61 protein-coding genes and 1 tRNA gene (1 of these 62 cut by a window edge) are annotated in these 53,497 nt (G+C 70.4%); 26 read left to right on the top strand and 36 right to left on the bottom strand.

Annotated elements, in window-relative coordinates:
* The 4 genes from ACYQPG_RS02595 to ACYQPG_RS02580 form a co-directional block, all read left to right on the top strand.
* Positions 1-1,039 carry the 3' portion of a carbon starvation CstA family protein gene (locus tag ACYQPG_RS02595; RefSeq protein WP_147910173.1) on the top strand. The gene continues 1,034 nt to the left of window position 1, outside the view, so 1,039 of the gene's 2,073 nt are visible here — the last part of the coding sequence; the start codon falls outside the window, past its left edge; its stop codon occupies positions 1,037-1,039.
* Between the two features lie 8 nt (positions 1,040-1,047).
* Entirely contained in the window at positions 1,048-1,269 is a 222-nt protein-coding gene (locus ACYQPG_RS02590) for a YbdD/YjiX family protein (RefSeq protein ID WP_147940344.1), read from the top strand.
* A gap of 216 nt (positions 1,270-1,485) precedes the next feature.
* Positions 1,486-1,920: a tellurite resistance TerB family protein gene (locus ACYQPG_RS02585; RefSeq protein ID WP_147910171.1), complete on the top strand. Its 435-nt coding sequence runs from the start codon at positions 1,486-1,488 to the stop codon at positions 1,918-1,920.
* Positions 1,921-2,141: 221 nt separating this feature from the next.
* Positions 2,142-5,411 carry an efflux RND transporter permease subunit gene (locus ACYQPG_RS02580; RefSeq protein WP_147940342.1) on the top strand — a complete coding sequence of 1,090 codons (3,270 nt, stop codon included), beginning with the start codon at positions 2,142-2,144 and terminating at the stop codon, positions 5,409-5,411.
* 98 nt (positions 5,412-5,509) lie between these two features.
* Here ACYQPG_RS02580 and ACYQPG_RS02575 read toward each other — a convergent pair whose 3' ends face one another.
* The 3 genes from ACYQPG_RS02575 to ACYQPG_RS02565 form a co-directional block, all read right to left on the bottom strand.
* On the bottom strand, positions 5,510-5,656 hold the full coding sequence (locus tag ACYQPG_RS02575; protein ID WP_187278503.1) for a hypothetical protein: 147 nt from the start codon (positions 5,654-5,656) through the stop codon (positions 5,510-5,512).
* 138 nt (positions 5,657-5,794) lie between these two features.
* Positions 5,795-8,332, bottom strand: a complete 2,538-nt coding sequence (locus tag ACYQPG_RS02570) for a CheR family methyltransferase (protein ID WP_461230193.1) — start codon at positions 8,330-8,332, stop codon at positions 5,795-5,797.
* 147 nt (positions 8,333-8,479) lie between these two features.
* Positions 8,480-8,848, bottom strand: a complete 369-nt coding sequence (locus tag ACYQPG_RS02565) for a DUF6894 family protein (protein ID WP_147910168.1) — start codon at positions 8,846-8,848, stop codon at positions 8,480-8,482.
* 143 nt (positions 8,849-8,991) lie between these two features.
* Here ACYQPG_RS02565 and ACYQPG_RS02560 point away from each other — a divergent pair, with 143 nt between their 5' ends.
* A complete protein-coding gene (locus ACYQPG_RS02560; protein WP_147910167.1) occupies positions 8,992-9,765 on the top strand; it encodes a Crp/Fnr family transcriptional regulator in 774 nt (257 codons plus the stop codon).
* A 181-nt stretch (positions 9,766-9,946) separates the two neighbouring features.
* Here the strand turns inward: ACYQPG_RS02560 and cynS are convergent, their stop codons facing one another.
* Entirely contained in the window at positions 9,947-10,435 is a 489-nt protein-coding gene (gene cynS / locus ACYQPG_RS02555; protein ID WP_147856983.1) for a cyanase, read from the bottom strand.
* A gap of 374 nt (positions 10,436-10,809) precedes the next feature.
* Between cynS and tsaE the strand changes: the two genes are divergently transcribed.
* The 3 genes from tsaE to ACYQPG_RS02540 all read left to right on the top strand — a co-directional run bounded on the left by tsaE (position 10,810) and on the right by ACYQPG_RS02540 (position 13,443).
* Positions 10,810-12,387 carry a tRNA (adenosine(37)-N6)-threonylcarbamoyltransferase complex ATPase subunit type 1 TsaE gene (tsaE, locus tag ACYQPG_RS02550; protein ID WP_147910166.1) on the top strand — a complete coding sequence of 526 codons (1,578 nt, stop codon included), beginning with the start codon at positions 10,810-10,812 and terminating at the stop codon, positions 12,385-12,387.
* Between the two features lie 98 nt (positions 12,388-12,485).
* Entirely contained in the window at positions 12,486-13,226 is a 741-nt protein-coding gene (locus tag ACYQPG_RS02545; RefSeq protein WP_461230192.1) for a nucleotidyltransferase family protein, read from the top strand.
* A gap of 140 nt (positions 13,227-13,366) precedes the next feature.
* Positions 13,367-13,443: transfer RNA gene (locus tag ACYQPG_RS02540), tRNA-Arg, on the top strand.
* 167 nt (positions 13,444-13,610) lie between these two features.
* Here the strand turns inward: ACYQPG_RS02540 and ACYQPG_RS02535 are convergent.
* On the bottom strand, positions 13,611-14,987 hold the full coding sequence (locus tag ACYQPG_RS02535; protein WP_461230191.1) for an NAD(P)H-dependent oxidoreductase: 1,377 nt from the start codon (positions 14,985-14,987) through the stop codon (positions 13,611-13,613).
* A gap of 179 nt (positions 14,988-15,166) precedes the next feature.
* Complete coding sequence (locus ACYQPG_RS02530) at positions 15,167-16,072, bottom strand: LysR substrate-binding domain-containing protein (RefSeq protein WP_461230190.1); 906 nt, start codon at positions 16,070-16,072, stop codon at positions 15,167-15,169.
* A 212-nt stretch (positions 16,073-16,284) separates the two neighbouring features.
* Here ACYQPG_RS02530 and ACYQPG_RS02525 point away from each other — a divergent pair, with 212 nt between their 5' ends.
* The 4 genes from ACYQPG_RS02525 to ACYQPG_RS02510 all read left to right on the top strand — a co-directional run bounded on the left by ACYQPG_RS02525 (position 16,285) and on the right by ACYQPG_RS02510 (position 17,994).
* Positions 16,285-17,148 carry a class II aldolase/adducin family protein gene (locus ACYQPG_RS02525; RefSeq protein ID WP_461230189.1) on the top strand — a complete coding sequence of 288 codons (864 nt, stop codon included), beginning with the start codon at positions 16,285-16,287 and terminating at the stop codon, positions 17,146-17,148.
* Between the two features lie 176 nt (positions 17,149-17,324).
* Positions 17,325-17,483, top strand: coding sequence for a hypothetical protein (locus ACYQPG_RS02520; RefSeq protein ID WP_187193455.1), 159 nt, complete (start codon positions 17,325-17,327; stop codon positions 17,481-17,483).
* A 137-nt stretch (positions 17,484-17,620) separates the two neighbouring features.
* Positions 17,621-17,854, top strand: coding sequence for a hypothetical protein (locus ACYQPG_RS02515; RefSeq protein ID WP_147940968.1), 234 nt, complete (start codon positions 17,621-17,623; stop codon positions 17,852-17,854).
* Positions 17,854-17,994, top strand: coding sequence for a hypothetical protein (locus ACYQPG_RS02510; RefSeq protein ID WP_187193454.1), 141 nt, complete (start codon positions 17,854-17,856; stop codon positions 17,992-17,994). Before ACYQPG_RS02515 ends, ACYQPG_RS02510 begins: the two co-directional genes overlap by 1 nt.
* 126 nt (positions 17,995-18,120) lie before the next feature.
* Here ACYQPG_RS02510 and ACYQPG_RS02505 read toward each other — a convergent pair whose 3' ends face one another.
* The 5 genes from ACYQPG_RS02505 to ACYQPG_RS02485 all read right to left on the bottom strand — a co-directional run bounded on the left by ACYQPG_RS02505 (position 18,121) and on the right by ACYQPG_RS02485 (position 20,516).
* Complete coding sequence (locus ACYQPG_RS02505; protein WP_147856405.1) at positions 18,121-18,357, bottom strand: hypothetical protein; 237 nt, start codon at positions 18,355-18,357, stop codon at positions 18,121-18,123.
* Positions 18,358-18,498: 141 nt separating this feature from the next.
* Positions 18,499-18,747, bottom strand: coding sequence for a hypothetical protein (locus ACYQPG_RS02500; protein WP_147910248.1), 249 nt, complete (start codon positions 18,745-18,747; stop codon positions 18,499-18,501).
* A gap of 134 nt (positions 18,748-18,881) precedes the next feature.
* Positions 18,882-19,844, bottom strand: coding sequence for a transaldolase (gene tal, locus ACYQPG_RS02495; protein WP_461230188.1), 963 nt, complete (start codon positions 19,842-19,844; stop codon positions 18,882-18,884).
* A gap of 151 nt (positions 19,845-19,995) precedes the next feature.
* Positions 19,996-20,226 carry a DUF7241 domain-containing protein gene (locus tag ACYQPG_RS02490; protein ID WP_147940970.1) on the bottom strand — a complete coding sequence of 77 codons (231 nt, stop codon included), beginning with the start codon at positions 20,224-20,226 and terminating at the stop codon, positions 19,996-19,998.
* Positions 20,223-20,516 carry a hypothetical protein gene (locus ACYQPG_RS02485; protein ID WP_147910251.1) on the bottom strand — a complete coding sequence of 98 codons (294 nt, stop codon included), beginning with the start codon at positions 20,514-20,516 and terminating at the stop codon, positions 20,223-20,225. Before ACYQPG_RS02485 ends, ACYQPG_RS02490 begins: the two co-directional genes overlap by 4 nt.
* 543 nt (positions 20,517-21,059) lie before the next feature.
* On the opposite strand from ACYQPG_RS02485, the gene ACYQPG_RS02480 reads away from it, so the two are divergent.
* From ACYQPG_RS02480 to ACYQPG_RS02455, 6 genes are all read left to right on the top strand, one after another.
* On the top strand, positions 21,060-21,218 hold the full coding sequence (locus ACYQPG_RS02480) for a CsbD family protein (protein ID WP_461230187.1): 159 nt from the start codon (positions 21,060-21,062) through the stop codon (positions 21,216-21,218).
* Positions 21,219-21,290: 72 nt separating this feature from the next.
* Complete coding sequence (locus ACYQPG_RS02475) at positions 21,291-21,659, top strand: CsbD family protein (protein WP_461230186.1); 369 nt, start codon at positions 21,291-21,293, stop codon at positions 21,657-21,659.
* Between the two features lie 46 nt (positions 21,660-21,705).
* Complete coding sequence (locus ACYQPG_RS02470; protein ID WP_461230185.1) at positions 21,706-22,629, top strand: PhnA-like protein; 924 nt, start codon at positions 21,706-21,708, stop codon at positions 22,627-22,629.
* An 86-nt stretch (positions 22,630-22,715) separates the two neighbouring features.
* Positions 22,716-22,919 (top strand): CsbD family protein, encoded by a 204-nt coding sequence (locus ACYQPG_RS02465; RefSeq protein WP_147957821.1) that lies wholly within the window; start codon positions 22,716-22,718, stop codon positions 22,917-22,919.
* A gap of 64 nt (positions 22,920-22,983) precedes the next feature.
* A complete protein-coding gene (locus ACYQPG_RS02460; protein WP_147910978.1) occupies positions 22,984-23,367 on the top strand; it encodes a CsbD family protein in 384 nt (127 codons plus the stop codon).
* 137 nt (positions 23,368-23,504) lie between these two features.
* Positions 23,505-24,944, top strand: a complete 1,440-nt coding sequence (locus ACYQPG_RS02455; RefSeq protein WP_461230184.1) for a TAXI family TRAP transporter solute-binding subunit — start codon at positions 23,505-23,507, stop codon at positions 24,942-24,944.
* Positions 24,945-24,965: 21 nt separating this feature from the next.
* Here ACYQPG_RS02455 and ACYQPG_RS02450 read toward each other — a convergent pair whose 3' ends face one another.
* From ACYQPG_RS02450 to ACYQPG_RS02345, 22 genes are all read right to left on the bottom strand, one after another.
* Entirely contained in the window at positions 24,966-25,409 is a 444-nt protein-coding gene (locus tag ACYQPG_RS02450; RefSeq protein WP_461230183.1) for a hypothetical protein, read from the bottom strand.
* A gap of 70 nt (positions 25,410-25,479) precedes the next feature.
* Positions 25,480-25,728, bottom strand: a complete 249-nt coding sequence (locus tag ACYQPG_RS02445) for a hypothetical protein (RefSeq protein ID WP_147941342.1) — start codon at positions 25,726-25,728, stop codon at positions 25,480-25,482.
* Positions 25,729-25,834: 106 nt separating this feature from the next.
* Complete coding sequence (locus ACYQPG_RS02440; protein WP_147910764.1) at positions 25,835-26,056, bottom strand: hypothetical protein; 222 nt, start codon at positions 26,054-26,056, stop codon at positions 25,835-25,837.
* A 160-nt stretch (positions 26,057-26,216) separates the two neighbouring features.
* Positions 26,217-27,239 (bottom strand): sensor histidine kinase, encoded by a 1,023-nt coding sequence (locus tag ACYQPG_RS02435; protein WP_461230182.1) that lies wholly within the window; start codon positions 27,237-27,239, stop codon positions 26,217-26,219.
* A gap of 6 nt (positions 27,240-27,245) precedes the next feature.
* Positions 27,246-27,845 carry a SpoIIE family protein phosphatase gene (locus tag ACYQPG_RS02430; RefSeq protein WP_147910766.1) on the bottom strand — a complete coding sequence of 200 codons (600 nt, stop codon included), beginning with the start codon at positions 27,843-27,845 and terminating at the stop codon, positions 27,246-27,248.
* Positions 27,842-28,255: an ATP-binding protein gene (locus ACYQPG_RS02425; protein ID WP_147910767.1), complete on the bottom strand. Its 414-nt coding sequence runs from the start codon at positions 28,253-28,255 to the stop codon at positions 27,842-27,844. Before ACYQPG_RS02425 ends, ACYQPG_RS02430 begins: the two co-directional genes overlap by 4 nt.
* On the bottom strand, positions 28,252-28,707 hold the full coding sequence (locus ACYQPG_RS02420; protein WP_147910768.1) for an ATP-binding protein: 456 nt from the start codon (positions 28,705-28,707) through the stop codon (positions 28,252-28,254). The genes ACYQPG_RS02425 and ACYQPG_RS02420 overlap by 4 nt, the downstream gene beginning before the upstream one ends.
* Entirely contained in the window at positions 28,685-29,074 is a 390-nt protein-coding gene (locus ACYQPG_RS02415; RefSeq protein WP_147910769.1) for an STAS domain-containing protein, read from the bottom strand. The genes ACYQPG_RS02420 and ACYQPG_RS02415 overlap by 23 nt, the downstream gene beginning before the upstream one ends.
* Entirely contained in the window at positions 29,074-29,925 is an 852-nt protein-coding gene (locus tag ACYQPG_RS02410) for an STAS domain-containing protein (protein WP_461232409.1), read from the bottom strand. Before ACYQPG_RS02410 ends, ACYQPG_RS02415 begins: the two co-directional genes overlap by 1 nt.
* 8 nt (positions 29,926-29,933) lie before the next feature.
* On the bottom strand, positions 29,934-30,317 hold the full coding sequence (locus tag ACYQPG_RS02405) for a response regulator (RefSeq protein ID WP_461230181.1): 384 nt from the start codon (positions 30,315-30,317) through the stop codon (positions 29,934-29,936).
* A gap of 95 nt (positions 30,318-30,412) precedes the next feature.
* Positions 30,413-31,423 (bottom strand): methyl-accepting chemotaxis protein, encoded by a 1,011-nt coding sequence (locus ACYQPG_RS02400; protein WP_461230180.1) that lies wholly within the window; start codon positions 31,421-31,423, stop codon positions 30,413-30,415.
* Between the two features lie 3 nt (positions 31,424-31,426).
* The gene (locus ACYQPG_RS02395) at positions 31,427-31,693 is read right to left on the bottom strand and encodes a hypothetical protein (protein WP_461230179.1); all 267 of its coding nucleotides are present in this window, start codon (positions 31,691-31,693) and stop codon (positions 31,427-31,429) included.
* 2 nt (positions 31,694-31,695) lie between these two features.
* Positions 31,696-32,073 (bottom strand): response regulator, encoded by a 378-nt coding sequence (locus tag ACYQPG_RS02390; RefSeq protein ID WP_348642413.1) that lies wholly within the window; start codon positions 32,071-32,073, stop codon positions 31,696-31,698.
* 6 nt (positions 32,074-32,079) lie between these two features.
* Positions 32,080-32,874 (bottom strand): ParA family protein, encoded by a 795-nt coding sequence (locus ACYQPG_RS02385; protein ID WP_461230178.1) that lies wholly within the window; start codon positions 32,872-32,874, stop codon positions 32,080-32,082.
* Positions 32,871-33,146, bottom strand: a complete 276-nt coding sequence (locus ACYQPG_RS02380) for a hypothetical protein (protein WP_461230177.1) — start codon at positions 33,144-33,146, stop codon at positions 32,871-32,873. Before ACYQPG_RS02380 ends, ACYQPG_RS02385 begins: the two co-directional genes overlap by 4 nt.
* Positions 33,146-35,797 (bottom strand): chemotaxis protein CheA, encoded by a 2,652-nt coding sequence (locus tag ACYQPG_RS02375; RefSeq protein WP_461230176.1) that lies wholly within the window; start codon positions 35,795-35,797, stop codon positions 33,146-33,148. Before ACYQPG_RS02375 ends, ACYQPG_RS02380 begins: the two co-directional genes overlap by 1 nt.
* Positions 35,794-36,171 (bottom strand): response regulator, encoded by a 378-nt coding sequence (locus ACYQPG_RS02370; RefSeq protein WP_147906535.1) that lies wholly within the window; start codon positions 36,169-36,171, stop codon positions 35,794-35,796. Before ACYQPG_RS02370 ends, ACYQPG_RS02375 begins: the two co-directional genes overlap by 4 nt.
* A gap of 7 nt (positions 36,172-36,178) precedes the next feature.
* A complete protein-coding gene (locus ACYQPG_RS02365; RefSeq protein WP_306440333.1) occupies positions 36,179-37,057 on the bottom strand; it encodes a CheR family methyltransferase in 879 nt (292 codons plus the stop codon).
* Positions 37,054-37,470 carry a HEAT repeat domain-containing protein gene (locus ACYQPG_RS02360; protein ID WP_246692063.1) on the bottom strand — a complete coding sequence of 139 codons (417 nt, stop codon included), beginning with the start codon at positions 37,468-37,470 and terminating at the stop codon, positions 37,054-37,056. Before ACYQPG_RS02360 ends, ACYQPG_RS02365 begins: the two co-directional genes overlap by 4 nt.
* A gap of 197 nt (positions 37,471-37,667) precedes the next feature.
* Positions 37,668-38,774, bottom strand: a complete 1,107-nt coding sequence (cheB, locus tag ACYQPG_RS02355) for a chemotaxis-specific protein-glutamate methyltransferase CheB (protein ID WP_147906533.1) — start codon at positions 38,772-38,774, stop codon at positions 37,668-37,670.
* A 64-nt stretch (positions 38,775-38,838) separates the two neighbouring features.
* Complete coding sequence (locus tag ACYQPG_RS02350; protein ID WP_461230174.1) at positions 38,839-40,437, bottom strand: chemotaxis protein CheW; 1,599 nt, start codon at positions 40,435-40,437, stop codon at positions 38,839-38,841.
* Between the two features lie 31 nt (positions 40,438-40,468).
* The gene (locus tag ACYQPG_RS02345) at positions 40,469-42,400 is read right to left on the bottom strand and encodes a methyl-accepting chemotaxis protein (protein WP_461230173.1); all 1,932 of its coding nucleotides are present in this window, start codon (positions 42,398-42,400) and stop codon (positions 40,469-40,471) included.
* A 622-nt stretch (positions 42,401-43,022) separates the two neighbouring features.
* Between ACYQPG_RS02345 and ACYQPG_RS02340 the strand changes: the two genes are divergently transcribed.
* The 7 genes from ACYQPG_RS02340 (at position 43,023) to ACYQPG_RS02310 (ending at position 49,284) form a co-directional block, all read left to right on the top strand.
* Positions 43,023-44,075, top strand: a complete 1,053-nt coding sequence (locus ACYQPG_RS02340; protein WP_461230172.1) for a PAS domain-containing protein — start codon at positions 43,023-43,025, stop codon at positions 44,073-44,075.
* A 205-nt stretch (positions 44,076-44,280) separates the two neighbouring features.
* Positions 44,281-44,439, top strand: coding sequence for a hypothetical protein (locus ACYQPG_RS02335; RefSeq protein WP_187277971.1), 159 nt, complete (start codon positions 44,281-44,283; stop codon positions 44,437-44,439).
* A 456-nt stretch (positions 44,440-44,895) separates the two neighbouring features.
* Positions 44,896-45,060 (top strand): hemin uptake protein HemP, encoded by a 165-nt coding sequence (gene hemP, locus ACYQPG_RS02330; RefSeq protein ID WP_461230171.1) that lies wholly within the window; start codon positions 44,896-44,898, stop codon positions 45,058-45,060.
* Positions 45,057-45,947, top strand: a complete 891-nt coding sequence (locus ACYQPG_RS02325; RefSeq protein WP_461230170.1) for a heme/hemin ABC transporter substrate-binding protein — start codon at positions 45,057-45,059, stop codon at positions 45,945-45,947. The genes hemP and ACYQPG_RS02325 overlap by 4 nt, the downstream gene beginning before the upstream one ends.
* A gap of 78 nt (positions 45,948-46,025) precedes the next feature.
* A complete protein-coding gene (locus tag ACYQPG_RS02320) occupies positions 46,026-47,078 on the top strand; it encodes a FecCD family ABC transporter permease (protein WP_461230169.1) in 1,053 nt (350 codons plus the stop codon).
* Complete coding sequence (locus ACYQPG_RS02315) at positions 47,071-47,895, top strand: heme ABC transporter ATP-binding protein (RefSeq protein WP_461230168.1); 825 nt, start codon at positions 47,071-47,073, stop codon at positions 47,893-47,895. Before ACYQPG_RS02320 ends, ACYQPG_RS02315 begins: the two co-directional genes overlap by 8 nt.
* 312 nt (positions 47,896-48,207) lie before the next feature.
* Entirely contained in the window at positions 48,208-49,284 is a 1,077-nt protein-coding gene (locus tag ACYQPG_RS02310; RefSeq protein WP_461232408.1) for an alpha/beta hydrolase, read from the top strand.
* 484 nt (positions 49,285-49,768) lie between these two features.
* Here the strand turns inward: ACYQPG_RS02310 and ACYQPG_RS02305 are convergent, their stop codons facing one another.
* The gene (locus ACYQPG_RS02305) at positions 49,769-50,701 is read right to left on the bottom strand and encodes a glycosyltransferase family 2 protein (RefSeq protein ID WP_461230167.1); all 933 of its coding nucleotides are present in this window, start codon (positions 50,699-50,701) and stop codon (positions 49,769-49,771) included.
* A 5-nt stretch (positions 50,702-50,706) separates the two neighbouring features.
* Entirely contained in the window at positions 50,707-51,756 is a 1,050-nt protein-coding gene (locus ACYQPG_RS02300; RefSeq protein WP_461230166.1) for a glycosyltransferase family 2 protein, read from the bottom strand.
* Positions 51,757-52,161: 405 nt separating this feature from the next.
* On the opposite strand from ACYQPG_RS02300, the gene ACYQPG_RS02295 reads away from it, so the two are divergent.
* Complete coding sequence (locus ACYQPG_RS02295) at positions 52,162-52,401, top strand: DUF6894 family protein (RefSeq protein WP_461230165.1); 240 nt, start codon at positions 52,162-52,164, stop codon at positions 52,399-52,401.
* Here the strand turns inward: ACYQPG_RS02295 and ACYQPG_RS02290 are convergent.
* Positions 52,373-52,978, bottom strand: a complete 606-nt coding sequence (locus tag ACYQPG_RS02290; protein ID WP_461230164.1) for a hypothetical protein — start codon at positions 52,976-52,978, stop codon at positions 52,373-52,375. The genes ACYQPG_RS02295 and ACYQPG_RS02290 overlap by 29 nt on opposite strands.
* Positions 52,979-53,497 lie beyond the last annotated feature (519 nt).

The raw sequence follows: 53,497 nt of genomic DNA, 5'->3' as shown, positions 1-53,497 counted from the left end.
CTTCCACGCCCTGATCTCGTCGGGCACCACGCCCAAGCTCATCGCCAGCGAGGCGGATGCCCGCTTCATCGGCTACGGCGGCATGCTCATGGAATCGTTCGTGGCGATCATGGCGCTGGTCTCGGCCTGCGTGATCGACCCGGGCGTCTACTTCACCATGAACTCGCCCGCGGCGCTCGTCGGCACCACGCCCGAGACCGCCGCCGCGGCCGTGACCAAGCTCGGCTTCGCGACCACCCCCGAGGTGATCACCCAGACTGCCGCGGATGTCGGCGAGCACACGATCATCTCGCGCGCCGGCGGCGCCCCGACGCTCGCGGTCGGCATGGCCCACATCATCTCCTCGGCCATCGGCGGCAAGGCGATGATGGCCTTCTGGTACCATTTCGCGATCCTGTTCGAGGCCCTGTTCATCCTCACGGCCGTGGACGCGGGCACCCGGGCCTGCCGGTTCATGGTGCAGGACCTCGTCGGGCTGGCGGTGCCGTCGTTCCGGAACACCACGTCCTGGGGGCCGAGCATCGCGGCCACCGCCATCGCGGTCGGCGCCTGGGGCTACTTCCTGTACCAGGGCGTGACCGACCCGCTCGGCGGCATCAACACCCTGTGGCCGCTGTTCGGCATCTCCAACCAGATGCTGGCCGCGGTGGCGCTGACGCTCTGCACGGTGGTGATCTTCAAGATGAAGCGCGAGCGCTACGCGTTCGTGACCATCATCCCGACCGCGTGGCTGTGCCTGTGCACCCTCACGGCCGGCTGGCAGAAGCTGTTCTCCGCCGACCCGAAGATCGGGTTCCTGGCCCATGCCGAGCGCTACGCGACGGCGGCCGCCGAGGGCAAGCTCCTGGCGCCGGCCAAGAACGCCGACCAGATGGCGCAGATCATCCTCAACGACCGGATCGACGCCGTGCTGGCGGCCCTGTTCATCGGCCTCGTGGTCGCCATCGCGGGCTTCGGCATCGCCGCCTGCCTGAAGGCCTGGCGGGCCGACCGCTGGACCGCCCTCGAGACCGAGCCGCACCTGGCGCCGGCGGAGTAGGGACCGTCATGGAACCACAGCAGAGCCTGCGCCGCCGCCTCCAGGTGCTGTCCAAATGCGTCTGCGACGGCGCCCGGCTGATGGTGGGGCAGGGGGATTACACGGCCTACGCCGCGCATATCCGCCGCACCCATCCCGACCAGGCCCCGATGACCGAGCTGGAGTTCTTCCGCAACCGCGAGAACGCCCGGTTCGGCGTGGGCAACACCTCGGGGTTCCGCTGCTGCTGAGCGGGGGCGATGCCGTCGTACGGTGCGGGGCTCGTCGTCCCGCACCGTACGACGGCGGGTGCGCGCCTGCCCTCGGAGACCGGATTCGGCGCCTGCGCCGCGCCCGCCCGTGAAACCATAATCCGTGCGCGCGAGATCGGTCCCCGGTGCAAGCGCGGCCGGATCTTGACTCGGCCGCCACAATATCCGCCATCTCCGACCGCACGGGAGCTCGGCATGAGCATTTTCCAGGACGCCATCCTTCGGTTCGGCCGCACGATCATGTCGTATGCGGGCGATGCCGTCTTCCTCCAGGCGGCGGTGTCGGCCGCGGCCAACGTCATCGTGGCCGACGGCGACGTCGCCGAGGAGGAGATCGAGTCGGCGATCGCCGGCATCCGCGCCAACCCGATCCTCGAGAAGTCCTACGACACGCTGCGGGTCGAGCAGGAGCTCTACGAGGCCATCGCCCGAGCCAAGACCCGGGCCGGCCGCCAGGAGAACCTGCGCCTGATGGGCGCCATTGCGGAACGGCCGATCGACCAGCGCCAGGACGTCTTCCTGATCGGCGCCGACGTGGCCGATTTCGGCGGCATCAGCGAAGTCGAGCACAAGGCGCTCGACGAGATCGGCGCGGCGCTCCACGTGGACAAGTCGGCGCTGCTGCGCTGAGGCGGACGCCAAACCTTCCCTCCCGCGAAGGGGGGAAGGCCGTGCCGGTTCGGCCGCCCATCCGTCGATGCCGAAGAGTCATCGCCGTCCGGAGCGACCCGCCCTGCGGCGTCGCGGCCTGCCTCTTGCCTGCCCGGACATGTTAGCGAAACCGAACGGGTATTTGGTACGCCAACACGCGACGTGAACAGGCCGGCCCTGCGCCGGCCGGCGGAGACCGCATGGGACTCGTCCTCTACGCGCTCAAGTTCCGGATCACGACCTACGTGCTCGCCGTGCTGATGATGCTCGGCGGCGTCGGCGCGCTGATCGTCACGCCCAAGGACGTGCTGCCGGTCGTCGACATCCCGGTCGTCGTCGTGGTCTGGACCTATACCGGCCTGTCCACGCCGGAGATGGAACAGCGCATCACGACCTATGCCGAGTACGGCATCTCCAACAACGTCAACAACATCCGCCGGATGGAGTCGACCACGCTGCAGGGCACGGCGGTGCAGCGGATCTACTTCGATCCCGCGGTCAGCATCGACCTGGCCATCGCCCAGGTCGTGTCCTCCACCAACTCGATCCGGGCCGCGATGCCGGCCGGCACCCAGCCGCCGATCATCGTGCGCTACTCGGCCTCCTCGGTGCCGGTGATCCAGCTGGCGCTGACCTCCGCCAAGGACAGCCTCAACCAGGTCTACGACTACGCCCAGTACCGGATCCGGCAGACCCTGGCGCAGGTGCCGGGCTCGACCCTGCCGGCGCCGTTCGGCGGGGCGCCCCGGCAGATCATGGTCGATCTCGACCTCAACGCCCTCCAGGCGCTCGGCCTGACGCCGCTCGACGTCACCAACGCCATGACGGCCCAGAACCTGACGGTGCCGTCCGGCCTCGCCAAGATCGGCGAGCAGCAATACCCGATCCAGCTCAACGCCACGCCGCCCTCGATCGAGACCCTCAACCTCGCGCCGATCAAGGTGGTGGCCGGCCAGCCGGTGCTGATGCGCGACGTCGCCTATGTCCGCGACGGCGGGCCGCCGCAGATCAACGTGGTCCGGGCCGATGGCGGCCAGGCCGTGCTGATGCAGGTGATCAAGAACGGCACCGCCTCGACGCTGAACGTCGTCAACAACGTCAAGGCGGCGATGCCGACGATCCGGGCCGCCGCTCCCGAGGGGCTGACGATCAAGCCGCTGTTCGACCAGTCGGTGTTCGTCTCGAACGCCATCGAGGGCGTGCTGCACGAGGCCGCCATCGCGGCGGCGCTCACGGGGCTGGCGATCCTGCTGTTCCTGGGCTCCTGGCGCTCGACCCTGATCGTGCTGATCTCGATCCCGCTCTGCGTGATGACCTCGCTGGCCGTGCTGGCCGCACTCGGCGAGACCATCAACGTGATGACCCTGGGCGGCCTCGCGCTCGCGGTCGGCATCCTGGTGGACGACGCCACGGTGGCGATCGAGAACACCTACCGGCTGTTCGAGGAGGGCGAGGAGTTCCGCGAGAGCGTGGTCCACGGCGCCGCCGGCATCGCCAAGCCGGCGCTGATCTCGACGCTGTCGATCTGCGCAGCGTTCACGGCGGTGTTCGCGCTTGCCGACACGCCGAAATACCTGTTCACCCCGCAGGCACTCGCGGTCGTGTTCGCGATGCTGACCTCCTACCTGCTGTCGCGCACCCTGGTGCCGCTGCTGATCGACGTGATCGTGGCGCCGGAATACGCCCAGAAGCACGCCAAAGACCGGAACGCGGCCGATCCGCCCCGCCGGGGCCGGATCGCCCGGGCGTTCGGCCTCGTCTCGGGACCCGTGTTCCGCCTCGCCGGGCGCGCCCACGGGGCGTTCGAGCGCGGCTTCAGCCGGTTCCACCGGGGCTATATCGGGCTGCTGCACGCGGTGCTGGCCCGCCGGATCGCCACGTTGGCCGTGGTTGGGCTCGTGTTCGGGACGACCGGCGTGCTGTTCGTCTTCGTCGGGCAGGATTACTTCCCGCAGATCGAGGCGAGCCAGATGACCCTGCACCTGCGCACCCGCACGGGTATGCGCATCGAGACCACCCAGCAGGTCTTCGCGGAGGTTGAGGACACGGTCCGGGAGGTGATCCCGCCGGGCGAGATCGAGCAGATCCTCGACAACATCGGCCTGCCCTCGACCAACTACAACTTCGCTTTCTCGGACGGCTCGTTCGTCTCCTACAACGATGGCCAGATGCTGATCAGCCTGAAGGAGGGCCACGGCTCGGTCGCCGGCTACATGAAGCGCCTGCGCGCGGTGCTGATGCAGCGTTTCCCCGACCTGATCGCCTATTTCCAGCCCGCCGACATGATCACCCAGATCCTGAACTTCGGCGTCATCACGCCGATCGACGTGCAGGTCTCCGGCCGGAACAAGGAGAAGGACCTGGAGGTCGCCCAGCGCATCGTCCAGCGGCTCAAGCACACCAAGGGCCTGGTCGACGTCCACCTGCAGCAGATCGTCAACGAGCCGCAATTCTACGTGGACGTCGACCGGCGCCTCGCCTCCGAACTCGGGCTCACCGAGCAGCAGGTGGCGCAGAACATGAACATCTCGCTGTCGGGCAGCTACCAGGTGACGCCGAACTTCTGGCCCGATCCCAAGACCGGCATCCCCTACCAGCTCTGGGTGCAGACGCCGGAATACCGCAACGCGTCGCTGGCCGACCTGCGCAACACGCCGATGTTCGTGCGCGCGGCCGCGACCGCGGGCACCGGCCCCGGCGTGCTGACCCTGCTGTCGAGCCTCGCCGAGCTGCGCCGGGTGCCGACCCAGACGGTGATCAACCACGTCAACATCCAGCCGACCTTCGACGTCTTCGCCTCGGTCCAGGACCGCGACCTCGGCTCGGTCGCCCGCGAGATCGACGCGATCGTCCAGGACGAGCAGAAGAACCTTCAGGCGCCCGACAAGATCGCGGTGCGCGGCCAGATCGAGAACATGCGCAGCGCGTTCTTCCGCCTGGAGATCGGGCTCGGGATCGCGCTGATCGCCGTCTACCTGCTGATGGCGGTGAACTACCAGAGCTGGGGCGACCCGTTCGTGGTGATCGCAGCCCTGCCGATGGCGTTCTGCGGCATCACCTTCGCGCTGTTCATCACCGGCACGACCTTCTCGATCCCGTCGATCTTCGGGGCGATCATGTCGGTGGGCATCGCCTCGGCGAACTCGATCCTGCTCGTCACCTTCGCCAAGGAGCACCGGGAAGCCACCGGCTGCAGCGCCCTCGAGGCGGCGATCACGGCCGGCGAGACCCGGCTCAGGCCCGTGCTGATGACCGCCTCGGCGATGTTCTTCGGCCTCATCCCGATGGCGCTTGGCACCGGCGAGGGCGGCGAGCAGAACGCCGCGCTCGCCCGCGCCGTGATGGGCGGCATCGCCTTCGCCACCCCGGCGACCCTGCTGCTGGTGCCGTTCCTCTACGTGCTGCTGCGCAGCGGGCCCGCGCAGCCGGTTCAGGATTATCTGGGGGCGGAGGGCGCGCAGGCGGCCTGAGGGATCTTGTTATCCGCCGCCGCCTCGGGCGCGTCTCGGCCCTGCGATCCCGAGCCCGCGATTTATACCCGCGATTCCAGGCCTTCCCGCAGCGTGCCTCACCCGCGTCGGCCGGGAAACTCCTTGGCGAGCCTGCGCCGCAGCTGCTCCATGAGGGCGCGCAGCTGTGGCGAACCGGTCCTTGCGATGAGGGCGTTCAGCGCGGCGATCGTCTCGTCGAGCTTCTTGAGGTCTTCGTCGGCCATGTCCGGGCTCGGGAGGAATCGCGCCCGAACACCTACGTAAGAACGGCCCGTTCCGTTTCCCCCGAATGGGGGACGGACGCATGCGACTTTCGTCCCGGGTCACCCGGTCCGGCGCGCACCGGATCCGGGCGCCGCCCCTCACCCGGCCGGCGGGACGGCCACGAAGGTGACCACCACGCCCGCGATCGCGCCCGTCTGGACCCGGTAGGGCACGATCCGCACGAGGTGGTGCTGGCTCGGCGTCTCGCCGGAGGGCTCGATCCGGCGCTCGATGTCCTGCCCGGCGGACAGCACGCTCCGCAGGTCCTCGGCGAGGTCCGGATAGGCCGGTCGCAGGGCGAAGTCGGTGAGCGGCCGGCCGCGGTCGCCCTCCTGGATCGGGACGAACTGCGCCACCGCCGGCGTGAACGTCCGGATGACGAGGTTGCGGTCGAGGAACACGGTGGCCAGGCCGCTGGCGTTGAACAGGTTGCGCAGGTCGCCGTTCGCCCGGTCGAGGTCGTCGATCTTGCCGCTCAGCTCGCTGTTGACCGTCTGCAGCTCCTCGTTGAGCGACTGCAGCTCCTCCTTGGACGCTTCGAGCTCCTCGTTGGTCGATTGCAGCTCCTCGTTCACCGAGATCAGCTCCTCGTTGGACGATTTCAGCTCCTCCAGCGCGGTCTCGTATTCCTCGATCATGGTCTGCAGCCGCTCGCGGGTGTCGCGCAGCTCGCGCTCCAGTTGCAGCACGTCCGTATCCGGTCGCAGCTGCGTGTCGCGCGCCTCGTCCGCCGCCCGGCTGAGGGATGGGCCCTGGTCGTGGAACAGCACGAGCAGCAGCGGCTCGGCGCCGTCGCCCTGCATCAGCGGCTCCACCGTGACGGAGGCCAGCTGCACGCGCCCCTCCTCGCCCTCGATCGCGAGGTTGTCGCGCCGGGCCGGCCGGCGCGTCTCGATCGCCTCGCGCAGGGCCGAGCGCAGATCCAGGCGCAGCCCCCGCCGCGCCAGCGTCAGAAGCTGACGGCTCGGCAGCCCGACCGGGGCCTCCAGGTACTTGCCGGTCCGCGGCGAGTAGTGGACGATGTCGCCGTCCCGGTCGACCACCACGTGCGGCGACGCGAAGCGCTCGATGACGTGGCTCTCGACCAGCTGGCGCAGGGGCGGCCCGGCCTGGTGCATCGGCGAGGCCGACCGGAGGCCGCGGTTGAACGCGGCGGTGCGGCCGAACGGGGCCGGCTGCGTGCCGGTGACGGTCAGCGGCAGCCGCGCGGCGTACCCGTCGGTCTCCCGGGCCTGGAAGATGCGGTGCTTCCGTTCGACCGTCGTGAACAGGTCGGTGAACTGGCTGATGTTCTCCGCCGTGCCCAGGAACAGGTAGCCGCGCGGGCGCAGGGCGTAGTGGAAGATCGGGATGACCTGCGCCTGCACGGCCTGGCCGAAATAGATCAGCAGGTTGCGGCACGAGACGAGGTCGATCCGGGAAAATGGCGGGTCGCGGATCACGCTGTGGGGCGAGAACACGCACAGTTCGCGCACCTCCTTGGTGATCACGTAGGAGCCGCCGTCGCTCGTGAAGAAGCGCTTGCGCCGCTCGGGGGAGACGGTGTCGAGCAGCGCCTCCGGGTAGCGGCCGGCTCGGGCCACGCCCAGGGCCAGGTCGTCGATGTCGGTGGCGAAGATCTGCACCCGGGGCACGGAGCGCATCCCATCCATGAGCTCGCGCATCAGCATGGCGAGGGAATAGACCTCCTCGCCGGTGGCGCAGCCGGGCACCCAGGCCCGGATGGTATCGCCAGCTCCGCGGCCCTCGAACAGGCGCGGCAGCACCTGGGCCTTGAGCACCTCGAACGCGCTGGAATCGCGGAAGAAGTTGGTGACGTTGATCAGCAGGTCGCGGAACAGGGCCGTGACCTCGTCGCCGTCCTGGCGCAGGCGCTCGACATAGTCCTCGACCCGCGCGAGGCGGGCGATCTGCATGCGCCGCTGCACCCTCCGGATGAAGGTCCGGGGCTTGTAGCCGGAGAAGTCGTGGCCGATCTGCTCGCGCAGCAGCCCGTAGATCTCCGCGGTCGCCGCCTTGGCGGCCGCCCCCTGCAGATCCTCGATCACGCCGAAGCTGCGGGCATACTCGAGGAGCTTGGCCGCGATCTCGTCGGCCGGGAGCGCGAAGTCGATCAGGCCGGTGGCGATGGCGCTGGCCGGCATGTCGGGGTGGCGCGGGGCGGTGCCGTCGGCGACCTGGGCGAAGGTCAGGCCGCCACGCTCCTTGATCGCCTTGATACCGAGCGTGCCGTCGGTGCCCCCGCCCGACAGGATGATGCCGATCGCGTACTCGCCGCACGCCTTGGCGAGGTCGCTGAAGAACAGGTCGATCGGGTTGCGCTCGCGCCGGACCGGATCCTGCTCGCGGATCGTCAGGCATCCATCCTGGAGCCCGAGGATGGCGCGGGCGGGCAGCACGTAGATATGCCCGGGCTCGACCCGCATCCCATGTGCCGCCACCATCACCGGCATCGGCGTCAGGCGGGCCAGCACCTCGTGCAGCAGGCTCTCGCGGTCCGCACTGATATGGGTGACGACGACGTAGGCGAGGCCGCCGTCGAGACCGAGGCCGGCGAACAGCGTGTCGAGGGCCTCGATGCCCCCCGCGGAGGCGCCGATGCCGACGATGGGGAAGGGCGCTGCGTCGTCAGCCATCGGCAGGATCCACGGGACCGGGGAGTGGAGCCCGTCGGCGCTGCGGACGGCGTCGGCATGGTCCGGGGCGGCGGGAACGGGGTCTCACGGAGAAATGTCGTGGCCCGCGTCCGTCACCGGGTCAAGCCGCGCCCATGATGTCCCGCCTCACGATGTCCCGCGCGCGCGGGCCAGGATCTCGCGGGACCGCTGCGTGGTCGCCCGCGCCGCGCCGATCGCGTCCGCGATTTCCTGCGACAGCCGGCGCGCCCGGGTGGTCTGCTTCGGCCTGATCTGCCGCTGCGGGTCGCGCAGCCGCTCGGCGAAGGGGATCTCCATCAGGATCTCGCCGGCCTCGTTCGTGATTACGAACGCATACGGCATCGGGCTCAAGCCCTCGCGGATGAGGTCGATCGCCATGTCGGGAATCGACGCGCAGGCTTCGAGATAGGCGGTCTCGATATTCGGCATCGTCAGCCCGTCTTCGTCCGGGTCGAGGCCGGTGGGCGTACGCAAATGAAAGTAGAACAGGGGCACGGGCGCCTCACGAATGCGGCCGCGCCGTTCGGGTGGACCATCGCGTTCATAACGCCGGACGATACAATCCGGTCTCACATGCGTTAAGAGCGATTTGAACTGCGTCCATTGGCGCGGGTTGACCTGTGATGCGGAGGCTGCCGATGCTCAACCCTCTCATCGCAAAGCTCGAGCAGTTCACGCACCTGTCGGACATCGACCGGGCGGGGCTGCAGAACCTGGTCGCCGAACCGTTACGCTGCTACCGGCCGGGCACCGACATCGTGTCCGAGGGTGACGACCCGAAGGTCGTGCGCCTCGTCCTGGCCGGCTGGGCCTACCGCTACAAGCAGTTGCCGGACGGGCGCCGCCAGGTGGTGGCGCTGTTCCTGCCCGGCGACCTGTGCGACCACACCGTCTTCGTGCTGTCCGAGATGGATCATTCCATCGGCGCGCTCAGTGCCGTGACCCTGGTCGAGATCCAGCCCGCGACCTTCGAGACGTTGATGGCCGAGCATCCGCGCGTGACGCGGGCGCTGTGGTGGGAAGGGCTGGTGAGCGCCGCGGTACAGCGCGAGTGGATGCTGAACCTCGGCCGCCGCAGCGCCGGCGAGCGGCTGGCCCACGTGTTCTGCGAGGTGTTCTACCGCCTGCGCGGCATCGGGCTGACCCAGGGCACCACCTGCGACATGCCCCTGACGCAGACCGACCTCGCCGACCTGATCGGCATGACGCCGGTGCACGTCAACCGCGTGTTGCAGATGCTGCGCCGGCAGAGGCTGGTCGAGCTGAAGAGCCGTCGCCTGACCATCCCGGACCTGCCGACCCTGGAGAAGGCCGCGCTGTTCAACCCGAACTACCTGCACCTCGACCATGTCGGCGCCCGCTTCGACGCCGTGGGAGAGCACCCGGCCGCCGTCGCACGGTACGGGGCCTGACCGGCGGGCGGTCTCCGTGCTTGGCGGCCGGTGCGCGCGCTCCGTTGCCTGAGAGCGCTCGCCGCCGACGTGGAGACCGGTTCGGCGGCGAGCGCGCTGGATCACGGACCGAGAGCCGTTCCCGATCGCACCGTGATCGGGAACGGCTCCGGGATGTGGCGATCTTCGGGAGGGGCGCCGCTCAGCCCTCCTTGAACCCGTATTCCGGCGTGTCGTCGTCGTTGCCGTAATACTTGTACGGCAGGAACTTGCCCGACATCGTCAGCTTCACCCGGTCGCCCTTGTTGTTGGCCTCCCGGGCCATCTCCATGTTGAAGTCGATCGCCGACATGATGCCGTCGCCGAACTCCTCCTGGATCAGCTCCTTGAAGGTCGTGCCGTAGACCATCACCAGCTCGTAGAAGCGGTAGATCAGCGGGTCGGTGGGCGGCATCGCCGGGATCGAGCCCCGGTAGGGCGCTTCGTTGAGCATCCGCTCCTCGGCGACCGTCAGGCCGAACAGCTCGGCCGCCCGCTTGGCCTGGGCCTTGGGCAGCTTCATCTGGCCCATGCAGGCCGCCGTGATCAGGAACGGCGAGAGGCCGCCGATCGCCTCGTGGATATGGGCCCAGCTCCAGCCCTTCTCGCGTTTGATGTCGAGGAGCTTCTCGGTCAGGTCGGCGCGCTTCATGTCGGCTCCGTGTTCATGCGTTTGGCTGGTCCGGGTGAGGCCGCCGGTGAAGTGCGGCCTCACCCCACCCCAAGCGGGGTGCGTACCCAACCCGGAACCGATGAGGGGGGATTCGGTCGGGGTCGGACGCGGGACGCGGTCCGCGGCTTCGGCTGGGCCTGAACGCTGCGGAACCCGCGCAATAGCAAGACATGCGCCAGCCAATTCTTCGCGGATACCGCACAGCGCGGCGCGCCGGATCGCCGGGACGCGACGCGTCGGGCAAGCGTGGTTTCGATGCACCGGCCAGGCCGGAAGCGCGCCACGGGAGCCGGAAACGCTTGCATCCGCGGCCTGTTTTCGGACCATGCGCCCTTGGGTCTCGGAGGCGGGCTTTGGACGGGGACGATCGGGACGGACAGACGGCGGGCGCATCGGCGCCGCCGGCCCCCTGGGAATTCGTGCTGCCGGAGGAGACGGCCACGGAGGATCTCGGCCTGTTCCTGTCCGAGCTGTTGTGCCCTGGCGACGTCGTGGCGCTCTCGGGCGGCCTGGGCGGCGGCAAGACCACCCTGGCCCGGGCGGTGATCCGCGAGCTCGCCGGCGACCCGCGCCTGGAGGTGCCGAGCCCGACCTTCACGCTGATCCAGCCCTACGCCGCCCGCGACGGCCGGGCGATCGTCCACGCCGACCTCTACCGCCTGCGTGACCCCGACGAGCTGGTGGAGCTCGGCTTCGACGAGATGGCCGAGGACGCCATCACGCTGGTCGAGTGGCCCGACCGGATGCCCCCCCGCGACGGGCCGGTGCTCACCGTCGACCTGTCGCTCCGGGCCGAGTTCGGGCCCGAGGCCCGCCTGGCCCGGATCGACGGCAGCGGCGGCATGCGCGCCCGGCTCGACCGGGCCCGGGCGGTGCGCCGGCTCCTCGACCGCAGCGGCTGGGACCTGGCCGAGCGCACCCTGATGCAGGGCGACGCCTCGTCCCGCGCCTACGAGCGCCTGACCAAGCCCGACGGCACCAGCGCCGTGCTGATGATCGCCCCGCCCCGTCCCGACGGCCCCGCGGTGCGCGACGGAAAACCCTACAGCGCGATCGTGCACCTGGCCGAGAGCGTCCACGCCTTCGTGGCCCTCGACCGGGGCTTGCGGGCCCTGGGCTTCTCGGCGCCCAAGATCTACGGCGAGGACCTGGCCGAGGGCCTGCTGATCCTCGAGGATCTCGGCAGCGAGCCGGTGGTCGAGGCCGGGGCGCCGCGGCCCGAGCGCTACGCCGAGGCGGTGCGCCTGCTCGCCAAGCTCCACGCCACGCCGCTGCCGGCGGTGCTGCCGGTGGCGGACGGCATCGAGCACGTCCTGCCGTCCTACGACGAGGCGGCCCTGCTGTTCGAGGCGGAGCTGATGCCCGAATGGTACGTCCCGGCGATCCGGAACGCCGCGCTCTCGGAGGACGCCCGGGCCGAGTTCGTGGCCCTGTGGCGCGCGGCCCTGCAGAACGCGCGACCCGACCGCGCCACCTGGACCCTGCGCGACTACCACTCGCCGAACCTGATCTGGCTGCCCGAGCGCGATGGGCTGGAGCGGGTCGGGCTGATCGACTTCCAGGACGCCGTGATGGGCCATCCGGCCTACGACGTCGCCTCGCTGCTGCAGGATGCCCGGGTCGACACCAGCGCCGAGTTCGAGCTGCGGCTTCTGGGTCTCTACGCCCGCGAGCGCCGGGGCCGCGACCCGGCCTTCGATGTCGGGGCCTTCGCCACGGCGTACGCGCTGCTGGCCGCCCAGCGCGCCACCAAGATCCTCGGGATCTTCGCCCGGCTCGACCGGCGCGACGGCAAGCCCGGCTACCTCGCCCACCTGCCGCGGATCGAGGGCTATCTCACCCGCAACCTCGCCCACCCGGCGCTCGCCGAGCTGCGGGCCTGGCACGCGGCGCACCTGCCAGGCCTGGTCCCATCCGAGGAGGAGGCCTGAGCCCGCAGGGCTCCGCCCCGCACCCGCAAAAGGTCCAAGACCTTTTGAAGCCATGCCTTTTGAAACCATGACTTGCAACGCCTGATCCGGATCCCCGCATGAGCGAGCCCGCCCCCGCCGTCACCCGTGCGTTCGTGCTGGCCGCGGGCCTGGGCAAGCGCATGCGGCCGGTCACCGCCACGGTCCCGAAACCCCTGGTGGCGGTGGCCGGCAAGGCGCTCCTCGACCACGCCCTCGACCGCGCCGCCGAGGCCGGGATCGAGACCGCGATCGTCAACGTCCACTACCTGCCCGACCTGATCGAGGGGCACCTCGCCCGGCGCACCCAAGGGCCCGCCATCCAGGTCTCGGACGAGCGCGCCGCGCTGCTGGAGACCGGCGGCGGGATCCGCAAGGCGCTGCCGCTGCTGGGCGCCGCGCCGTTCGTGGTGCTGAACTCGGATTCGTTCTGGCTCGAGGGTCCGGCGCCCAACCTCCGCCGCCTGATCGACGCCTGGGACCCGCAGCGCATGGATGCCCTGCTGCTGGTCGCCCCCACCGCCACCAGCCTGGGCTACGACGGCGCCGGGGATTTCGTCATGGACGCGGACGACCGCCTGGAGCGCCGCGGCGCGCGCGCGGTCGCCCCGTTCATCTACGCGGGCGTGGCGATCCTGCAGCCCGGTCTCTTCGCCGACACCCCCGAGGGCGCCTTCTCGCTCAACCTGCTGTTCGACCGCGCGATCGCGGCAGGACGCCTGTCCGGCATGCGCCTCGACGGCCAGTGGCTCCATGTCGGCACCCCGGACGCGATCCGCGCCGCCGAGGAGCGCGTCCGGGCGAGCGCCAGCGTCCCGTAGCGCCGGCCGTTCCGCATTCGGCAGATCGGTCGCGTTGAACGGTGTCGCCAAACGGTCTTGCCAAACGGTCTTGCCAAGCCCGATCCGAGCCTCTAGAAGCCCCTTCACGCCGGCGGGCCAAGCCCCCGCCGCCGTGACAGGCGCCCGTAGCTCAGCTGGATAGAGCACCAGACTACGAATCTGGGGGTCAGAGGTTCGAATCCTTTCGGGCGCGCCATTCCTACGAAGTACAGGACGGATGCAGGGCCTAGCCCTTTCCCGTCGCAGACAACCAACCACCCTCAGGATCTGGCGTAGTGCCTGACAGGGAACGTCAGCGCGATCCCGTGTCCGTGCGATCCTCAGACGCCCAGCCGCGCCGGAGCGGCCGGGCCTATCTGTCGGTCAAGCGACCTGTTGTGCGGGTGACGCCAGACCCAGCTCGGCGCGGAACACGGCTTCCATCTCGCGCCGGATGCGGATGGCCTGATGGCTCGCATCGTAGGCCACGTCGCTCCAGCGGACCGGATGGCCGGCCGGGATGTCGTTGGTCAGGACGAGGTTGTGCGCCAGACCGATCGGCAGGGCGTCCTCCCGTAGGGAATCGGCCGTCGGCATCAGCGTGCCGTAGACCGTGAAGCCGCCCTCGCCGTCGAGGCGCTCGCCGGCCTTCAGGGCGCGCTTGGCGATGGCCGCCACGTCCCCGCGCCAGGCCCCGGTGGCGCCGGTGGCTTCGCCGCGCACCGCGATGGACGCCACCGAGATCCCGAGTTCCAGGCCGATCAGGTGGTAGGGCTTGTAGGTGGCGGCGTAGCGGCCGCTGGCGTCGGTCTTCAGCCCGTATTGCGCGAAGCATTCCTGCACGTAGCGGCTCGGCGCCTCGAACACCGCGAAGACGCCCCGGCGCAGGTCGCGGAACACCGGGCGCCCATCGCGCTCCAGCGACGACACCACCTCGACGGTGCCGCGCTCGGTCAGGATCCCGCCATCGGCCACCGGACGCAGGAGCGTGGGCAGGTCGTCGACCCCGCAGGCCGGGAAGGCCAGGCCGTCGCGCGGCGGGGTCAGCCCGCAGGCATTGGCCACCGCGGCCATCTCCAGGGCCGACTTGGTCCCGTCCAGGAAGGCGTTGAACATCTGCGCGTTGAAATCGCCGCCGGCGACCTGCTCGGCGCTGAAGCCGTAATGCCCCCAGACCGTGTCGGGGGTGGAGGCGTGGTAGGCCGGCAGGTACTTCGTGCCCTTGCCGGCGCAGACCACCTCCAGGCCGATCGTGCGCGCCCAGTCGACCAGCTCGGCGATGAGCGCCGGCTGGTCCCCCGAGGCCATGGAGTAGATCACACCGGCCTCCGCGGCGCGGCGGGCCAGGAGCGGGCCGGCGAGCACGTCGGCCTCGACGTTGACCATCACGATGTGCTTGCGGTGTTCGCAGGCCTTAAGGGCGTGGCGGATGCCGGCGGCCGGGCTGCCGGTGGCGTCGATCACGATGTCCAGGAACGGGCTGGCGATCAGGGCGTCGGCGTCGTCGCCGACGCAGGTCGCCCCGGTCCGCGCGGCCTCCTCCAGGGTCGGGGCCGCGAAGCGGGCCTCGTCCCAGCCCACCCGGTGCAGGGCCTGGCGCGCCCTGTCCGGCGACAGGTCGGCCACGGCGATCAGGTGGATGCCGGGCGTCCGGGGCGCCTGGGACAGGTACATCGAGCCGAACTTGCCGGCGCCGATCAGGCCGACGCGGACGGGGCGACCCTCGTCGGCGCGACGCTGCAGCTTGGCGAACAGGGACATGGCGCTCTCCCGGCGTTTCGCGGTCGGTCGGACCTCTCCGCCCGTGCCCGCCGCGTTTGTGGCGTCTTGCCGGTTCGGCATTATCATGCGCTTCCGCACCTGCCCATGCGGTGCACCTGCCCATGCGGCGACCCTGGCCCATGCGGCGACGAAGGGACGTTGCCGCCAGGTGGCACAGCCTAGCCGGCGACGCGGCTCTCCTGCTCCCGCTCGAGGAGCCATCGGCGGAACGCCCGGATCTTCTCCAGATCCCGGTCCCGGGCACGGGTGCAGATGAAGTGGAGGTCCCGGTACAGGCTCTTCAGGCGGCCTTCGCCGAGCCGTACCAGCTGCGCGGCGCCGAGTTCGGCCTGGGCGAACCGCAGGCTCTCCAGCGCCACCCCGAGCCCCTGGACCGCGGCGGAGATCACCAGGGCGCCGCGATCGAACGCCGCCCCGGGCGCCGAGGCCGGCGCCGGCAGGCCGTTGAGGGCGAACCAGTCCGGCCAGCGCACCGGGCTGAACGACGAGTCCAGCCGGGGGATGCGCGCGGCCGTGGCGGCCTCGACCGGACCGAGCGCCCGGGCGAGATCCGGCGTGCACAGGGCCGCGATCTCTTCCCGGCCGAGCGCCTCGACCGTCAATCCCGGGCCGGTCGGGGGGCTGCCATAGGCGATCAGGATGTCGATCTCTTCGTGTCGGGCGAGATCGACCGGCTCGGCGCCGCTGGAGAGGCGGATGCCGATGCCGGGATGCGCCGCCACGAAGGAGGGCAGCCGGGGCCCGAGCCACTTCGCCGCGAAGCTCGGCGTGCAATGCACCGCCAGCGACGAGGGCGACGGCGGGCTCAGCTCGGCGCAGAGCGCCTCGATGGAGTCGAAGGCCCGCGCGAGGCCGGCACACAGGCGCTCGCCGTCGGCGGTCAGGATGGCCCGGCGGTTGGCGCGCCGGAACAGGGCGCGTCCGAGAATGCGCTCCAGTGCGCGGACCTGATGGCTCACCGCCGAGGGCGTCAGGTGCAGTTCCTCGCTCGCCCGGGCGAAGCTGCCGAGACGCGCGGCCGCCTCGAAGGCCCGCAGCGCCGGAAAGCTCGGGATCTGCCGCATGCTGCAATCCGTGAAATGGATTCACGGAAATCGTGAAAAATCGTCGTTTGTCAACGACGGATGGTGGCACGATAGTGCCGATCGGGCTGCGAAGACGGCCGGGACGACAGCCAGACGCGCCGGGGCGGCCGGGGATACCCCGCCGTTCGGCATGGCCCCGGGCCGGACGCGGACGGTCCGCATTCCCGCTTCACCCGACGAGAGGACACGCCATGCTCGACGACCACGCCCACGACAGCGATGTCGCCATCGACCTGCCCCCCGACAGCGCCGGCCGCAAGCGGACCTCGATCTACCAGCCCGAGCAGGCAGGCCTGATCTTCCCGGAGATCCCCCGGTTCGCCAACCACGCCGAGGCACGGGAATACCGCAAGCAGCACCTCGTGGCGGCCTGCCGGGCCTTCGCGATGCACGGGTTCGATTACGGCTTCGCCGGGCACCTCACGATCCGCGATCCCGAGCGCCCGGACTTGTACTGGACCAACCCGATGTGCGTGCACTTCTCGCAGGTGCGGATGTCGAACCTGATCCTGGCCGACCACAAGGGCGACGTGGTCGAAGGACGCTACGCGATCAACCGCGCCGGCTTCGTGCTCCACGCCGCCGTGCACGACGAGCACCCCGACGTGATGGCGATGTGCCACGCGCACACGACCTACGGCACCGCCTGGTGCGCCACGGGCCGGCCGCTGGACATGATCAGCCAGGATGCGGCTGCCTTCTACGACAGCCACGCGGTGATCGGCGCCTCGGCCGGGGCGGTCGCGGTCGAGAAGGCGAGCGGCCTCTCGGTGGCCCAGCAGATCGGCCGCAACCGTGGGGTGCTGCACCAGAACCACGGCCTGCTCACCTGCAGCCGCCACAGCATCGACGACGCGGCGTTCTGGTTCATCGCCCTGGAGCGGGTCTGCAAGCAGCAACTCCTGATCGAGGCGACCGGGATCAAGCCACAGCTCCTGTCGGAGAAGACCGCCCGCTACAGCCGCGAGCATGTCGGCAGCGACTATATCGGCTGGCTGCACTTCCAGACCCTCTACAGCCACATCGCCGCGACGCAGCCCGACATGTTCGCGTGAGGTCGCGCCGGTACGAAGCCGGCCGCGAACGGGTCGCGGCTTTCCGAAAGGGCCGTCCGCAGGGCCGGCCCCTCCGCCGGCGACGCAAGATTTGCCTGTCGACAACCCATAGGGGCCGCAACCTTTCGGGTTCGGGAGCGGTCGTCTCCGCGGCGCGGTTCGACCGGGAGGCCGGCATGATGGGATTGGGCGTGTTCTGCGTGGCGGCCGGCACGGGCTTGGTCGCCGCGTCCCTGTGGGCGCCGCGATACCGGGCCTTGCTCGAAAGGATGGGCGGCTGCCTGTTCCTGGCCGGGCTGGGCTTTGCCGGGGCGGACCTGGCGCTGGCATCCTGATCCAGGGCGACGAAATGGACCGATGCATGGGGTCTTCAGAGCATGGGCTTTTCAGGGCATGGGGTTGCCAAGCTTGGCCATATAGGCCAGCTTGTACGTAAGTAATGCGTCCCGATTGGAACTGCCCAGGAGTGCCAATGCTGGTCAATCACGAGCGCCGCCTGCTCAATAAGGCCGCCGGTTCCGGCAACTCTCGGATCTCCATTGAGCGAAAGCCGAACGCATCCTGGCCCGGCGATCACAGCCGGCTCACGGCCCTCGAGAGTGTCGGCCACCTGGAGCGGATCGCGGTCGGCGACGGGCTCGCGACCTGGCAGATCACCGCGAGCGGGTTGACGCAGCTTCAGGCGTTCGTCGGCGGAGACGCGTGATGGCGTCGATCAAGATCCGCGCGACCGACGACGGCACCTTCGTGGTCTACCGCAACGGCGCGGCGGTCGCCTCCGGGTTAACCCGCCTCCAGGCCGAGCGCTGCGCGTCGGTCCTCGGCTGGATCGCACCGCATTCCTGAGCGGGCGCGGCGGTAAGGAACCGTTAACCCTGTCGCTCTACGCCCATTGCACCAGCCGATTGCTGGCCTTCCACGCCCATCCGATTTCGCCCCTCAACACGGATGGGCGTGGAAGCCGAATTCCGGTCAGAGCGCGCGCGCGTAGCCCGGGCGCAGGTCGATGGCCTGTGCGGTCGCCTGCGAAAGGCGCACCTCGGTCAGCGTGACCTCGGCCCCATCCTTCACGGCCTCCCGCACGATCTTGACCCCGCTGTCGGGATCGTCCGCGATCACGGCGTAGAACACCGTCAGCAGGCAGTCCGGGGTGTCCTCGTCCCGGCGGGCGACCTTCACGATGAAGGCGGTTTGGTTCGGCTCGATCATGGCAGGCGTTCAGATCCGTCCTGGGCCGCACGTCAGGCGACCGTCGCCGGGGGCGATATCGCGCCTCGGCGAGAGAAGAGGTACCCCGATCGGGGCCTGCCGCCCAGCCCGCATGGGGCAGTGCCGGCGGTCGCCGGACCGTCAGGCCGCGGTCAGACGCTTGGTGTTCGAGGCGACGTGCTCGCGGTAGCGTGCGATGACCGTCTCGGGCGAGCCGCCGAGCATGAGCGTCGTCATGGCCTCGCCTGCGGCCTCCACCTTCTCGGTCACCATGGAGTGTGCCTCGGCCATCCCCTCGCTGCCGCCCCAGGCGAGGCGGACGAGGCGCAGTTCGACCACGCGCTGGGCTTCGATCGCCAGCATCATCCACGAGAAGAAAGGATTGTACACGGCTCACTCCGAACCGCGACCGATGCGGCGGGGACTAAACTCGGCTGTCACCTTGAACGATCCACCGGCGGGACGCGGGTCCGACCCGCGTTACGGGCCGGGCCGCACCGCACCATGTTGGATCCGCGTTCAGATCACCCCCGCGCCAGCCGTTCGCGGATGAGGGTGTGGAGCGCGCGCAGGTCGTTGCCGAACTGCCGGATGCCCTCGGCGAGCTTTTCCGTGGCCATGGCGCTCTCGTTCATCTCCCAGCGGAACGAGAATTCGTCCGTCGCCGGCACCTCGGGCGGCTCGCCGTAGGATTCGGGCGACAGGGCGCGGGGGAGATCGCCCTCCGTCGCGGCCAGCTCCTCCAGCAGCTTCGGCGAAATGGTCAGCCGGTCGCAGCCCGCGAGCGCCTGGATCTGGCCGATGGTGCGGAACGAGGCACCCATCACGACGGTCTTGATCCCGCGCGCCTTGTAGGCGGCGTAGATCGCCCGCACCGACTGGACGCCCGGATCCTCCGCGGCCGTGAAGGTCTTCGCCTCGGCCTTGGCGTACCAATCGGTGATCCGCCCGACGAAGGGCGAGATCAGGAACACGCCGGCATCCGCGCAGGCCATGGCCTGGACCAGCGAGAACAGCAGGGTCAGGTTGCAGTCGACGCCCTCGCGCTGGAGCACGCGGGCCGCCTGGATCCCCTCCCAGGTCGAGGCGATCTTGATCAGCACCCGGTCGCGCGAGACGCCGCGCTCGTCGTAGGCGCGGATGATCGCCCGGGCCTTCTCCAGCGTCCGCTCGGTGTTGAACGAGAGGTTGGCGTCGACCTCGGTGGAGACGCGCCCCGGCACCAGCTTGGTCAACGCGACGCCCACCGATACGGCGAGCCGGTCGGCCACCGCTTGGACGACATCCTCGGTCTCGCCGCCCTGCGCCTTGCCCCAGGCCACCGCCTCGTCGACGATCGGGGCGAGGCCCTCCATGCCGGCGGCCTTCAGCAACAGCGACGGGTTGGTGGTGCAATCGATCGGCTTGAGCGTCTCGATGGCGCCGATGTCGCCGGTATCGGCGACCACCACGGTCATGGTGCGGAGTTGATCGAGCAGCGATGTCATCGTTCACCTCGTCGTTTGGCACAGCCGACGGTCGCGGACCGGGGCTCGCGGCCAAAGGCCCCGGCGCGCATCGTCCAGCGGGGTTCGCGTCGCCGCCGCCGGTGCGATACCGCTCCCGTCCCGGCGCGCTTCTTACCACACCGGACCGGGATCAGCCGACCGCCCGCCAGTCGCGCAGTGACAGGGACCACGCCTGTGCCTCGTGGTAGGCCACGGCCATGCGGCCGTGGCTGACGATCTTGGCCAGCATGACCGTGTCGCCCAACGCCGTGATCCGGATCACCGTCGGGCCGTAGCCGGCGTCGCCGATCAGGCAGGTCCCGACGCCCCAACCCTGCTCGCGGCAGATCTCCGCCGCGCACCGGTGGTCGTGCCGGGTCACGGATTGGCGCTGCGGGTCGCCGGCTGGGGATAGGACGGGTTGCCGCCCGGAACCGCGCTGCTGTTGGACGGCGAGGCCGTGCCGCCCGTGCCGTTCTCGCTGCCGGTGATCTGCTTGCGCGAGGCGTCCTGGCTCTTGCTGGCGTAATCGGGCGGGGAACTGGCGCCCTGCCAGGTCATCAGCCCGGCGAGCGCCGCGGCCATGAGCGCCACGCTGACGATCAAGACATACAGCGCAGGTTTGCCGCGCTTGCCCTGCCGGCCGTCCTGACCGGAGAGTTGTTCTGCCATTTCTGAACCTCGTTGACCCGCCGATGCGGCCGGCGGTTAGCAACAGGCCGCCCGCCGGATGGGTCCGCCCCTGTGGCTTTATGCACCGCCCGGGGTGGTCCGGCCTGTTCGGGCCCGGCGGTGACGTCCGGCAGCGGAGGGCCGCGGCACCCCCCATCGGGGGATCGGGCCGGCCTCGGAGCCGATCCGATGCATCGGACTGCAGCACGCCGGACATTGGCCCTGGTCGATAACAACTGCGTCAGTGATGCAGGCATACCAGTGAAAACAACGCAGGTGAGGGAACCTGCTTGTGCGCAACCCGTTTGTGCCCCGCTGCCGATAGGGCAGGGAGACCATGCGGGAGCGGAACGGATCGCGCAACAGGCATCGCCGGTCAACCGATCGTGCTGACGCGCCATTTCGTAGTGCCGGCTCGACCGGACACCGCAAAAATCAGAGGGAATACTTTCGCAGGAGCAGTATATTTATACCATTGATTGCGCCATTACGAAGCGCATCTGGTGGTTGGTCCCGGGTCATCTCGAACGCAGCAGGGCGCCCATGGCCAACCGAGCGAAGATACTGTCCCCCGACCATCTCAAGGCCTCGGTCAAGGAGGCCATCGGCAAGCTCACCGGCGATACCCAGGTCGAGGCAGAGGGCCGCCGGCAGAAGCGTGCGGCCCGGCCTCCGAAACAGGCCGAGCCGGGCACCGACTGACACAGGTTTCCAACCGGCGCTCCTCGCGGGCGCCATCCCCCGAAACACACCAACCCATCACCGGAGAACGACATGGTCGACATCGACAGGATCACGGGCGCCGCCAAGGATCTCGGCGGCAAGGTGCAGAGCGCGGTCGGCGACCTCACCGGCTCGAAGAGCGACTCGGTCGAAGGCCGGTTCCGCGAAGCGAGCGGGCAGGCCGAGAACCTCTACGGCCAGGCCAAGGACACGGTGCGACAGGCTGCCGGCCAAGCCTCCACCTACGTCGACGACGCCGCCGACTACGCCGAGGACGCCTACGAGCGCGGCGGCCACTACCTGCGCCGGGGAACCCGCGAGGTGAGCCATCAGGTCGCCGAGTACCCGCTCGCCTCCCTGCTGGTCGCCGGCCTGGTCGGCTTCGGCCTCGGCCTCCTCGTCAGCGCCAGCCGCGACTGAACCGCAGATCTCACTTCAACGACGACCGACGACCCGGAGTAGCAGCGTGACCACGATCCAGACCACCGTTCCACCCCTCGCCAGCCAGGCACAGGCCGATACCCGCGCCGTCCTGCTCAACCAGGTCTCCTGGGGCGCGATCTTCGCCGGCGCCACCACGGCCCTGGTCACCCAGGTGATCCTCAACCTGGTCGGCGCCGGCGTGGGGCTCTCGTCCTTCGGCCCCGTGGCCGCCGACAACCCGGCCGCCTCGACCGCCTCGATCGGCGCGGGCGTCTGGTTCGTCGCCTCGGGCATCGTCGCCTCGCTGATCGGCGGCGCCATCGCCGGGCGCCTGTCCGGCAGGCCGCTCGCGGGGACGGCGGGCCTGCACGGCCTGGTGTCCTGGGCGGTGACCACCCTGGTGGTGCTGTACCTGCTGACCTCGGCGGTCGGCGGCATCGTCGGCGGCGCGTTCAGCGGCGTGACCAGCACCCTGGGCGGGGCCGGCTCGCTCGTCGGCGGCACCGTGCAGACGGCCGCTCAGGCCGCCGCGCCGTCGCTGTCCAAGATCACGAACCCGCTCGACGGGATCGAGAGCACGGTCCGCCAGCAGGCCGCCGGCCAGGACCCGCAGGCCGCCCGTGACGCCGCCGTCGCCGCCGTGAAGGCGCTGTTCACCGGCGATCCGAGCCAGAAGGCCCAGGCCGAGGCCCGCGCGGCCGACGCCCTGGCCAAGGCCCAGAACATCCCGGTCGACCAGGCCAAGCAGCAGATCCAGGATTACGAGAAGCAGTACGACCAGGCGGTCGCCACCGCCAAGCAGAAGGCCGAGGCGGCGGCCGTGGCGGCCAAGTCCGCCGCCACGCAGGGCGCCTTCTACGCCGCCCTGGCGCTGATCCTCGGCGCGCTGGCCGCCTTCTTCGGCGGTCGCCTCGGCGCCCCGAAGGCCGAGACCCTGGTCGGCGCCTACGACGCCCGCCGCGCCTGATCCCCCTCGGTCCCCGCCCTCCCGGCGGGGACCTCGCCCGACCGGCACGAGCCGGCCACCCGCAGCACCCCGCAAGGAGACCTTCGATGAGCAGCACCACCGACAAGATCAAGGGCCTGGCCAACGAGGCCGTCGGCAACGTCAAGCAGGCCGCCGGCAACGTCACCGGCAACGACAAGCTCGTGGCCGAGGGCAAGGCCCAGGAGCTCAAGGGCGAAGCGCAGAAGACCGTCGGCGACGCCAAGGACGGCGCCAAGAACCTCGCCGACAAGATCACCGGCAAGCATTGAGCCCGAGCGGCGGGGCCGGCCAGCCCGGTCCCGCCCCGATCAACCGCGAAACCAGGAGAGCAGCATGAACCGCGACCAGATCCGTGGCGCGTCCCGGCACGTGAAGGGCCGGGCCCAGTCCACCCTCGGCGGCCTCACCGGCGATCCGGCCCGCCAGGTCCGCGGCGCCGTGAACCAGGTGGCCGGCGGGGCGCAATACGCCTACGGCCGCGCCCGCGACCGCGCCGAGGATCTCGCCGAGGACGGCCGCGACCTGGCCCACGCCGCCTACGAGCGGGCCGACGGCCTGATCGACGACGGCCGTCATCTCGCCCGCGAAGCCCGCCGCCGCGGTGAAGTCTACGGCCGCCAGGCGGTCCGCTACGCCGACGGCAACCGCACCAGCACGTTGCTCGGCCTCGCCGCCCTGGCCTTCGCGGCCGGCTGGCTCACCCGCCGCGGCCGCTGATCGCGCGTCCGATCCGGACACGTCGGACGCGTCTTTCCGCAACCGTCGGGCGGTCGTAGAGCATCGGCGACCGACATCGCCCGGCCTCCCCGGGGGGCCGGGCGCCGTCCTGTTGAGGCCCCGGGAGGGCGCGGCCGATGAGGCGGTTCGGAAAACTTCTCCTGCGTCCGGAGATCGTCTTCCTGGCGCTCGCCATCGGGCTCGGGCTTGCCGCCGCCGTCGCCTACTGGGCCTCGCGCGCCACAGTTCTGACGGTCGCGGTCGCCCCGCGCGACGGCACCGAGCCGGCGGTGATCCAGGCCTACGCGGAGGCCCTGGCGAAGCGGCACAAGGAAATTCGCCTCACGATCCTGCCCTTCGACGACGTGCGCGACAGCGCCGAGGCGCTTCGCGACGGTCGCGCCGACCTGGCGGTGGTCCGTCCCGATGTCGCGCTGCCGGATAACGGCCTGACGCTCGCGATCCTGCGCGATCAGGCCATGATCATCGCGTCGCCCGAGGCGTCCGGCATCACCAAGTTCCCCGACCTCGACCGCAAGCGCCTCGCCATCCTGGCCCACCGGGACGCCGACGAGACGCTGATCCGGTCGATGCTGGCGCATTACGGCCTGACCCTGGCCGGCCGGGACATCACTGGGCCGCTTCCGCCCCGACAGGTCGCCCTCGTGGAAGTCGGCGAGGCCGACCTCACCAACGCCCTGACCGGTAAGCAGGTCGATGCCGTCGTCTCGGTGATCGCCCCCACCGCCCCGACGGCGCAGCGCATCGTGGAGCGCGTCCAGGCGGCGAGCCGCAGCCGCAAGGTCGCGTTCGTGGACGTGGAGAATGCCGACGCCATCGTGGCCCGGATGCCGCGCCTCCAGATGGTCAGCATGCCGGCCGAGACCTTCGGGGGCAGTCCCAAGGTGCCGGAGGCGGACATCCACACGGTCGGGGCGTCCTACCGGCTCATGGCGCGCTCCAGCCTGCCCCGCTCCGTGGCGGCGGACGTGACCCAGCACCTGTTCGAGCTGCGCAGCGGCATGGCGAACGTCGCGCCGGCGGCCGACTACGTCCAGGCCCCCGCCTACGAGAGCACGGCCGGGGCCACCAGCGCGCGGCTGCCGATCCATCCGGGCGCGGTCGACTATTTCGAGCGCGAGCAGCAGAGCTTCGTGGAGCGCTACGAGACCTGGATCTACCTCGTCGCCTTCCTGGGCGGCGGCATCGGCTCGGCCTTCGCGTGGGTCGGGCAGCGCCTGTCCCGCCTGCGGCGCGAGCGGATCGAGGAGGCGACCGACCGGCTCCTGGCGATCCGGCAGGAGGTCCAGGACACGGAGGGGGGCGGCCGTACCGAGCCCGAGCGCCTCGCCGCTCTGGCCCGCGAGATCGACGACCTCGCCGGCGACATCGCCAAGCACGCCCTGGAGCGGCCGACCGAGGCCAGGACCCTGTCGGCGGCGGCCATCGCGATCGACGCGGCCCGCTCCACGGTCAAGCGCGCCCTCGCGGCCGGCCGCCACGCGGACGACGCCACCGACCTCGCAGGCCAACCCCTCACTTGCCAGACCCTGGCCTCCGGCCCCGGCACGTCGTGATCCGCCGGGCGATTGCGGACTTCAGGGCGCAGTCCGGCGGGCCCGTGCGGCGGCCCATTCCCGGTCGCGCTCGGCCTGCTCGGCGCGTTGAAGGGCGGCGTAGGCCTCCTGCTCGGCCCGTTCCCGTTTCCGCTTGAGTTCGGCCGAGGCGGCCGCCCGCTTCTTCCACGCGTCCGTCTCGGCCTTCTGGCGCCGCAATTCCTCGACCGTGATCGGCTTGACCGGCTCCTTCGGCTGCGTCCACGCGAAGGGCCGCCGCGGGGAGGGCGGCGGCCGGTGCGGCGGCTCCCGGGCGGCCGAGGGCTGGGACCCGCGCAAGGCCGCGGTCGCCTCGGCCAGCGTCAGGCCGGCGCCGGCCGCGATGCGCTCGGCGGCGGACCGCGCCGCCTCCCGCTCGCCCGCGGTCGCGCCCCGGGCCGCCAGGGCGAGGCACTTCTCGAAGCGGTCGCGCTCAGCCGGCGTCATGATGGGTCCCGGATCGGCAGGTTCGTCGGTGTCTTAGATCCTGCCGGCGGTCCTGTCCCGCGCGGTCCCGTCACCGGTTGTTCAGGAGCGCGCGCGCGAGGAGGTGCAGGGTCGCCCCGAGGCCGAGCGCGCAGGTCGAGACCACCAGCACCTGAAGGCCGCTGATGCCGGGCCGCGGGCCGAAGCTGTAGGCCAGCAGCGAGCCGCAGGAGCCGGCCGAGACGACGCCGGACGCGATGGTGTTGAGCCACGTCGCCGACAGGCGGCGCCGTTCATCGTTGATGTCGCCCATGGCCGGCTCCCGTGCGGGCGAATCCATGTTTATATTCATAACGCAGGAAATATTACCAGAAATTGCATCCGGTTGCAAGGCACCGATGCCATGGCGGCTTGGTCCGCGCTCCCCTGCGGCCCACTGCGCGCGCTCAGGCGGCCCCCGTCCGGCAGCGGGCATAGCCCCGGGAGATCAGCCGGCCCTGGAGAACCGCCCGTCGTTCGGCCTCGCCGAGATCGGTCAGGGCGTCCGTGATCGCCGCGACCAGAGCGGTCCAGGCGTCACCCCGGGCGGCACGATGATAGGCCAGCGCGATCGCCTCGGCCTCGCTCAGCCGAATCTCCACCGGCGGTTCGTGCGGGTTCGTGTGCATCGCCAATCCGTCCTGTTGAGAACATATAGCGAACAAAGCGCGGAAACCGCGGCGGTTCAACTCTTTCGCGCGCCCCGCCGGCGATTGCGGTGGAGGGCTGTTGATCGATGCCGGAAAGTCCAGCCGCGGCGCGGCCTTACGGCGTCCGCCCCCGGGCGGCTCAGCCGGCCGAGATCGGCAGCAGCAGGGTGACGGTGGTTCCGCGCCCGGGCTCGGACTGGAGCTGCAGGTCGCCCGACCAGCCGAGCACCATGCTTCGGACGATCGCGAGCCCGAGGCCGGTGCCCTGGCCGCTCGCCTTGGTGGTGAAATACGGGTCCAGCGCGCGCGCCGCGACGTCGGCCGACATCCCGTGCCCGTCGTCGATCACCCGGAGCCGCATCCGCGGCCGCGATCCGGCGCCGGCCCAGTCGCCGCCGACCCGGTCGACTTCGACCCGATCGACCGCGACCCGCATGTCCGTCGCGCCGGCCTGCACGGCGTTCTGGAGCAGGTTCAGCAGGATCTGGGTCAACTCGCCCTGGAGGGCCAAGACTTCGGTGTCGCGGTCCCGGATCACGACCGCGAACGGCTCGCGCAGCATCGGCCGGATGAAGGTGCAGGACGTCGCCACGGCGGCCCCGAAGGCGAGGCTCTGGGGCGCGATCGTCTCCCGCCGGACATAGCCCAGGATGCCCTGGATGACGCCGACCGCCTGGATCGCGCAGGCCTCGACGGTCTCGAGGTCGGCGCGCTCGGGCGGCCGCCCCTCGGTCAGGTCGGCCAGCATGAGCTCGGTCATCCCGCGCACCGGCTGGAGCAGGTTGTTCAGCTCGTGCGCCACCGACCCGACGAACTGGCCGAGCGTCTCCAGCCGCTGCCGGTCCCGCTCGGTCCGATCGCGCTCCTGCTGCCGATGCTGCTCGAGCAGGTCGATCTTGGTCCGGTACGCCACCGCGGCCGAGACCATCAAGGCGCTCAGGCAGGCCGACATGCGCCGGATGATCTCCGGCTGGTTGATCGGCACGCCCCGGTCGGACAGCGCCAGCGCCGCGCCCTCATGCAGGCCGGCGATCTCGTCGAGGGATATGTCGTCGGTGATCGCCAGGCGGCCGAGTTCCTCGATGTCGAGGAGCGGGGCCTCGGCGGCCGTGGCGACGTAGCGCGCCATGCCGTCGGTGTAGCGCCGCAGGAGGTGTTCCATCCGGCCTCACCCCCGGAAGGCGACGCACAGGACGCCGCAATCGTCGCTCGCGCGTCCGTGGCTGGCCATCAGGTCCGCGGCGAGCCGCTCCGGATCGCCGCGCAGGGAGGGCGGATCGGCCTCCAGGTCCACTGGCCGGAGGCCGTCGGTCCACAGAACCAGGATGTCGGCGGGGACGAACGGCACGACGAGGGGTTTGAGCGGGCGCAGGCCAGCCCCGACGATCCCCGGCATGCCGTCGAACCGGAGCGTCCGCTTGGCGAACAGGGCGCCCTGGATGTTGCCGACCGCCGCCGTCGTGATGGTCCCGGCGGCGGGGTCGATCCGCACCAAGGCCGCGGCGGCGCCGCGGGTGTGGCGCATGGCGCGGTCGGCGGTGGCGAGCCGCTGCGTCGGCTCGACGCCCACCTGTCCCTCGACCAGGGCGAGCAGGCTCCGGGCGGCATGGTGGGCGTCCGGCCCGTGGCCCAGGCCGTCGACGATGCAGGCCAGCGTGGCGTCCCCCTCCTGCCACCACGCGACCATGTCGCCGCACGCAGTCTCGCCGGGATAGGTCCGGGTCACCGCGGCGATCACGGGGGTCGGGATCTGCGGACGCGCGCTCATGGCCGCCGCACCAGGCAGACGATCCGGGTTCCTTCCCCGACATGCGACGTGATGGCGAAGGCGTCAACCAGGCGGCGCGTCCCCGGGAGGCCGCAGCCCAGGCCGCCGCGGGTCGAGTAGCCGTCCTCCATGGCCAGCGTCAGGTCGCGGATCCCCGGGCCGTCATCCTCGGCGACCAGCTCGATCACGGCCGCCCCGGTCGCATCCTGCGCGGTCAGCCGGATCAGGCCGCCGCGGTCGGTGTGGAGGACGAGGTTCATCGCGAGTTCGGAGACCGCCGTCGCCAGGCCGTGCGCCCGCACGGTGGTGAAGCCGTGCCGCAGCGCGAGCCGGCGGGCCTCCTGCCGCGCTTCGGCGGCGTCGATCTCGCTCGTCACCCTGACGGTCACCACGTCCGGCTCCGGACTCATCGGCGCCTCGTCATCCCGGTCCGGACCAGCGTGCGGCCCGGACGGGTCTCGATCGTCATGTCGTCCATCAGCTTGTGCACGGCGGCGAGGCCGAGCCCGAGGCCGCCCCCGGTGGAGTATCCGCGCGTCATCGCGCCGGTGATGTCGGCGATCCCGGGGCCCTGATCCTCGACCTCGATCACGATGCTCCGCTCGTGGGCGGTCACCCGGGTCAGCACGCGGCACGCGCCGCCGCCGGCATACGTCAGGGTGTTGCGGGTGAGTTCGGAGACGACCGTGGCCAGGCGGGTCTGGTCGACGGTGCCGAACCCGATCGCCGCCGCGGCCGCGCGGCTCGCCTGGCGGGCCCGCAGGATGTCGTCCTGGCCCCGGATGTCGACGACCGCGCACGTCGCGGTGCCGGACACCTCCGGCTCCGGTCCGTCGCGATCAGGCGGCCGGGACTTCGTCATGGCGACCTCCGCGGGACGCCACCATCCGACCGACCTTGGCCACGCCGCCCTCGAGATCGAAGGCGGTCTCCATGTCGATCATGCCCCGGCCCATCTCCACGAGGGTCAGGGCCACGGCGGGCTGCATCCCGGCCAGGACCGCGACCCCGCCCATGATCTTCACCATCTTGGCCGTCTCCGACAGGATCCGGGCCATGTAGGAATCCACCACGTCCGCGGCCGTGATGTCGATGACGAGACCGTCGGCCTTCCCGGCCTGGATCAGCGCGAGGGCGTCGATCTGGAGGTCCATCACCTGCTGGTCCGTCAGGTCGGCCGGCAGGGAAGTCAGGAGGACGCGGCCGAGCCGGAGAATGGGGACGCGCATCAGAGCATCGTCTCGATCGGGCCCTTGGCATTCTCGCCGAGGAGCCGGAAGGCTTCGGCCAGGCCGGCCCGCAGGGTCCCCCGGGTGATCATGCTCGACAGGTCCACGTCGAGCTTCACGAGGGTCTGCGCCGCGTCCGGACTGATGCCGGTGACGATCACCCGGGAGCCGAGCAGGCGCGCGGCCTCGACGGTCTTGGTCAGGTGCAGGGCGACGCGGCTGTCGATCAGCGGCACGCCGGTCACGTCGAGGATCGCGATATGCGCCTCCTCGCGGGCGAGCGCCTCCAGCAGCCACTCCATCACCTGCCGGGCCCGCTGCGTGTCGATGATCCCGACGAGCGGCATCAGGATGATGTGGCGCCAGATCGGCAGGGCCGGGGTCGCCAGGTCGAGGAGGGCCCGGCCCTGGCGCTTGATGATCTCCTCGCGGGTCTCGACGAAGGTCGCGAAGGTGATGAGGGCCAGCTTGTCCACCGCCGCGTCCAAGGCGGCGCGCGCCTGGTCCGGCTCGGCGATCCCGTCGCCGGCCTGGCGGTTGAGCAGCGCGCCCGCGATCGTCTTCAGCGCCAGGATCAGCTCGGCGGTCTCCATCGGCGTCAGGCCGTCCCGGGCGCAGGCCGCGCTGATGGTGGCGGCCTGTTGCTCGACGGTTCTGAAGGCTGCTCCGGCGCCCTCGCCCTCGCTGGCGAGGAAGTAGGCCGTGAGCTTCTCGACCAGTGTGCCCAGTTCGAGCTTGAGCAGCTGCAGCGAGGCCGGCTGGGCCGCCGGGGCGGCGTCGCGCAGGTGCGCGAGCCACGCGTCCAGCACGCCTGCCCGATTCTGGAGGAGGATTTGTCCGACGCCGTACATAAGTTCGGTCACTCCTTGGCGGCCGATGGCGCGAGGGCGGAGACGGCGGCCAGGAGCTCCCGCATGCCCACCGACTTCATGAGCACGCGGTCGGCTCCGACGCGCGCGGCCTCCTCCATCGAGAAGAGCTGCGGCGCCCGCGGGGCGCCGCCGGTGATCGCGATGATCGGCAGGCCGGGCCGGTTCGCCTTGACCCAGCCGATCAGCGTCAGGCCGTCCCGGCCGGGCATCCACAGGTCGGTGACGAGGAGGTCGAACGGCCGGCCGGCCAGCAGCGTCTCCGCCTCGGCGGCGGAGCTGCATTCCTCGACCCGGTGCTGACCGCGCTCGAGAAACCGCCGGACCGTCATCCTGACGACCGGAACGTCATCCGTCAGGAGGATCGATGCCATCGATCAATCCTCCTGGCGTGTCTGTGGGAATTGCGCATCGAAAGACCTGATTACAGGACGTATGCGCGTTAGTAATATTGGGATGTCACTAATTCCTAAAACAATTCGATATCGTTCATCGCATTGACGTCTCTTTTGGGAGGAGATGGTCCTTCTGAGAGCGCGATGTCTGCAAAAGACTTAACGTCGGGCCAAGATTTCGTCAAGGGATTCGATAGATCCAGCGCCTGGAGATGCGTGCGCGCCGCGGCAAAAATACCTTCGAGATGCTGAAGACGCTGCCGCGTGACGTCCTGAAACTGAATCGAGCCGATCAGCCGCACGATCGGCTGCGCGATGCGGGTGCTCTCCTCCTGGACCTTCACCAGCGTGTCGCGCTGATGGGCGACCAGGCGCTCCATGTTCTCGGTCAGGCTGGCGATCGCCGCGGCGATCTTCATCAATTCCCCGCGCTCGTCCTCGACGCGGTCCGTCACCAGGGTGGAGAAATTCTCCCGGATGGATTCGCGTAAGGAGGCGAGGTCCCGGGCGATCCGGGTCGCGGTGTCGGCCGAGGCGCTCGAGAGTTCCTTGACCTCCCTGGCGACCACGGCGAAGCCCGCGCCGGCCGCCTCGGCCCGGGCCGCCTCGATGGTGGCGTTCAGGGCGAGCAGGTTGGTCTGGCGGGCGATGGACTGCACGCCGTCGGTGGCCCGGGTCAGCTGCGCGGTGGCGACGTCGAGCTCGTCGAGCCGCTGCCGGCACTCCGCCATGTCCTGATCGCGCCGGACCAGGAAGTCGCCGATCAGCTGGCGGTTCGTGGTGAGCTGCTGGTCGGTCTGGTCCACGATCTCGATCACCCGGGCGTTGGAGCCGGACAGGTCGAGGAAGGACAGCAGCTCGGTCATCGCGCCGTCGACCTCCCGCAGGCTGGTCATGATGTCGTAGGCGGCGGCCTCGGTCTCGACGGTGACCGAGGCGGTGTCGGTGGCGGCGCGTTCGAACAGGCGGTCGTAGACCGCGAGGTGTTCGGCCAGGGTGGCCTGGATCTCCGCGGGGTCCGCCCCGTCCCGCCCGGCGGGCCCATCCCGCCGATCCTCCGGGGGCGCCGCCGCCGCCGCCGGCATGGTCTACTGAGACCCGTGCGCCTCCGGGCCGGCCGGCGGGCGTGCCGCAGCCTCGGCCCGGGCCGCGGCCCAACCGGTTCCCCAACTGGCTGCCCAGCTGGCTGCCCAACTGGCTGCCCATGTCGCCGCGAAGCCGACCGCCGCGATGGCGGCGACGCCCGGCACGGGGCCGAACGCGGCCGTGCCGACGGCGGCGAGCGCCACGGCGGCCAGCACCGCGCAGAGCGGGCCGAGCCATCGGATCGCGCGCGGCGGCATCGCACAGGCCATGGTCAGGCTCCGGGGACGAGCTGGCGGATCACCTTGAGCAGGGCTTCCGGATCCACCGGCTTGACGATCCAGCCCGTGGCGCCCGCCGACTTGGCCTCGTTGCGCTTGTCCTGCTGGGACTCGGTGGTCAGCATCAGGATCGGGATGAACTGCAGGCCCGGGAGCTTGCGCACCCGGCGGATGAGGTCGATGCCGTTCATCGCCCCCATGTTCAGGTCGGTGATCAGCAGGTTCGGCTTGGTGCCCGCCTGCAGGGTCTCCAGGGCCTGTTCGCCGCTGGCAGCCTTCACGACGCCGAGCCCGGCCTTGCCCAGGATGCCCTCGATGCTCATCAGCATCGTGGGGGAATCGTCAACAATCATGATCGTCGTAGCCAACACGGTCTCCTAGGGTGCTGCGTGGGGTGCGGGCGCCGCCTCGGCCTGCCAGAATGCGGTCAGCTCGTCGGCCAGCACGCTGTAATCGGCCGCGCCGCGGCTGGACGGGGCGTAGTCCCGGATCGGTTTGCGGACGGCGAACGCCTCCGCCAGGCGGATGTCAGTCCGGATCCCGGTGAGCACGCGCTCGATTCCGAATTCCCGGGCGATCTCCTGCATGGTCTCGCGGTGGTGATTGGTGTGCACGTTCAGCATCACCGGCAGCAGGCCGACCACCGTCAGGTCACTGTTCACCGTGGTGGCGATGCGGAAGAACAGCCGCGCCAGCTGCCGCACCCCCTCGGCCGACAGGGCGTGCGGAATCATCGGGACGAGCACGCCGTCGGCCGCCGCCAGGGCGTTGACCAGGATCATGTCCAGCGAGGGCGGCGTGTCGACGATCACGAGGTCGAAGCGCGCCCCGATCTCCGGCGCGCGCAGGCAGCGCTGCAGGGCCGAGACGCTGCGGTCCACGGCCGTGGTGCCGTCGAACAGCTGGTCGGCGGGGGCGACCGACACGCCCGCGAAGGCGGTCGGCCGGATGGCATCCTGCAGGTCGAAGGCCGGGTCCGTGAAGATGTGGTGGGCGGTCGGGGCATCGCGCTCCGGCACGATGCCGAAGCCGAGGCCGGCATGGCCCTGGGTGTCGAGGTCGACCAGCAGGGTACGCCGGCCGCGGGCGCCGCATTCCGCGGCCAGGTTGACCGAGGTCGTCGACTTGCCGCTGCCGCCCTTCCGGTTCGAGATGGCCAGGATCCTGGTCAAGCGGCCGCTCCGGGCGCAGGCGGGGCGGCCTCCGCGGCCCCTTGTAGGAACGGCATCACGACCCCGGCCAGCGCCGGGTCGGCGGGCGGCGTGAGGGCGGCCGGCCGCGCTGCGGCCAGGACCTGCAGGATCGCGGCGTGGAGCCCGAGGCACTTGGTCAGCACGACCTTGTGGGGGCCCGGCTTGCGCAGGGCCTCCAGCAGCGGCAGGGCCTCCTCGACGGTGCAGTGCCCTTCGAGATGGACGATCTTGCGGGCGATCCGGATGCCCATCACAGCAACTCCCTGAGATCGAGGACCAGGAGGACCCGGCCGTCCCCCAGCAGCGTGGTGCCGGCATAGCCGCCGATGCCGGCCAGGACGCCCTCCAGGGGCTTCAGGATCACGTCCATCCCCTCCCGGAAGTTGTCGATGATCAGCCCGACCCGTCGGCCGCTGACGTGGCAGACCAGGACGGCGGCGTCGTCCTCACCCTGGGATTGCTGCTGCTGTTGCTCGGGCAGGTGCAGCAGGCGCGACAGCTGCAGCAGGGGGATGATCGTCTCGCGCAGCACGAAGGTCTCGGCCTTCTTGATCCTGCGGATGCGCGCGCGCGGCACCCGCACGGTCTCGACGATCATGTCCATCGGCACGCCGTAGAGGCTGCCGGCGGCCTCCACGATCATGATCCGGGTGACCGCCATGCTGAGCGGCAGGGCCAGGCGCGTCGCCGTCCCCTCGCCGAGGCGGGAACTCACCGAGACCTGAACGCCGAGCTTCTCCACGGTGGTCAGCACCACGTCCATGCCGACCCCGCGGCCGGACAGGTCCGAGATCTCCGCCGCCGTCGAGAAGCCCGGGCGGTAGATCAGGTTGATCGCCTCCTGGTCGGACAGGCGGTCCGCCTCCTCCTGGCCGACCACGCCCTTGGCGACGGCGGCGCTGCGGATCCGCGCCGGATCGATGCCGCGGCCGTTGTCCTGGACCTCGATGACGACGCTGTCGGCCTCCTGGCGGGCCTTGAGCAGGATCCGGGCGGTCGCCGACTTGCCCGCCGCCCGGCGCTCGTCCGGGGTTTCGATACCGTGATCGAGGGAGTTGCGGACGATGTGCAGCAGCGGGTCGCCCAGCGCCTCGACGATGGTCTTGTCGGCGGCCGTGTCCTCGCCTTCGAGGACGAGGTCGATCCGCTTGCCGAGCTTGCGCGCGAGGTCCCGCACCAGCCGGGGGAAGCGGTCGAAGATCTCGGCCACCGGCAGCATGCGGACCTGCATGATCGCGCCCTGCATCTCCTGGGCGAGCCGGTCGATGACCGCGTACTGCTCCTTGATCTCGCGGGACATCTCGCGCGAGGCGTAGGTCTCCTCCGCCCGCTTGGCGAGGAACGGCAGGGCGTTCTTCGAGACGACGAGTTCGCCGATCAGGTTCATCAGCAGGTCGATCTTGGCCTGATCGACCTTCAGGGATTTCGCGGCGATGCGCCCCTCGGGCTCCTTGCCGGCGGCGGCTGCGACCGGCGCGGCCTCCTCGGCGAAGGTCTGCGGCAGCGTCCCGGCAAGGTCCGGCGCGGCCTCGGCGCGCTGGAGCGGGGCGCCGGCCAGCACAGCCGAGAGGGCGTCGAGCACGGGCGCGACCGAGCGGGACGCCCGGGCCTCCGCCAGGGCCGCCTGGACCGCGGCGCGGTCGGCGTCGCGGCCGAGGCTCAGGAGCACGTTCCCCACCACGGTGCCGACCGAGGCGAGGCGTTCCGCGTCGTAGCCGGTGCGCTCCAGGATCCGATGCTGGCTCGCCAGGACGGAGCGGGCGAGGTCTTGCCGTGGATCGGCGGCTTGCGCGGCCGGCTTTGGCGTCGGCTCGGGCGCCGGCGCGGCCGGCGCGGGGAGGGCCGGAGCCGGATCGAGCCGGCCCGAGCCGGCGGCCGCCACGAGGGCCGCCACGAGACCCGCATCGGGCGATCCCGCCGACAGGGCGGCGTCGAGCCAGTCCAGCGCCTGCCGCCGCCACAGCATCGGCCCGGCGACGCTGCGCAGCGCCCCCACGGCCTTGCGCAGGTCGTCGTGGCGCCCGGCGGCCAGGAACCCCGAGGCCGCCTCGCGAAAGTCGTCCCAGATCGGACCGTCGCTGGCCGCGCCGTCGATCCGCACCAGGTCCCGGGGCCGCACGGCCGCGATGGTGACCTGGTCCAGCTCGTAGCGCAGCGCCTGCTCGATCTCGGGCCGGGGCGCCGTACTCAGCAGGGCGAAGTGCAGGTTGCACTGGTAGGGGTCGAGATCTTCCAGCGGACCCCACGGCTCGGTCGCCGCGATGTCGAGGGCGAGCGCGTCCGGCACCTGCTGGATCGTCAGCAGGGGGTCGGTGCCGTTGAAGAAGCAGCCCGGCTCCGGCGTGTAGCGGACCAGATGCACGGCCTGGCCGCCGCAGGCGCGGCGGAACGCGTCCAGGCAGGCGGCGGCCGGCAGGCGGGCGAGAAGCGCCGGCGGCACCGTCGCGACCGCTCCGGCGGGTGCCGGATCGGCCTCCTGCCGCGCGTCCGCCGCCGGCGCCCCCGCGTCGTCCTGCGATCCCAGGCGCTGACGCAGCTGCGTCGCCATCCGGTGCGCCACCCCGTCGGCATCCGCCGGCAAGGCCGCGCGCCGCTCGAGCGAGTCGATCCACTGGCCGACCTGGTCCAGGCTGTCGAGCAGCATGTCGATCAGCGCGGAGTCGATCTGGAGCGCGTCGGACCGGACCTCCCCGAGGAGATCCTCGGCGGCGTGGACCAGCCGGGTCAGGGCCATGGCGTCGAACAGGCCGGACGAACCCTTGATCGTATGGACCGCCCGGAACACCTCGTTGATCGCGGTCTCGTCCGTCGGGTTCCGCTCCAGCTTCAGCAGACCGCTGGCCGAGACCTGCAGCAGCTCGCGCGCCTCCGGGATGAACCGAGCCAGCAGGGGGTTGGTCATGGCTGCGCGCCCGTCAGCAGGCGCGCGGTCTCGACCAGCAGCACGGGATCGGCCGGCTTGACGATGTAGAAGTTGGCGCCGACCTCGTAGGCCCGGCTCGCATCCGCGTCCTGGGCCTCGGTGCTGATCGTGACCACCGGGGTCGCCTGGAGCGACGGCTCGCGCCGGATCCGGGACACCAGCTCGTAGCCGTCCATCTTGGGCATGTTGATGTCGACGATCATCAGGTCGTAGCCGCCGAGCAGCGCCTTCTCCAGGCCCTCGACCCCGTTGGTGGCCTCCTCGACCACGAACCCGGCCCGGCCGAGCACGTCCTGGTAGAACATCCGCATCGTGATGCCGTCTTCGACGACAAGTATTCGTTTCCCGGACATGCCCGTCTCAATCCTGTTCGATCGGTCTTTGGTAGACGATCGTGTCGCCGAACTTGCGCGGCAGGAACATCGACGACATGCGGCTCATGCTCTCCGAATGGCCCAGGCAGATGAACCCGCCCGGGATCAGGCATTCGTAGAGCGCCTCGACCGCGGCGCGTCGGGACGTGTCGTCGAAGTAGATCAGCAGGTTCCGACAGAAGATCACGTCCATCGCGCGATAGCGGTGCATGTGGATCGGGTCGGACAGGTTGGCGATCGAGAACTCGATGGAGCTGCGCAGCTCCTCGTGGATCTCGAACTGGTCGTCGCCGAGACGGCGGAAATACTTCTTGCGCAGCTCCGGCGACAACCGCTGCAGGGAGCGGTTGCCGTAGATCCCCTTGCGGGCATCGGCCAGCACCCGGGAATCGATGTCCGACCCGGTGATCTCGATGGCGAACTCGTCCGCCCGCGACCAGTGTTCGAGGATCTGGATCGCGATCGAGTAGGGCTCCTCCCCGGTCGAGCAGGGCATCGACCAGATCCGCAGCGTCGCGCCGGGCCGGCGCGTCCGGGTGATCTCGGGCAGGATGCCCCGAACCAGGGCATCGAACTGATAGTCCTCGCGGAAGAAGTAGGTCTCGTTGACCGTCATCAGGTTGACGAGATGCTGCAGCTCCTCCCCCGACGCCTGGAAGCGCAGCAGGGTGAAGTAGGCCTTGAAGCTGTCGCTGCCGGTCTTGGCGATCCGCTCCAGGAGTCGCTTCTCGACGAAATACTCCTTCTTGCCGCTGAACGAGATGCCCGTGCGGCGATAGAAATACTCGTAGAACTTCTCGTACTCGTCCTCGCTGATCTGGATCGCCGAGGCGGTCTGCCCGAGGGAACGGGAGGATTGCATCATGCGCCTCCGATCCGGCGGATCGCCGCGGCGGCCGCGAAGCGGATGAACGGCACCTCCGGGAAGCGCGCGGCCAGGGCCTGGAGCGGCGCGACGGCGGCCTCGTTGCCGATCTCCGCGAGGCCGTCCACCGCCGCCGCGCAGACGTTGATGTGGGGATCGTGCGCCACGACCTCGGCCAGCCAGTCCGGCGCCTTCGGGTGCGGCAGCAGGCTCAGCATGTTGACCGTCAGGATGCGGACGTCGCTGTCGGGATCGGCCAGCAGGTCGGCGACGTGCGGCTCGACCTCGGCGGGCATCTCCTGGAGCACCTCGATCGCGGCGTTGCGCAGCCCGCTGTCCTCGCTGCGGAGCAAGGGCAGCAGGCCCTCCACCACCGCGGGGGACTTGAGGCGGATCAGCGTCGTCAGGATCACGGCGCGGACGCTGGCGGCGGGCTCGCGGCCGAGATGCGCGCACAGCAGCGGCCCGGCCTCCGGGAAGGCGCCGAGTTCGCGGGCGGCCCGGCGCCGCTCGCCGCTCGCCGCTTTCCGGCGAGGCGAGGGCGGCCGTGAGCGCGTCGAGATCCGCGTGCGGCGGCGCCTCGGCGTCGGGCTTCGGCAGGATCGGTTTCTTAAGGGCCACGGCGGCGTTCCCCGGCTCGAGCGCCGGCTTCCGGGGCACGGAGCCACCCGACGAGCTGCTCTGCGATCGCGTCGCTCGGCAGGACCAGGCTGGCCCCGCCGCGCTTGATGAGTTCGTGCGGCATGCCGAAGACGATGCTGGTGTCCTCGTCCTGCGCGATGGTCATGCCGCCGCCGGCCCGCACCCGGGCCATGGCCTCGGCGCCGTCGTCGCCCATGCCGGTGAGCTGCACGGCGATCAGCCGGTTGGCCGGGAGATGCGCGAGCGCGCTCTCGACCATGCGGGCGACGCTGGGATGCCAGATATGCTCGTTGCTCTGCGGCAGCGGCGTCGCCGAGTAGCCGGTGCCCCGGCGGGTGACGACGAGGTCGGCATCCCCCTTGGCGATGTAGACCGTGCCGGGCTCGATCGGCATCTGCCGGGCGACCTCCACCACCGAGACGGCGCAGAGGTCGTTCAGCCGGCGGGCGAAGACGCCGGTGAAGCTGCTCGGCATGTGTTGCGCGACCAGGACCGGCCAGGGGAAATCCTTCGGCAGGCGGGGCAGGATCTCCTCCAGCACTCCGGGCCCCCCCGTGGACACGCCCACCAGCACCAACCCGGTCGGCCCCCCGCGCGCGAAGGAGACCCGGGGCGGCGGCTCCGGTGTGGCGCGCCGGCGCTGGGCGGCCAGGCGCCCGCGCAGGCCGGTGCTGCGGCGGACCCGGGTGGTCGCGGCGCTGCGGATTTTCATCAGGAGTTCGCGGTGGATCCGGTCGATCGACAGGGAGATCGTGCCGCCGGGCTTCTGCACGAAGTCCACCGCCCCGAGGCTCAGCGCCTGCAGGGTCGTCTCGGCACCTTGCTCGGTCAGCGACGAGACCATCACCACCGGCCGCGGATCCTCGCTCATGATCCGCGACAGGCAGGTGATCCCGTCCATCTCGGGCATGTTGACGTCGAGGGTGATCACGTGCGGATCGAAGGTCCGCAGCGCCTCCAGGACCTCGAGGCCGTTGCGGGCCGTCTGAACCGTGAAGCCGCCCGCCGACTCGAGGAGCTGCGTGAGGTGCCTGCGCATCAACGCGGAATCATCGGCCACGAGGGCTCGGATCATGCGGGGTCTCGCCAGGGTGACGGGATGAGGGGGCGTCGGGCCGAGCCGGGGCCCGGACCCGCGCTCAATGGGTGCTGAGCCGGACGGCGGCGGCTTCCTGGGTGTCCAGGAGCTGCATCGTGTCGAGCAGCAGCACCATGCGCTTCTGGCTCTCCAGGTTGGCGACCCGGCGGATCAGGCGCGTCTGCGTGTCCGAGAGGTTGGGCGCGTCGCCGATCGCCTTGGCCGAGATCCGCATCACCTCCGAGACCGAATCGACGATGAAGCCGGTCTGGACGCCGCGGACGGTGAAGACCATGATCCGCTGGCGGTCGTTGCGCTCCGCCTCGGCGAGGTTGAAGCGGCGGCGCTGGTCCACCACCGGCAGCACGATGCCGCGCAGGTTGATCACCCCCTCCACGAAGGCCGGCGCCTTCGGGATCCGGGTCAGCTCGTCCGGCACGCGGACGATCTCCTGCACGGCCTCGATCGGCACGCCGTATTCCTCGCCCATCAGGCGGAACACCACGAACTGCTCCTCGTCGGCGGCGTCCTGGCGCTCGTCTCCGTCCTGTCGTCCGTCGGCGCTCATGCCCTCGTTCTCCGTGGCAGCCAGCTTGCGCAGCTCGGTGGTGTCGAACATCTTCTCGACCGACAGGACGGAGACCAGCCGCCGACCCTCCTGCAGCCGGCAGATCGCCTGGATCTCGTCCATGCCGCCGTCCTGAGACAGCAGGGCCGGCATCGCCTCGACGAGGTTGCGGCTGACCCGCAGCACCTCCTTGACGCTGTCCATCACGACGCCGACCGACAGGGTCCCGCCCTCGCCCAGCGACACCACCACGACCTTGTTGGTCTCGGTGAATTCCTTGGCCGGGAGGCCGAACATCTCGCGCAGGGACACGAGCGGCAGCAGGCGGTTGCGCAGGGTGATCACCCCGAGCACGTGGGAGGGCGCGTTCGGGACGTGGGTGAGGCGCTCGGGCAGCTGCACGATCTCCTGCACCCGCTCGATCGGGAAGGCGTATTCCTGCCCCGCCACCTCGAAGCTCACGAGCTGGTCCTCGTCCGCCTCGACCTCGGCCCGGGCGGACGAAGCCGGGTCGGCGCCCTGCACCTGGCCGGCGGCCCGGCGGACCTTGGTGGCGATCTGGCTGAACTCGCGGCTCACCAGCTGGGCCGCGTCCAGGATCATCACCATGGACCGGCCGTCCTCGCCCTTGATCATCCCGGTCAGGAGGCAGGTGTCGACGCTGCCCTCGATCGCCGAGGTCGGCTCGATCCGCTCGGGATCGACCGTGACCACGTTCGCCATCCGGTCGACCACGAGGCCGATCGGATTGCCCTGGTCGAGCACCACCACCCGGGTGGCGTCGTCGTTGAGCACCGGCGGGAAGGCGAACACGTCCCGCAGGTTGAGCACCGGCAGGACCGTGCCGCGCAGGTTGGCCAGCCCCAGCAGCGAGGCGGGGCTGAACGGCACCCGCACCACCTCGGGGATCCGGATGATCTCCTGCACGTCGGCCAGCGCGACGGCGAACATCTCCGTCTCGACGTGGAAGATCACGAACTGGCGGGCCTCGCTGCGGCCGTCCGCGTGGTCCGGCTGCGCGGCGGCCTCCCCCGGATCGGGCGTGAACCCGGAATCCGGCGCCTGCACCGCCTGAGCTGCTGCGTTTGCCATGGTCGGTCTCTCGCTCCCCGGGCGGTTCGGCTCAGGCGGCCTGGAGCTCGTCGGCGAGCGAGGCGATCTCCTCGATCGCGGCGGCGAGCTGCTCGGCGCCCTTGCCCTGCTCGCTGGCGGCGATCCCGGCCTCCGCGGAGGTGCGGGCGGCCTGCTGGGCCGCGGCGGCGACCTGCTCGATCGCGGTCTGGACTTCCCGGACCATGCGGGTGATGCCGTCGGCGCCGCTCAGGATCTCCCGGTTGCCGCCCAGCACCTCGGCCATGTCCTTGATCACAGTGTCGAAGTTGCGGGAGATGGCGCCGCTCTTCTCGACCTCGCTGGCGGCGCCGTCGGCGATCTCCTGGATATCGCCGCGCACGAACACGATCGTGTCCTGGATGGCCTTGACCGTGTCCTTGATCCGCTCGGCGTTCTCGGCGGAATCCCGGGCGAGGTTTCGGATGTCCGTCGAGACGACGGCGAAGCCCTTGCCGAACTCACCCGCGCGGGCCGCCTCGACCGAGCCGTTGACCGCCAGCATGTTGGTCTGGATCGAGACCGTGGTGATCGCGTCGACGATCTTGTCGATGCGCCGGCTGACCTGCTCCAGCGCGGCGACCTGATCGCGGCTGACGCGGCCCGCCTCGACGGATTGCTGCAGGCCCTCCATCATCGCGTCGACCAGGTTTTTGTTCTCGGCCAGCGACTCCGAGATCACCTGCGCCTTCTCCACGGCGGCGGCCGCCAGGGTCTGGGTCACCTGGGCGCGCCGCTCGATCTGTGCGATCGCCGCCGAGGATTGCTGGGTCGCGGCCGATTGCTGCTGCGCGCCCTTGGTGATCTCGTCGAGGGCGATCGTGACCTGTCCGGCGGCGCGGTTGATCACCTCGACGGCGCTGGACAGCTCTTCCGCCGCGGAGGCGACCTCCTCGGCGCTCTTGCCGATATTGGTGCTGTTCTTCAGCTCCTCGGCGAGGCCGGACAGCTCCTGGGCGGCATCCTCGCTCTGCGACAGCGCCGTGGTCTGCTGCTCGACCATCTTGCCGGCCTCCTGGCAGGCCGCGCTCTGCTCCTCGGCGGCGGCCGCGATGATCTCCGCGCCCTTCTGCGCCTCGGTGGCGGCGGTGGCCGATTCCTCGGCGGCCCGGGCCAGCTCGTTGCAGCCCTCGATGATCTCGGCCATGTCGGTGCGGACCCGCGCGAGCTGCCCGCTGACCGCCCGGCCGGTCTCGACCTGAGAGCGGGCCGAGCTCGCCGACTGGCTGATCCCGTCGGCCGCGACCTTCACGTCGGCCTGGATCTGCGCCACGAGCGCCTGGATGTCGCGGGCGGACTTCTCGCTGGTCTCGGCCAGGGTGCGCACCTCGTCGGCGACCACCGCGAAGCCCTTGCCGTGCTGGCCGGCCCGAGCCGCCTCGATGGCGGCGTTCAGCGCCAGCAGGTTGGTCTGGTCGGCGATCCGGGCCACGGCCTTCACGATCTCGCCGATGGCGCTGGCCTGCCGGTCGAGCTCCTCGACCAGCTTCACCGATGCCTCCTGGCGCTCGGACGCCTTGACGATGGCCGCGACCGACGCGCCGATCTGCGCGGCGGTCTCGACGACAAGACCGGACAGGGCCTCGGTCTTGCGCAGGGAGTTGGTGGCGTTCTCCTTGGCGGCCTGGATCAGGGCCCCGCCCTGGCTCACCGCCTTCATGGTCTCCTGGGCGGCGCCCGCGGCCTCCTCGGCGCCGACGCCGATCTGCTCGGAGGCCTTGCGCAGCTCCTCGGCGGCGGCCGCCGCCTCGGCGATCCCGCTGGACAGCTCGGCGGTGGCCGAGGCGATCCGCTCGGCGGCCTTCTGCTGGCGCGCGAAGGTCCGGGCCTTGCGCTTCTCCGCCTCGGCGACGAGGTGCGATCGACCCGCGGAGGCCGGCACGTTCTCCCGCGGGGCAGTCGCGGCCGGGAAGGAGTGGATGGCGGATTTCTTCGCGAGAGCCATGTGTCGACGCCTTGGTATCGGGGTCAGAGGGTTTCCCGCTCCTCGGAAGAAGCGGGTGTGCTGGTATTCAAGTAGACGCGTGACGGGTGTGCGAGTTTTCGGCTGGTTCTGAAGCTATATTTACCGGTACATAATACATATTGTCGAGAATTACGGTTACGTGAATATAATGTGACACGCATAAACTAATGACCTCATAATCTTTATCCAGAATGCGCTGAGTCACAAGTTTTTTTCTGATTGAAATCTGCTCAGACGGTTCATAAAAATGTTGGTCCCCCCTTGAGATTGATCAGAATCGGCTCACTTAGCCAACGGCACACGTGACCGCTCCGGATCACTGGTGGAGATTGCTGCGGCCTGGACGCGATCGGGAACTTTAAGTAGACGGCCCGTCGGCCGGCCTCGGCCGAGCCACCCGCCCGGACCTCATGGGATGGGGCACCCGGGGGCATGCCGGCACCGCAGCGAAGCACTGCTCAGCTTGCGCTAGCGGAGACGGTCGTGGCTGCGTTACTAGATCCAGGGACGAAATACTGTTCGGCGGACATCGCTGCGCACTAAATATAGATCTTTATACGGCCTGATCTGATCGTTAAATGCTGAGTTTGAGTTATTTTAGATGAAGCATGATCCTGTTTCTGCGTTCGATAACGACAATATCATCGAGGGAATTCCTCTGTCGTCCTACCAGATGCTGAAGCTGGTCGAGGAGCGCGGCGGGGTCGGCTTCTGGTCGCTCGAGATCGCGACCCGGGGGCTGTGGGGCTCCCCCGGCTTCCACCGGGTGACCGGGCTTCCGGCCACGGACGACCTGCGCGGCCTGTTCCGCCGGCTGATCCATCCCGACGACCAGGCCGCCCAGGCGGACCTTTGGGACCTGATCCAGCTCGGCCACGTGGTCGACCGGGAATTCCGGATCATCCGGCCCGACCAGACGGTCCGGTGGGTCGCCCTGAAGACCGGCGTGGTGCTCGGACCGGATGCGCTGCCCGCCCGCACGGACGGCGTCCTGCTCGACACCACGGCCACCCACGAAGCCCGGCAGATCGCGGCCTGGATGCAGGGGCGCCAGACAGGCGTCCTGCGCGCGATCACCGCCGCGACCTGGTCGGCCCATCCCGCCGGGGAGATCGAGATGGCGGCCGGCTGGGAGCGCCTGACCGGGCAGACGGCCACCGAGATGGCGGGGTTCGGCTGGCTCAACGCGCTCCATCCCGACGACCGCCGCGTCGCCCTGGCCGCCTGGCAGGCCGCCCGGACCACCGGCGCGCCCTACCGCGCGGAGTACCGCGTCCGCGGTGCGGACGGGACGTATCGCCGGTTCAGCAGCCGCGGCGCGGCGCAGGCCGGGCCCGACGGAGCGGTGCGTGAATGGTTCGGCCTCGTGCTCGCCGTGCCGGACGACGCGCGCGACGCGGTGCCGGATGCCGCGATCGGGCCGCTGATCCGGGGGGGGCGGGCGGTCCTCGGCTGGTCGATCCAGGACCTCGCCGCGGCCTCGGGGGTCTCGGGCTCCAGCGTCCGGCGGATGGAGGAGTTCGGCGAGGGCCCGCGTCCGAAGATCCGCCAGGCCGTGCGCCAGGCCTTCGAGGGCGCCGGCATCCAGTTCTCCGCGCTCGGCGCCGACCGCGTCGCCATCGAGGTCGATCCCGGGCGCTTCCCGTCAGCTTAGGGCGCGCGCCGCCGAAGTGGGGACCGGCTCTAGCCGCATCCGCCCGCAAAACCGCCCGCCGGATCGAGGCGCTATGCCGGCCCTCGGACCGGGCCGTCGCCCCGCACCCGGGAGCCGGTGTAGGCCATTCGTTAACGTCGGCTCTGCATCCATATCGGCACCGAAACCGTTGCGCGTGTCCAATTCGACCGCCGGGGCAGCTGTCATGACCATCCTGAGCGTGATCTGCCTGGTGACCGGTGCGACCCTCGCGGGCATCGCCCCGAAGCGCTCCGTGCAGCAGGCGGCCCTGGAGAGTGCGGGCGGCAGCCTGATCGTGCTCGGGCTCGTCATCATCGGCGCGGGCCTGCCCCTGTTCGGCTGAGGCGGCGCCGCTCGGTCCGTCAGCGTCCCGGCGCCGCCCCGGCACCTGCGGCCGCGAATCTCTGTCGAGCCCGCTTGCGCCGCGCCCTGATGGGCCGCGTGCGCCGGAAAAACCGCGGCGGTCCTCGACGCCGGCATCGCCGTATCGACCGACCACGGGACGCGCTTCGCGGCGCGTGGTCCAGTCTTGAGCCGTTCCGGCCCGGACGTGCCGCGATGATCGCCGCGAAGATCGGAGAGATGAGACTCATATCCGCGCAAGCTTATCCTGGCCGGAAAGGCTCTGGTATCTGCCGCTGATCGCCCCTATGGTTCGATCTCTGCCATGTCTATTTGTATTTTGAAGTGTTACAAAGAACGAAGCCGAGGCCTTCCAAAGATGTCCGGTCCGGACGGGGATGACAATCTGGGCGCACGCGTCCCGGGCCGCGGGGTTCCGCGGACCGGGGTTCGGGCGTTGGCCACGGGAGCGTTGGCCTTTGAAGCGTTGGCTTTGGACCGGGACGGCGAGATCGCCCCGGCGAGCCTCCTGCAGGGGCGCCGCGAGCTCGTCATCCGCCACGCCGGCCAGCGGTACCGGCTCCGCATCACCGCCAACGACAAGCTGATCCTGACCAAATGACGCCATCCCCCGCCTGGTCGCGCCGCTTCCTCCTGGCCGCCGCCGCCGCGACCGCGCTCGCCCCGCGCGGGGGCGCCGCCAAAGCCGATCCGGCGCCGGCCGGCCGCATCGCCGCCCTCGGGGGCGCCGTCACCGAGATCCTGTATCGCCTCGGCGCCGGCCCGCGGATCGTCGCGGTCGACACCACCAGCCTGTATCCGCCCGAGGCCCTGCGCGAGAAGCCGAATGTCGGCTACCTGCGGGCGCTCTCCGCCGAGGGGCTGCTCGCCTGCGGACCCGACCTCGTGATCGCTGCCGAGGGCGCCGGCCCGCCCGCGGTGCTGGCGCAGCTGCGCGAGGCCGGCCTGCGCGTCGAGACCGTGACCGAGCCGCCGAACCCCGAGGGCGTCCTCGACAAGATCGCCGTCATCGGGCGTCTGGCCGGCCTGGACCGGGAGGCCGGATCCCTCGCCGCCGAGGTCCGCGCCCGCTTCGCCGAGGTCGCGAAAAGGCGCGCGCGGATCGAGACGCCGGCCCGGGCGATCCTCGTCCTCTCCCTCCAGGGCGGCCGCACGGTCGTGGGCGGCACCGGGTCCACGGCCGACGGCATGCTGGCGCTCGCCGGCATCACCAACGCGGCCGCGGGCGTCGCCGGGTTCAAGCCGATGACCGACGAGGCCATCGTGGCCGCCGCCCCCGACGCCGTGGTGATGATGCAGAACGGCCCGGAGCCGCCCAAGCCCGAGACCGTGTTCGCCCCCGATTCGGCCCTGGGCCGGACCCCGGCCGCCGCACAGGGCCGGCTGATCGCCATGGACGGCCTCTATCTCCTCGGCTTCGGCCCGCGCACCCCGCAGGCCGCCACCGAGCTGATGCGCGCGATCTACCCGGGCCTGCCGGGTGAGTGAGGGGGCCGCGCTTGTTTTGCCTGAGAGAGCGGAGCGGATGTCCCGCAAGGCGTCCCGAGTCGTGAGCGGGCCGCTGGGATGCTGAGCCGCCGCGCCGCCCTGCCGTGGGTGTTGGCGGCGCTCGCCGGGCTGATGCTGGCAATCGCGCTGCTGTCGGTGAGCCTCGGAGCGATCCGGATCCCGCCAGAGCGGGTCTTGGCGGTGCTGACCGGGGGCGGGAGCGATCCGGCGCTGGCGCGCGACGCCCTGGTGGTGCTCAACATCCGGCTGCCCCGGACCCTGCTGGGGCTGATGATCGGCGCGGGGCTCGCGGTCTCGGGGGCGCTGATGCAGGGGCTGTTCCGCAACCCCCTGGCCGACCCGGCGCTCGTCGGGGTCTCGTCGGGGGCGGGATTGGCCGCCGCCTGCATCATCGTGCTGGGCGACCGGCTGCTCGCCCATTTCGGCCTGCCGGGGCCGCTGCCCTACCTGGTCCTGCCGGCCGGGGCCTTCGTGGGGGGCTTGGGCGCGACCCTGATCCTGTACGGGCTGGCGACGCGGTCCGGGCGCACCGCGGTGGCGACGATGCTGCTCGCCGGCATCGCCCTGGGGGCGCTGAGCGGCGCGCTCACCGGCCTGCTGACCTATGCCAGCGACGACCGGCAACTCCGCGATCTCACGTTCTGGTCGTTGGGCAGCCTGGGTGGTGCCACCTGGGGCAAGGTCGCGGCCTCGGCACCGCTGATCCTGCCGGTGCTGCTCGCCGTTCCGTTCCTGGGCCGCGGCCTCAACGCGCTGGTGCTCGGGGAGGCGGAGGCGTTCCATCTCGGGATCCCGGTGGAGCGTCTGAAGCGCACCTGCATCGTTCTGGTCGCCATCGCGGTCGGCGCCAGCGTGGCGGGGGCCGGGGTGATCGGCTTCGTCGGCCTCGTGGTGCCGCACGCCTTGCGGTTGGCGATCGGCCCCGAGCACCGCCTGCTGCTGCCGGCCTCGGCGCTGCTCGGCGGCGCGTTCCTGGTGCTGGCCGACGTCGTCGCCCGGCTGGTCGCGGCACCGGCCGAGCTCCCGATCGGGATCGTCACCGCTCTGGTCGGCGCACCGGTGTTCCTGTGGCTGCTGCTCGGCCGGGCGCGGGTCGCCGCCGATGCCTGAGCCGACCCTGCTCCGTGCCCGCGACCTCACCGTCACGGTGGCCGGCCGCGACCTCGTGCGCGACGTGTCCCTGTCCGTGGCGGCCGGCTCCCTGCAGGTGATCGTCGGCCCGAACGGCGCCGGCAAGTCGACCCTGCTGCGCCTGCTCTGCGGCGAGCTGCGCCCGACGAGCGGGCAGGTCGCCTACGGCGGCGAGGCGGTGGAGCGGATCCCGGCCTGGCGGCTCGCCGCGATGCGGGCGGTGCTGCCGCAGGCCGCGCGCCTCGCCTTCCCGTTCGCCGCGGCGGACGTGGCCCGGATCGGCCTCGACGGCATCGGGCGGGGCCTCAAGGCCCGCGACCGTGACGCGATCCTGGCCCGGGCCCTCGACCGGGCCGACGTCGCCCATCTCGCGACCCGGGCCTACCCGACTTTGTCGGGCGGCGAGCAGGCCCGGGTGCAGTTCGCCCGGGTGCTGTGCCAGATGGAGGCCGGCCGCACGGTCGCGGACGGCCAAGTGCTGTTCCTCGATGAGCCCACCGCCAGCCTCGACCTGAACCACCAGGGCGCTCTCCTCGAGGCCGCCGCGGCGCTGGCGGCCTCGGGCGTCGCCGTGGTGGCGATCCTGCACGACCTCAACCTCGCGGCTGCCTACGCCGATACGCTGCTGGTGCTCGAAGCCGGCCGGCTGGTCGCCACCGGGCGGCCCGCGGACGTGCTCCGCGACGACCTGATCGCCCGGGTGTTCGGGGTGCGCTGGCCGGTCGGAAAAATCCCCGGCCCGGACCAGCCGTTCATCCTGCCGCACCGGACTGTTGCAGGTTGGCAACAAAACTGATTCGCGATCGGGTGATCTGGAGATATTTCAAGATATTCCCGAGGAAAGTTGGAATGCATGCAAGCTGATTTGCCGTAGAGACGGTTGAATTAAAATATCGCGTCCGTATACGCCTCAGTTTAACCACTCTGGAGCCGTTTCAGGCCCGAGGTGAATCTTCAATGCGCCGCCATAGATGGCTGTTTTGCCTCGGTGCAGAACGCTGGAGTTTTCGCAAGATCTCGGCCTTCAGCAGCAGGACTGCGTCGCCGGACATTTACAGGTAGTGGGCGGTCGGAGCAGGACTCGGTCCAGGACAAGGCTCACTTGGCGATGCCCATGCGCTCACCTCGCTGTCTGCTCACGCCCTTGATGCTGATTGTGGGGGTGATGAGTGCCCTACAATCGGCCCAGGCCGAGATGGACCCGGAAGTTCTGACGCCTGTGCCAGTCGTGCAAGATGCTCGGCTGGAAGTCAGGGCGCGGCAGGGCGTTGGAGTGGTCCCGCTGCATGTGACGCAAGACTGGACCGTGTCGCAGCCCGGCATCCGGCGCGCAGTGATCGTCATCCATGGGTGGCCACGTCGCGACCTGCGCTCGGGGGAGTATGCTGTCGCTCGAGCCGGGATGGCTGCTGACGATGCACTCGTCATCACGCCACAGTTCCTGATCCAGGCCGATATCGCAGCCCACCATCTCCCGGACACGACCCTGCGTTGGGGGCCCAATGACTGGGCGATCGGACGGGACGCCGCGGCACCGGCCTCGATCAGTTCGTTCGATGTTCTCGATGCGATCCTCGACCGGCTCGCAGATCGGCAGACTTTCCCGAACTTGCGAAAGGTCGTCGTCGCCGGTCATTCGGCCGGTGGCAGGTTCGTTCAACGTTACGCGGCCGTCGGGCATGGGCAGGCCCCACTGCGGACAGCCGGTGTCCACATCCGCTACGTCGTCGCCAATCCTTCCGACTACCTTTATTTTGATGCCGCGCGGCCCTTCGCACCCGCGCCAGGATGCAGCGCCGTCAACCGCTGGGCATACGGACTGGACACTGGCTTGCCGCGCTACGCGACTCAGTTGTCAGATCCAGAGTCTTTATGGACGGAATATCTAGCCAAAGACATCGTTTATCTGCTTGGAACAGACGACAACGATCAAAATCATCCTCAACTCGACCGAAGCTGTGCGGCTGAAGCGCAAGGTCTGAGCCGGCTCCAACGCGGGATCGCGTTTGTGAAGACGATGGCTGCGGCCGGGGCGCTGCGGCAATCCTTGTTGGAGGTGCCGGGCGTCGGCCACCACAGTTCTCAAATCTTTGGCTCGCAATGTGGCGTCTTCGCGCTGTTCGACAACGGCTCCTGCGCTGCGATACCCATCGTCGTTGAGCACAGCGGGCCGATCCATCCGTGAGCCGCAACGCGGACCGCTTCGGCAGGCGCGCCTCATCCTGCCTCCGCTCATGGAAACGGCGGGGCTCTCACCCCGCCGCGGATCCGTTGCGTCGTGGCCGGCCGCCCGTGCGGGCTTACAGGCCGAACAGAACTCCGGCCGAACCGGCCACCGTCATGGCGAGACCGCCCGCGAAGGCGCCGATCATCGCGTAAGAGAAACCCTTCAGGACCATAGCGTGCACCCCTTTCATCGTGCGGCGGGCCTCGGGTGAGGCCCTGCGAACCATCTGCAACGATGATGCCGGTTCGGCGGGGTGCGTGCGGTGCAATCAAACACGCTGCATTGCGGAACGATTGCGCGCGGGCATGACGCGAGGGGACATGGCGCAGGCGGGCATGATGCAGGCGGGATCGGCCGCGTCGGCGTTCGACACCGCCGCGCGCGCCTTCAACGTGCCGCCCCATCACCCCGCCAAAGGGCCGAACCCCTTGGAAGCCCGTACTTACCGGTGCCGGGAGGGATGGTATTCCCGGTAGCTCAGGCCGAGCACGGCGGCGAGCAGCCCGGCGCCCCGGCACAGGGTGTAGAAGCCGCCGACCAGGGTGGCGGGCCGGAGCGACAGCCCGGCGATCCCGAGACGGAGCGCGCCCCCGGCGAGGCGGGCCAGGCCCCGGGCCGCGTTGCTGAGCCGCCCGCTCACCGTCTCCGGCCGGAGGCGGCCGAGATAGGCCTCGACGCTGCCGCTGCGGTACCAGCGCGCCAGCAGCCAGCGCACCCGCATCCGGTGCGCCGGGATGCTGTCGTACACGATCGCGCTGGGCGCCCAGGCGATCCTGTGCCCGGCAAGCAGCAGGGACCGGAAGAAGATGGTGTCCTCGCCGCCCAGGGTGTTGAAGCGCATGTCGAAGGACAGGCCCAAAGCCGTCACCACCCGGAGGTCCAAGAGCGCGTTGGCCGTGTAGGCGTCCGCCACTAGTCCATCGCGGACCGGCAGGGTCTTGGCGAAGAAGCCCCCGGTCGTCGCCCACGCCGGGGGGACCCGGTCGAACAGCGGCACCACCGGGCCGACGCAGGCCGGGGCGCCGGTCCGCCGCGCCGTGTCGAGCAGGCTGCGCAGCCAGTCGCGGTCCGGAACCTCGTCATCGTCGATCAGGGCGATCCAGTCGGCGCCGAGCGTGGCGGCCGCCGTGAGGCTGCGGTTGCGCACCGCCGCCAGGCCCCGGACCGCCTCGCGGGCGTAGGTGATCGGGAAGCGGCCGGCGGTGCGGTAGGCCTCCACCACCGGGATGGCGGCGTCGCTGCGGCCGTTATCGACCACCAGGATCCGCAGGGCGGATTCGGCGAGGTCGCCGAGCCGCTGCCGGTCGATGGCCTTGAGCAGCAGCGCCAGGCCCGCCGGACGCTCGCAGGTGCAGATGCAGAGGCACAGGCGCATGGGGCTCACCGTGGTCCGGCCGGAAGGGCGTCCGGCATCGCGGGGCGCAGGCGACGGCCGGCGCGCTTGCCCGCCGCGGCCATCAGCGAGCTGGTCAGGAACCGCCAGGCCCGGGGCCGGGCCAGCGCCAGGGCAGCGCCCCGGAGCCACCGGCCGCCCTCCGCGGCCTCCACCACCCGGGCGATGACCTGCGCGGTGGCGAGGCTGTCGCGATAGGCGCGGCTGGCCTGCCGGATCCCGGCGGAGCGCGCCCGGTGCCCGGCCAGGGCGCCGCCCTCGGCATAGGCCGCGAAGGCCGCGTCGAGGTGCTCGATGTCGGCGAGCCGCAGCCGGTGGGACAGCGAGGCCGGCCCCCGCCGATACCCGTAGCCCGCATAGGAACTCACGACGAAGCGGGCGCCTTCCGCGAGGGCCGCCACGCAGAACAGGAAGTCCTCGCCGACCCGGACCGTATCGACGTAGCGCAGGCCGTGCCGGCGCACGACATCGGCCCGCAGCATCGGCTTGAGATAACCGAGCTTCACCCCCGGGGTGAGCATCCGGTTGCAGGTCAGGTACTGCGCGAGTTCGACCGTGAACAGGTAGGGCTCGCGGCCGCGGTCCAGCATGCCGGCCCCGCCCGGATCGAAGGCCCCGGTGAAGGGGATCGGGTTGTCGGCGATGAGGTCGGCATCCGTGGCGGCGGCGAGATCCAGGAGCGTGCGGCTCCGGTCCGGGACGATGAGGTCGTCCGCGTCGAGGATCGCCACCCAGCGTCCCCGTGCGGCGGCCAGGGCGGCGTTCCGGGCGGCCGACGGGCCCCGCGGCGCGTGCGTGTGTGCGGCGTCGAGGGGGATCGGGCGGATACGCGGGTCGGCCGCCGCCAGCCGCGCCAGCACGGAAGCGGTCCCGTCCGTAGACCCGTCGTCCACCACCAGCACCTCGACCGCGACGCCGGCCTGATCGAGGGCCGAGCGGATCGCGGTCTCGATCCACGGGGCGGCATTGTGGGCGGCCATGAGGAACGAGATGTCCACGGGCGCCGTCCGCGCATCGGCCTCGATCTGCTTCGCCATCGCTCGTCCTGCCGCCGCCCCCGGGATTCGCGGTCTCCCGGGCCCAGGCCGACCATGGCGTGAAGCGCGCCCGGCGCACGACACTCAAAGGGCGTAGGCGCGCGCCGCACCGTCCCAGGGCGGCGGATTTATGCGCCCCGGCCGGGATCCCCGTGGCTGACCGGGGGGCCAGGGCGGGCGCAGCGCGGTACCGCCTTTCGCCACACCACCATGATCAAATGGGTAATGATCGATACCTATATTGTTCGAGTGCAGGAAAAATCAGACATTATTGCAACGGACCAGGCGAAATCAGCTTTGATATTTATTAAACTTTATGTCTCCAGATGATTTCCGTCGGGCGCGTCGGGCCGCGCATCCAGGACGGGACGGCCCTCCGAGGGCATCAATCACGGGGGATCGTCTTTGCCCATCCGGTTCTACTTCGACGTCGAGAACGGCAGGGAGACGATCCGCGACCACGAGGGCGTGGACGCCGCCGATCTCACCGAGGCCCTGGCCGAGGCGCGCAGCGTCATCCGGGAGATGGCCGACGAGGTCTGCGCCCACGACCTCGGCGGCGGCTGGACGCTCGTGGTGCGGGACGCCACCGGGATTGTGGTGGCGCGGCTGCCGATCAGCCGGAGCGCTGCCTCAGACGCCTGAGCGATTCGAGGCCGCTCACGCCGGCGGACGCTTCGGGCCAGATGACGAGAACGGCATCGTTGCCGAAAAAGACGGGCGCGATGTGCAAGGTGGGGTTCTCGGCTTTGAAGGCTTCGAGATAGGCGGGATCGCACTCGGTCCGCCGGACCGTTCCGATGTATTCGTTCTTGTCATTGTACATGTCGTAATACCCCGACACGATCTTGGCGCTCGGCGTGTCGATCGCATCCACGATTTTCGCGGCCTTGTTCACGAACAGGGCATAGGACATCGAATCGGGATTCTTGTAGTCGCGCGGAATGGCCCCGGAAAGGCCCTTGAAGAAGTCGATGCCCGTGAGGTGGCTTTCGGGGCGCCAGACCCAGCGCGTCGCCCCCAAGCCTTTCATGACCTCTGTGTAGTGCGCAGGCGTATCCGCGATCGTCTGGGCGAAAACCTCGTCCGTGAGCATCGCGCTCTCGTCGATCCCGCCGACCAGGTGGACGTTGCCCGCGTGCCGCGGATGCTTGTGCCGCACCGACAGGATCGCATCGCTGGCCTGCGTCGACAGGGTCAGGGCGGAGCGCGGGTCCAGCACGTGGAGCGCCGTCGCAGCTGACAACGAGACCGGATCGGTCTCCACCTCCTCCTGTGCCGAGCGAGGCTTCAGGGACGTGTCCACCTGCAACAGCGTCAGCGCGGTGGATGGATAGGACGTCACAGACCCGACCGCTGTCATCGCCCCGCCTCCGAACGGTTCCGCTCCGGCACGGAGACCGTGCCCTTCTCGTCGTGAAAGACATGCGGGCGGTCCTCGGACGCCGTCATCGGTCCATCGACCCGCGACACAGAGGCGGGGACGTTCCCGTCTCCGAGACCGCGCGATGGTGCGATCTCGATCGACGACGCGTCAGATCGACGGATCTATCGATCCCTCCCGCATGCCCATGCGCCCGCTTTGGCGGCCAAACCGCCGCGACTGGGCGCGGCAGGTCAGGACCACGGTCGGGGAGGGGAGGGGAGATCCCGCGTCAACGCCGCGCTCAGGATCATCATGATCCAGGACGAGCCGGCTTGCGGCTCCGTACCTCGCTGACGTCCATAGGGGGTGCGAAGC

Source organism: Methylobacterium sp. CM6246 (assembly GCF_054818005.1).
The sequence above is the reverse complement of the archived record's forward strand: the minus strand, read 5'-3'. Positions and strand labels throughout refer to the sequence as shown.

What these genes read in the sequence shown, in the direction of transcription:
- ACYQPG_RS02590 (WP_147940344.1), top strand. Translation starts at nt 1,048, where the DNA reads ATGGAACCACAGCAGAGCCTGCGCCGCCGCCTCCAGGTGCTGTCCAAA.
- ACYQPG_RS02585 (WP_147910171.1), top strand. Translation starts at nt 1,486, where the DNA reads ATGAGCATTTTCCAGGACGCCATCCTTCGGTTCGGCCGCACGATCATG.
- ACYQPG_RS02580 (WP_147940342.1), top strand. Translation starts at nt 2,142, where the DNA reads ATGGGACTCGTCCTCTACGCGCTCAAGTTCCGGATCACGACCTACGTG.
- ACYQPG_RS02575 (WP_187278503.1), bottom strand. Translation starts at nt 5,656, where the DNA reads ATGGCCGACGAAGACCTCAAGAAGCTCGACGAGACGATCGCCGCGCTG.
- ACYQPG_RS02570 (WP_461230193.1), bottom strand. Translation starts at nt 8,332, where the DNA reads ATGGCTGACGACGCAGCGCCCTTCCCCATCGTCGGCATCGGCGCCTCC.
- ACYQPG_RS02560 (WP_147910167.1), top strand. Translation starts at nt 8,992, where the DNA reads ATGCTCAACCCTCTCATCGCAAAGCTCGAGCAGTTCACGCACCTGTCG.
- cynS (WP_147856983.1), bottom strand. Translation starts at nt 10,435, where the DNA reads ATGAAGCGCGCCGACCTGACCGAGAAGCTCCTCGACATCAAACGCGAG.
- ACYQPG_RS02545 (WP_461230192.1), top strand. Translation starts at nt 12,486, where the DNA reads ATGAGCGAGCCCGCCCCCGCCGTCACCCGTGCGTTCGTGCTGGCCGCG.
- ACYQPG_RS02535 (WP_461230191.1), bottom strand. Translation starts at nt 14,987, where the DNA reads ATGTCCCTGTTCGCCAAGCTGCAGCGTCGCGCCGACGAGGGTCGCCCC.
- ACYQPG_RS02530 (WP_461230190.1), bottom strand. Translation starts at nt 16,072, where the DNA reads ATGCGGCAGATCCCGAGCTTTCCGGCGCTGCGGGCCTTCGAGGCGGCC.
- ACYQPG_RS02525 (WP_461230189.1), top strand. Translation starts at nt 16,285, where the DNA reads ATGCTCGACGACCACGCCCACGACAGCGATGTCGCCATCGACCTGCCC.
- ACYQPG_RS02520 (WP_187193455.1), top strand. Translation starts at nt 17,325, where the DNA reads ATGATGGGATTGGGCGTGTTCTGCGTGGCGGCCGGCACGGGCTTGGTC.
- ACYQPG_RS02515 (WP_147940968.1), top strand. Translation starts at nt 17,621, where the DNA reads ATGCTGGTCAATCACGAGCGCCGCCTGCTCAATAAGGCCGCCGGTTCC.
- ACYQPG_RS02510 (WP_187193454.1), top strand. Translation starts at nt 17,854, where the DNA reads ATGGCGTCGATCAAGATCCGCGCGACCGACGACGGCACCTTCGTGGTC.
- ACYQPG_RS02505 (WP_147856405.1), bottom strand. Translation starts at nt 18,357, where the DNA reads ATGATCGAGCCGAACCAAACCGCCTTCATCGTGAAGGTCGCCCGCCGG.
- tal (WP_461230188.1), bottom strand. Translation starts at nt 19,844, where the DNA reads ATGACATCGCTGCTCGATCAACTCCGCACCATGACCGTGGTGGTCGCC.
- ACYQPG_RS02485 (WP_147910251.1), bottom strand. Translation starts at nt 20,516, where the DNA reads ATGGCAGAACAACTCTCCGGTCAGGACGGCCGGCAGGGCAAGCGCGGC.
- ACYQPG_RS02480 (WP_461230187.1), top strand. Translation starts at nt 21,060, where the DNA reads ATGGCCAACCGAGCGAAGATACTGTCCCCCGACCATCTCAAGGCCTCG.
- ACYQPG_RS02475 (WP_461230186.1), top strand. Translation starts at nt 21,291, where the DNA reads ATGGTCGACATCGACAGGATCACGGGCGCCGCCAAGGATCTCGGCGGC.
- ACYQPG_RS02465 (WP_147957821.1), top strand. Translation starts at nt 22,716, where the DNA reads ATGAGCAGCACCACCGACAAGATCAAGGGCCTGGCCAACGAGGCCGTC.
- ACYQPG_RS02460 (WP_147910978.1), top strand. Translation starts at nt 22,984, where the DNA reads ATGAACCGCGACCAGATCCGTGGCGCGTCCCGGCACGTGAAGGGCCGG.
- ACYQPG_RS02455 (WP_461230184.1), top strand. Translation starts at nt 23,505, where the DNA reads ATGAGGCGGTTCGGAAAACTTCTCCTGCGTCCGGAGATCGTCTTCCTG.
- ACYQPG_RS02450 (WP_461230183.1), bottom strand. Translation starts at nt 25,409, where the DNA reads ATGACGCCGGCTGAGCGCGACCGCTTCGAGAAGTGCCTCGCCCTGGCG.
- ACYQPG_RS02445 (WP_147941342.1), bottom strand. Translation starts at nt 25,728, where the DNA reads ATGGATTCGCCCGCACGGGAGCCGGCCATGGGCGACATCAACGATGAA.
- ACYQPG_RS02440 (WP_147910764.1), bottom strand. Translation starts at nt 26,056, where the DNA reads ATGCACACGAACCCGCACGAACCGCCGGTGGAGATTCGGCTGAGCGAG.
- ACYQPG_RS02435 (WP_461230182.1), bottom strand. Translation starts at nt 27,239, where the DNA reads ATGGAACACCTCCTGCGGCGCTACACCGACGGCATGGCGCGCTACGTC.
- ACYQPG_RS02430 (WP_147910766.1), bottom strand. Translation starts at nt 27,845, where the DNA reads ATGAGCGCGCGTCCGCAGATCCCGACCCCCGTGATCGCCGCGGTGACC.
- ACYQPG_RS02425 (WP_147910767.1), bottom strand. Translation starts at nt 28,255, where the DNA reads ATGAGTCCGGAGCCGGACGTGGTGACCGTCAGGGTGACGAGCGAGATC.
- ACYQPG_RS02420 (WP_147910768.1), bottom strand. Translation starts at nt 28,707, where the DNA reads ATGACGAAGTCCCGGCCGCCTGATCGCGACGGACCGGAGCCGGAGGTG.
- ACYQPG_RS02415 (WP_147910769.1), bottom strand. Translation starts at nt 29,074, where the DNA reads ATGCGCGTCCCCATTCTCCGGCTCGGCCGCGTCCTCCTGACTTCCCTG.
- ACYQPG_RS02410 (WP_461232409.1), bottom strand. Translation starts at nt 29,925, where the DNA reads ATGTACGGCGTCGGACAAATCCTCCTCCAGAATCGGGCAGGCGTGCTG.
- ACYQPG_RS02405 (WP_461230181.1), bottom strand. Translation starts at nt 30,317, where the DNA reads ATGGCATCGATCCTCCTGACGGATGACGTTCCGGTCGTCAGGATGACG.
- ACYQPG_RS02400 (WP_461230180.1), bottom strand. Translation starts at nt 31,423, where the DNA reads ATGCCGGCGGCGGCGGCGGCGCCCCCGGAGGATCGGCGGGATGGGCCC.
- ACYQPG_RS02395 (WP_461230179.1), bottom strand. Translation starts at nt 31,693, where the DNA reads ATGGCCTGTGCGATGCCGCCGCGCGCGATCCGATGGCTCGGCCCGCTC.
- ACYQPG_RS02380 (WP_461230177.1), bottom strand. Translation starts at nt 33,146, where the DNA reads ATGGGCATCCGGATCGCCCGCAAGATCGTCCATCTCGAAGGGCACTGC.
- ACYQPG_RS02375 (WP_461230176.1), bottom strand. Translation starts at nt 35,797, where the DNA reads ATGACCAACCCCCTGCTGGCTCGGTTCATCCCGGAGGCGCGCGAGCTG.
- ACYQPG_RS02370 (WP_147906535.1), bottom strand. Translation starts at nt 36,171, where the DNA reads ATGTCCGGGAAACGAATACTTGTCGTCGAAGACGGCATCACGATGCGG.
- ACYQPG_RS02365 (WP_306440333.1), bottom strand. Translation starts at nt 37,057, where the DNA reads ATGATGCAATCCTCCCGTTCCCTCGGGCAGACCGCCTCGGCGATCCAG.
- cheB (WP_147906533.1), bottom strand. Translation starts at nt 38,774, where the DNA reads ATGATCCGAGCCCTCGTGGCCGATGATTCCGCGTTGATGCGCAGGCAC.
- ACYQPG_RS02350 (WP_461230174.1), bottom strand. Translation starts at nt 40,437, where the DNA reads ATGGCAAACGCAGCAGCTCAGGCGGTGCAGGCGCCGGATTCCGGGTTC.
- ACYQPG_RS02345 (WP_461230173.1), bottom strand. Translation starts at nt 42,400, where the DNA reads ATGGCTCTCGCGAAGAAATCCGCCATCCACTCCTTCCCGGCCGCGACT.
- ACYQPG_RS02340 (WP_461230172.1), top strand. Translation starts at nt 43,023, where the DNA reads ATGAAGCATGATCCTGTTTCTGCGTTCGATAACGACAATATCATCGAG.
- ACYQPG_RS02335 (WP_187277971.1), top strand. Translation starts at nt 44,281, where the DNA reads ATGACCATCCTGAGCGTGATCTGCCTGGTGACCGGTGCGACCCTCGCG.
- ACYQPG_RS02325 (WP_461230170.1), top strand. Translation starts at nt 45,057, where the DNA reads ATGACGCCATCCCCCGCCTGGTCGCGCCGCTTCCTCCTGGCCGCCGCC.
- ACYQPG_RS02320 (WP_461230169.1), top strand. Translation starts at nt 46,026, where the DNA reads ATGCTGAGCCGCCGCGCCGCCCTGCCGTGGGTGTTGGCGGCGCTCGCC.
- ACYQPG_RS02315 (WP_461230168.1), top strand. Translation starts at nt 47,071, where the DNA reads ATGCCTGAGCCGACCCTGCTCCGTGCCCGCGACCTCACCGTCACGGTG.
- ACYQPG_RS02310 (WP_461232408.1), top strand. Translation starts at nt 48,208, where the DNA reads ATGCCCATGCGCTCACCTCGCTGTCTGCTCACGCCCTTGATGCTGATT.
- ACYQPG_RS02305 (WP_461230167.1), bottom strand. Translation starts at nt 50,701, where the DNA reads ATGCGCCTGTGCCTCTGCATCTGCACCTGCGAGCGTCCGGCGGGCCTG.
- ACYQPG_RS02300 (WP_461230166.1), bottom strand. Translation starts at nt 51,756, where the DNA reads ATGGCGAAGCAGATCGAGGCCGATGCGCGGACGGCGCCCGTGGACATC.